Source organism: Streptomyces sp. TP-A0356 (assembly GCF_001417775.1).
GTDB lineage: Bacteria > Actinomycetota > Actinomycetes > Streptomycetales > Streptomycetaceae > Streptomyces.
In genome coordinates, this window is the sequence record NZ_BBZJ01000014.1 from 57,225 (window position 1) to 114,895 (window position 57,671).

Below are 57,671 nucleotides of genomic sequence, written 5' to 3' on the forward strand. Positions count from 1 at the left end.
GATGCCGCCCGCCGAGTAGCCGCGGCCGGACATACGGGCGTTGAACTCCTGGGTGCGGTCGCCCGCGAAGACGAGGTGCGAGTGGGAGTCCACGAAGCCCGGGATCACGGCCCGGCCGCCGGCGTCGACCCGGTTGTCAGTGGCGGGTGCTTTCCTGGATTCACCGGTCCACGCGACGCGGTCGCCGTCGATGACGACGGCCGCGTCCTGGACCAGACCGAGAGGGGAGTTGTCACCGAGGGAGGGGTCGTTGGTGACCAGGCTGGCGATGTTGGTGATGACCGTGCTGCTCATGGGTTCCTCGTGGGTGGCCGGTCCGGTGGTGGGCGTCAGGCGCGCAGGGCTTCGACGGCGTCCGCCAGCGCCCGCGGGACATCCGGTACGAGTGTGTGCGCCCCGTCGCGTACGACGTGCCGACCGCCCACGACCGTATGGCGCACATCCGCTGCCGTCGCGGCGAATACGGCCGTCTCGGCGCCCAGCCGCGGCAGCGGCCCCGCGGTCCTGACCGAGTCGAGCGCGATCGTCGTGAAGTCGGCGAGCGCACCGGGTTCCAGGGCGCCCGCGTCCGCCCAGCCGAGCGCCGCGTGACCGTCGGCGGAGGCCGCGCGCAGCAGGGCCGCCGCCGTCCAGTGGCCGCGCGTGCGAGTGCGCAACCGCTCGTTCAGCTCCATGGCGCGCGCCTCTTCGAGGAGGTCGATGACGGCGTGGCTGTCGGAGCCGAGACTCAGCCGGGAGCCGGCGGCCCCCAGGGCCACGGCCGGGCCGATGCCGTCGGCGAGGTCCCGCTCCGTGGTCGGGCACATGCAGGTGCCGGTGGACGTGGCGCCGATCAGCGCGATGTCCTCGTCCGTGAGGTGCGTGTTGTGGACTCCGGTGGTGCGCGGCCCGAGGACGCCGTGATCGGCGAGGAGGCGGGTCGGGGTGCAGCCGTGCGCCTCCTGGCAGGCGTTGTTCTCCGCCGTCTGCTCGGACAGGTGCACATGGAGCGGGGCCCGCCGCTCCTCGGCCCAGCGCGCCACCGTCGCCAGCTGCCCGGCCGGCACCGCCCGCACGGAGTGGACGGCCGCACCGATCCGTGCGTGATCCCGTTCCTTGAGAAGTGAACAGCGTTCCGCCCAGGCCTCCGCGGTGCCGTCGGAGAAGCGGAGCTGGTGGCGGTTGGGCGGCTGTCCGAAGCCGGAGGACAGATAGGCGGTGTCGAGGAGGGTGATGCGGATACCGGCCTCGGCGGCGGCGTCGATCAGGGCCTCGCCCATGGCGTTGGGGTCGGCGTACGGGGTGCCGCCGGGGGTGTGGTGCACATAGTGGAACTCACCGACGGCCGTGACCCCGGCCAGCGCCATCTCCGCGTACACGGCACGGGCGAGCGCGTGGTACGTCTCGGGCGTGAGCCTGTCGGCGAACGCGTACATGACCTCGCGCCAGGTCCAGAAGGTGCCGGAGCCGACCTGGACCGTACCGCGCAGGGCGCGGTGGAAGGCGTGCGAGTGGGCGTCGGCGAGTCCGGGGAGGGTGAGTCCGCGCAGGACCTCGGCGCCGGGCGGGGGCGCGTCGACGCCCGTACGGACGGCGGTGATGCGACCGTCCTGCACATCCAGGGCGACGCCCGGTTCGACGGCGGGGTCGAGCCAGGCGTGCTCCAGCCAGTACGTCCGCGTCACCTGCACACCAGCCCTTCCAGTACGTCGGCGAGTGCGGCCACCCCGGCCAGGCAGTCGTCCTCGGCGGCGTACTCGGCCGGGGAGTGCGAGACGCCCGTGGGGTTGCGCACGAACAGCATGGCGGTCGGGATGCTCCCGGAGAGGATTCCTGCGTCGTGTCCCGCCCCCGTGCCCAGGACGGGCACGGACAGTCCGGAGTCCTCGTCCTCGCCGAGGATGCGGGCGAGTTCGTCGCGCAGGGCGTGGTCGAACTCGACGACGGGGGTGAACGACTCACGGACGACGTCGAGGTCGACGCCGTGCCGGTCCGCGTACTCGCGGGCCGCCTTCTCGATACCGCTGACGACGGTGTCGAGGCTGTTCTGGTCGGCGGCGCGGGAGTCGAGCCAGCCGCGTACGAGGGAGGGGATGGCGTTGACGCCGTTGGGCTCGACGGCGATCTTGCCGAAGGTGGCGACGGCGCCGGCGAGTTCGGCCTCGCGGCGGGCGGCGAGGACCGTCTCGGCGTACGAGAGCATGGGGTCCCGGCGGTCGACGAGCCGTGTCGTCCCCGCGTGGTTGGCCTCGCCCCGGAAGTCGAACCGCCACCGCCCGTGCGGCCAGATGGCGCTGGCGACGCCGACGCGGTCGCCACTCAGGTCGAGGGCCCGTCCCTGTTCGACGTGCAGTTCGACGAACGCGCCGATCCGGGCGAGCCGCTCCGGATCAGGCCCGATGGCGTCGGGGTCGTACCCGGCGGCCTCCATGGCCTGCGGCAGTGTGACGCCGTCGCCGTCGGTCAGCCGGTGCGCCTGCTCGCGGGTGAGCTGCCCGGCGGTCAGCCGCGACCCGACACAGGCGAGCCCGAACCGGGCGCCCTCCTCGTCGCCGAAGTTGACGAGGGCGAACGGCTTGCGGAACTCGGCACCCCGCGCACGGAGTTCGTCGAGGGCGGCGAAGGAGGACACGACGCCGAGGGGCCCGTCGAAGGCGCCGCCGTCCGGGACCGAGTCCAGATGGGACCCGGTGACGACTGCGTCACCCCGCGCGGGATCCCCGAGCCAGGCCCACTGGTTCCCGTTCCGGTCGACCTCGTACGCCAGCCCGCGGCCGCGGGCCTGCTCCTCGAACCAGGCCCGGCACTCGGCGTCGGCACCGGTCCAGGCGAACCGGCGGTATCCGCCGGAGCCGGGGTACCGCCCGATGGGGAGGAGGTCCCGCCACATCTCCTGGAAGGAGACGGACGGCGACGGGGCACCGGCCCCCGTGGGAGGGGTGCCGCCCGGTTCACCTCGCTGAGGGCTCACGCGTCGTCACCTTCACGCATGGGAACCCGCACACCCCGCTCCCCGGCCACGGACTCCGCGATGTCGTACCCGGCGTCGACATGCCGGATGACGCCCATCCCGGGGTCGTTGGTGAGGACCCGGCGGATCTTCTCGCCGCTCAGCTTCGTGCCGTCGGCCACCGTCACCTGGCCCGCGTGGATCGACCGGCCCATGCCGACTCCGCCGCCGTGGTGAATGGAGACCCAGGACGCGCCCGACGCCACGTTCACCATGGCATTGAGCAGCGGCCAGTCCGCGATCGCGTCCGAGCCGTCGAGCATCGCCTCGGTCTCGCGGTAAGGCGAGGCGACGGACCCGCAGTCGAGGTGGTCGCGGCCGATCACGAGGGGTGCGGTCAGCTCACCGCTCGCCACCATGTCGTTGAACCGCTCACCGGCCTTGTCACGCTCGCCGTAGCCGAGCCAGCAGATACGGGCGGGCAGGCCCTGGAAGTGGACGCGCTCGCCGGCCATCTTGATCCACCGCGCGAGGGACTCGTTCTCGGGGAAGAGGTCGAGGATCGCCTGGTCGGTCCGCGCGATGTCGGCCGGGTCGCCGGACAGCGCCGCCCAGCGGAAGGGGCCCTTGCCCTCGCAGAACAGCGGCCGGATGTAGGCGGGCACGAAACCGGGGAACGCGAACGCCCGGTCGTATCCGGCGAGCTGGGCCTCGCCGCGGATGGAGTTGCCGTAGTCGAAGACCTCCGCACCGGCGTCCAGGAAGCCGACCATCGCCTCCACGTGCCGGGCCATCGACTCGCGGGCGCGGGTGGTGAAGCCGGCCGGGTCCTTGGTGGCGTAGGAGGCCATGTCCTCGAAGGCGACACCGATCGGCAGGTACGACAGCGGGTCGTGGGCCGAGGTCTGGTCGGTGACGATGTCGATGGGGGCGCTCATGGCGAGGAGCTGCGGGACGAGCTCCGCGGCGTTGCCGAGGACGCCGATGGAGAGCGGCTTGCGCTGGTCGCGCGCCTCCACGGCCAGCTGGAGGGCGTGCTCCAGGGAGTCTGCCTTCACATCCAGGTACCGGTGCTCGATACGGCGCTCGATGGCGCGCGGGTCGCAGTCGATACAGATCGCGACGCCGTCGTTCATCGTGACGGCGAGCGGCTGGGCACCGCCCATGCCGCCGAGCCCGGCGGTGAGCGTGATGGTTCCGGCCAGCGAGCCGCCGAACTTCTTCGCGGCGACCGCGGCGAACGTCTCGTAGGTGCCCTGGAGGATGCCCTGTGTGCCGATGTAGATCCACGAACCGGCGGTCATCTGCCCGTACATGGTCAGCCCGAGGGCCTCCAGACGGCGGAACTCCTCCCAGTTGGCCCAGTCGCCGACCAGATTGGAGTTGGCGATCAGGACGCGCGGCGCCCACTCGTGGGTCTGCATGACGCCCACGGGCCGGCCGGACTGGACGAGCATCGTCTCGTCCTGCTTCAGGGTCCTGAGCGTGCGGACCATCGCGTCGAAGGAGCGCCAGTCACGCGCGGCCTTGCCGGTGCCGCCGTAGACGACGAGCTTGTCGGGGTGCTCGGCGACCTCGGGGTCGAGGTTGTTCTGCAGCATCCGCAGGGCGGCCTCCTGCTGCCATCCCAGGGCGCTCAGTTCCGTGCCGCGCGGCGCTCGGACGGGGCGGGGTCCTGACATGCTCTGCCTCCTGGTGGACGGCCGCACGCGGCCGGGGGGCGCGCGGGGACTGTTGCAGCGGATATTCACATCCTGACCGTCTGAATAGAGCTAGTCAATACGTTCGTGCGCCAGCGGGTCGACGGCCGGGATGTTTGGCTGGAGGTATGACCGCAGACGGTGACACGGGGACGGGGGACGCTGTGGACGCGAGGGACATCGGGACGGGCCGGGCGCGCGGGGACGGGCACCCCGCCGACGCCGAGCGGGTGGCGCGCCGGGACCACGCCGTGCGGAGCGCCGTGGAGCGGGGGCTGCTGGGGCCGGACGCCCCCCTCGTCGGTCTCCTGGACGTCGTCGGCATCCGGGACTCCGCGGCGGAGCTGCGGGCCGCCTTCGACGCGGTGGTCGCGCCGGGCACGCCGGTACTGCACGCCTTCGCGGTGAAGGCGACACCCCTCGTCCCGGTGTTGCGGCTGCTGCGGGATGCGGGCATCGGCGCGGAGGTGGCGAGCCCCGGGGAGCTGGCGCTGGCCCGGGCGGCCGGAGTGGCGCCGGAACACACGGTGCTCGACTCGCCCGCCAAGACGCCGGACGAGCTGCGGGAGGCGCTGGAGCTGGGCATCGCCGTGAACGCGGACAACCCGCAGGAGCTGGCGCGGATCGACGGCCTCATCCGCGCCACGAAGACGTCGTCCCCCCTCGGGATACGGGTGAATCCGCAGCTCGGGGCCGGTGCGATCGAGGCGCTGTCCACGGCCACCGCCACCTCCAAGTTCGGGGTGGCGCTACGGGACGAAGGGGCGCGCGAATGGCTGGTGCGCGCCTACGCCGACCGGCCCTGGCTGACCCGGCTGCACGCGCACTCCGGCTCGCAGGGCGTTCCGCTCTCGCTGATGGCCCGGGGTGTCGCGGAGTGCCACGCGCTCGCCGAGGAGATCAACCAGCGCGTCGGGCGCCGCCAGATCGACACGATCGACATCGGGGGCGGGCTGCCGGTCAACTTCGACTCGGACGCGACGACACCGACGTACGCGCAGTACGCACGGCTGCTGGCGGAGGCGGTGCCGGGGCTGTTCGCCGGGCGGTACGGGCTGGTCACGGAGTTCGGGCGGTCGCTGCTGGCCAAGCACGGCACCGTGGTGGCGCGGGTGGAGTACACCAAGCGCGCGGGCGGCCGGGCCGTCGCGGTCACCCACGCGGGCGTGCAGGTGGCGGCCCGCACGGTGTACGCGCCCGCGTCCTGGCCCCTGCGGATCGCGGCCTACGACGCGAAGGGTCACCCGAAGGAGGGGCCCGACGTGGTGCAGGACGTGGCGGGACCGGCCTGCTTCGCGGGCGACCTGCTGGCCGTGGGGCAGGCGCTGCCGCCCCTGGAACAGGGCGACTACGCGGCGGCGCTGGACACCGGGGCGTACTACTTCGCGCACCATTACGCGTACAACTCCCTCGCCCGCCCGGGGGTGTACGGCTACGCGCCGGACGAGGGCGGAGGGATGCGGTTCGCGGTCGTACGTGAGCCGCAGAGCGTCGAGGAGATCGTGGCGGAGTCGGGAGGAAGCCACCCGGACGCACTGACAGGACTCTGAGAACGCGCGGACCGATCGCGTGGTGCCGGCGCCCGGAAGAAGCCGCGCGCCTCCCGGGCGCCCCTCCCCGGGCGCGCCTCCCGCGAGCGCCTCCGCGGTGCACCCGTACGCCCCGCATGCACGCCGGTCCGCACACCCGGGGGCCATCCCGCACACGCCGACAGGAGGCCAACGGCCCGGCGGACGGGGTCAGTTGACCCACTCTAGTGAGTCGGCGCATGTTCCACTGGAAAATGCCAGAACGCTCACCCCTCGCGCGTACGTTGCGTAGCCTCGGCGTCACTCAGCCGTACCCGAGGCGGGAGGGGAGCCCACGGTGCCCGGAATCGACGAGTGCCTGCTGGAAGCCATGCGTCTGCCCGGTGCCCGGGGTGCCTCGGTGGTCGACTGGACCAGCGGGCTCGCCCTGGGCACGGTCGGGGACTCGCCCGGCGGTGACCACGAGACGACCGCGGCGGAGGCAGCCGAACTGGCCCGGCTCGCCGCCGAACACCGCGCGTTCGCCCCGGAGGACGCCGACTGGTCCGACGACTCGTGCCCGGTCGAGGATCTGATCATCGCCAACCGGGACAGCTACCACCTGCTGCGGTTCGTCCCGACGGCCTTCGACAGCAGCGTCTTCCTCCACCTGTGGCTGGCCCGCGCGGAGGGCAACCTCGCCCTCGCGCGTATCCGGCTCGGTGAGATGGCCGGACGGCTGGTGCTGGGATGACGGTGAGAACGCCTCCGCCGCCCCCGTTGCCCCTGCGGCAGCGGACGCAGATCCCGGGCGGCGGCCTCTCCCCGATGCTCAGCCGACTGGCCGCCGAACGGGCCACCGGTGTGCTGATGCGCGAGGGCGGGATGCTGTATCTGTCCGACGGCCAGGTGGTGTACGCCGAGAGCCCCGCCACCCCGGGGCTCGACGTCCTGCTCATCGCGCGCGGCGCGCTCGACGAGGACGGCTGGCGGGAGGCGGTCGCGCAGGCCGGGGCGCGGCGGCTGGTGGGACGGTTCCTCGTCGACAGCGGCCGGATCGGCGAGGGCGCGCTGGAGCTGTGCCATCTGGGGGCGCTGTACGACGCGGCGTACTTCGTCCTCGGCCCGAGCAGTGCCCCTGCCCGCTTCCGGTACGGCGAGCCCCACTGGCTGGGTCCCGTCCACCCCGTGCCGGTGGACGCCGTGGAACGCGAAACCCTGCGCCGCCGCGAACTCCTGCACCGGATCTGGCCCGATCCGGCGACCGACGAGGCCCCCCTCGTCCGCGGCGACCGCCCGGCGGGAGCGACGGTCACGCCCCGCCAGGGAGAGGTGCTGGACCGGGTCGACGGAGTACGGACGGCAACCGACATCTCCCGCACCCTGGGCCGCCCGGCGTTCCACACGCTGGTGGACGTGCGCCGACTGGCGGCGGCCGGGTTCCTGGCCCCGCGGATGGCGCAGCCGGCCCCGGCCGGCCCCGCGCCCGGCGACCAAACGCCCGTGGCCGACGGAGAGTTGCCGCTCTTCGTCGACCCCCACATCACGTTGCTGAAGAGGCTGAGGGATGCGCTGGAGGCCCTTTGACCGGCTCGACAGGCAACGCCCCGCCGAGAGGAGACCCCTGATGGACGCGGAGCCCGAGGTCCTTGCCGAACTCCGCCGCCTGAGAGCCCGCATCCCCCAGCTGACCGGCGCCCTCGCCGCCAGTGTCGACGGACTCGTCCTCGCCCAGGACGCCCCGGGCGTCGAGCCGGAGGGCGTCGCCGCGCTCACCGCCGCCGCGCTGGGCGTGTCGCTGCGGATGACGGACGCGACGGGCCAGGGCGGCTTCCGGGAACTGCTCGTCCGCGGCGTCCACGGTTACGTGGCCACGTACGCGGCGGGCCGCAGCGCAGTCCTCACCCTGCTCGCCCAGGACCGCGTCAACGTCGGCCGGCTGCATCTGGAGGGCCGCCGCGCGAGTTCCCGGATCGGCGAGCTGATCGACGAGGCCGCCGCCCGTGCCGACCCGCCACCGCAGTCCCGCGCCACCAGAACCCCGACCACGACCACCGCCAGGGCCATGCCCACGCGGACCCGCACCGCGCGCGCCCCCGCGAGCCCACGCTCGGCCGCGAACGCGCGTACCACCACCGAAGGTTGAAAGGACACACCCCGAAATGGCCAACATCGAAACCGCGCTGAAAGAGGCGCTCGCCTCCATCGAGGGCGCGACCGGAGCCGCCCTCGTCGACTACACCAGCGGCATGGCGCTGGGCACCATGGGCGGCAGCAAGAGCTTCGACCTCACGGTCGCGGCCGCGGGCAACACCGATGTCGTCCGGGCGAAGCTGCGCACCATGGAGCACTTGGGGCTCAAGGCGCAGATCGAGGACATCCTGATCACGCTGAGCGACCAGTACCACCTGATCCGGCTGCTCACCGGTCGCGGTGGCAACGGCCTGTTCCTCTACCTCGTCCTCGACGCCAAGCGGGCCAACCTGGCGATGGCCCGCCACCAGCTGAAGAAGATCGAGGAGGATCTGGAGGTCTGACCCCGGCCCGCCGCCCCACGCGCTACACGAGCTCGGCGGTACGGCGGCGCGCCCCGCCCGGGGCGGCGTCGCCGGCCGCGATGCCGGTACCGCGGTAACCCTTGACCGGCTTGCCCGCGGGCGCGCCGCCACGGCGGTCGAGCCAGTCGACGCGCACCCACAGCAGCGCGTCGTCGGCGCGCTCGCGGCGGCCGAGCCAGGCCGCCTTCAGGCGCAGCCCGGCGCCGGCTCCGGCCAGCAGCATGCCACCGGCGGCGGGCACCGCGAAGGAGACGGCGAGCGCGGCCACGAAGGCGGCCAGCAGCCACCAGCGGTGCCCGCGCCGCCAGGCGCGGACGGTGACCGCGCGGTCCTGGAGCACGTCGTACTTGCCGGCGCGGGCGACGCCGCGGGCGAGGGCGCCGTACCGCTTGCGGCGCGTGGACGCGACGACGGCGGTCGCGACGACGAACAGCGCGGCGCCGGCCATGACGCCGATCCTGCGCCCGGTCACTCCCGGTACCAGCATCCCGATACCGGCCGCGAAGACCCCGAGCCACCACAGCGGTGCGGCCCCGGCCCGCACGACGACGGCCACCCGGGCCAGTCCCTGTCCTCCGCGTCCTCCGCGCACCACGTCCGGCCTCCCGTCTCACCTTGTGAAGCGCCTCAGTGCTCTCAGTGCGCGCACGCTAGCGGGCCAATGTGAGACGAATCTGAAAACAGGTGCGCGGCTGGGCCGGAGACCAAATCTGAAAACAGTGCGCGGCTCGGCCGGAGACCGGCCTCGATAGCCCTACTCCACGAACAGCCCGCGGGCCGCGGCCCGCGTGTCGAACTCCTCCAGCCGCGCCTGAGCGTCCGGCAGGTCGTCGCACATCGCCTCGAGCAGAACCCGGCCGAGCAGCATCGGCGCACAGGCCGTGTCGAAGGCGAGCCCGGTGCCGACCGCGGCCGGCAGCAGCAGGTCGGAGACCTTGGCCACCGGCGCGAACGCCGAGTCGGCGACCGTGACCACCGTCAGGCCCGCCTCCTTGGCGTGTTCGAGCCCCTCCACGACCTCGCGCGGATGCCGGGGCAGCGCGAAGCAGAGCAGGGCGCTCGCGCCCGCCCGTACGGCCGCGTCGATGCGGTCGTGGAGCATCGTGCCGCCCTCGTTGAGCAGCCGGACGTCCGGGTGGACCTTCGCCGCGAAGTAGGCGAAGCCGTAGGCCTGGGAGGCCGCGGCCCGCAGGCCGAGCACGGGCAGGGGGCGCGAGGCGGCGAGGACCCGTCCGGCCTTCTGCACGGGCCGCGGGTCGGCCAGCGCCTCCGCCAGATGCTTCAGGTTCTCGATCTCGGCCTCGACGGCCTGCTGGTACTCGTTGTAGGACTGCGGGGCCGCCGGGTGTTCCCCGGCGGGTGCGACCTCGCGCAGGTGTTTGCGCAGCGCCGGGTAGCCGTCGAAGCCGAGGGCGACCGCGAAGCGGGTGACGGACGGCTGGCTGACCCCGGCGAGTTCGGCCAGTTCCACGCTCGACAGGAACGGCACGTCGGCGGCGCGCCGCACCATGCTGTGCGCGATGCGCCGCTGGGTCGGCGTGAGCCGGTGCCCTTCGAAGAGCGCCTGCAGCCGTGCGGCAGGGCTGTCGGTCACGCTCATGACGTGCTCCCCCTCCAGATGTCCGTGAACCGGTCGAGCAGGCGGGCGGCCGCCGTCCCGTCGTGTGTCGGCGGCCGGTCGGCCAGGTCCCCGTCGAGCACCGACTCAGCGAGCTCCGGCGCCCGGCCCACCGGGAGTTCCGGGCCGGGCCGAAGGCCGCGCCGGCGCAGCGCCCGTACAGCGGCGACGAGTTCACAGCCGGGCGCGGCGAGCGAGGCGAAGCCGGCCTGTTCCTCGACGCCCCGGGAGAGTACAGCGTGCCCGAGCGAGGCGGGCGCGGAGAACGCCCGCAGGTCCCCCAGGGCGGCTGCGGCGGCGCGGGAGGTGGACAGCCGGGCCACCTGGGTCGCGGCCGGTCTGAAGTGGGCGAGGGCGAGGGCGGGTTGGGGGACGCGCCCGGTCGCCGCGATCCGCCGGGCGGCGTCCCAGGACTTCTGCACTCGCTTCATGGCCTCGGTGCCGGGGACCGGGCGCGCGGCCCCGTCGGCCAGGCGCACGACATCGGTGACGCCCATGCCGCACCCGTCCAGGACGACGACGTCCTGCGCCGCGTTCAGCGTCGCGTCCACGGCCTGGGACGACATCACGCGCACACCTCTCTCGACGCGGACATCGAGTCCTGCCCGGCTCCACAGTGACCAGCGGCGAGCGCCGGATCGCCGGACCGTCGCGGACCTATTCAAACACCAAGAGCCCTGCATGGCGATATGCAAGCGGCGTGCCCGCCGTTCCGGCGGCGTGCACTCGGGCGCATGCGAACGCATGCGCCGGTCGAGGATCAAGCCGCGGTATGAGAGCGGCGATGTTCTGACGACGAATCAGCCAAGTGTCGTTAAACGGACACGCAAAGTAATCCCACAAGTGCGTACGGTGAACAGGCGTCGCGCTCAACGCCCCCGGTGAGCGCGACGCTCTTCTCCCGGAACCGGGGCCGCAGAGGGTGGAGAGGCTCGCGCTGCTCGGCAGCTGGGCAATCGCCCGCTCCGCCTGATCCATGCAATGGGATGTGCGCGGGGACCGCCGCACCCCCGTTACCGGGGGGCGGGACGACGGCGGTCCCCGCGAAGGACGCGGGCCGGGTCAGGACCGGGCTTGCGCGTCCGTGGCGTCCATGGAGGTCCGGGAGCCGCTCCGGAGGTCCTTGGCGCCGTTTCGGTTGCCGACCGGGGCGGGGAGCCGCTCCCGCCCTGCCGACACCCACTAATGTGCCGGACCCGTGTTAAGCGGGTGCTGCGCGGACGTGACGCGCTCGTACCACTTCCGCGAAGCCCTAGGGCCCGCGCGTCGCCTCGGATTCCCCGCCGACACGACCGGTTCACCGGACGTTCGCCAGGGCGCTTCCGGCGGATCAGAAGCGCCCTGGTGCTTTCCGCCCTTGGCCAGGAACGCCAGCAGGTCCTGCCGGCTGACGACCCCGGTCGACTTGCCCTCGACGACGATCGTCGCGTCGGCCGAACCGACAGCGGATCGTCGAGCGAGGCGCGATTCTTTCTCAGCAGTCACGACGGTGGGTGGAGTGGACTTGCCATTGGCCAGCTCCGGCGCGTTCGATGCGTGCCGCGGCGTACGCCGTACAGCAATTCGCGAAGGTACCGCACCACTTCGACTCATCCGCAGGCAACAGGGTGCACGCATACCGGCGTTCCATTGACCTTGCGGCACTTCGCGCTCGGCGCCGTGTGGTGGGACGTCATAGCAGCGAAAGCGACCATATGAGTGGAAACAATGCCACAAGATCCATAATCCACCACATATGCCCGTGGCATTCGGTAACGCTGTGATCGAGCGCGGGGTGACCCGTCGGAAGGCTGCCTATCCCCGCAGGGGCGCGCTCTGGCTTTTCACAGAAGGAGAGTTCATGAGTCTTGACTCGAGGAAGCCGTCACTGGGGAGGCTTCCGCGACGGACCGCGTGGCTGGTCGGGAGTGCCGTGGCCTCCGGCGCCCTGGCGCTGACGGGTATGGCGGGCCCCGCGTTCGCCGTCACGGCCACGCATGTTCCTGGGAAGAGCGCCACCCGCTCCAGCAGCGACTGCCGTGAGCTGGTGGACGAGCACGGCAACTGGTGGCACCGTGGCGATGACTGTGAGGGCCGACCCGGCCCGGCTGGTCCCCAGGGCCCCCCCGGCCCGCCCGGTCCTCCCTTCACTCTGACGGCTGTCCCTGTGACGGTCACCTTGGCCGCGGGGGTCAACACGCTCGGCCCCTTCGCTTGCCCCGTCAACTCCGTCCCGGTCGCGGCCAGCCTGATCGCCAACGGCAGTGCCATCGGGGTCACCTTGACCACCATCGGCAACACGGCGACTCTCACAACGGGTGCTGTTCCGGCTGGTGTTGTCACCGGCACGGTGAGGGTGTACTGCGCGGCGGTGTCCGGCTAGTTCGGTCTCTTCCGGCGAGAGGTCATCTCATCGCTGGCCGATGCCGCAGGCCCTTCCCCACTGGATGACCACTGAGCCCAGTCATCCTCTCTTGTGCCCCGCAGCCCGCGTCAGTTCGCTGACGCGGGCTCCGGGTGTTTTCGAGTGGACTGGATCAGCTGCTTGTGGCCGCGAGGAAGGCCAAGAGGTCTTGACGGGTGACGATGCCAGCAGGCTTGCCGTCCACCAGCACCACCGCCGCATCCCGGCCTTCGAGGGCAGACATCAGGCGCGCTACCGGTTCCCCTGAACCGACAACCGGCAGCGACTCTGACATGTACTTCTCCAGCGGAGCGTCAGAGGGCGCGTGATCGGTGTACAGAGCGTGCAACAACACTCGCTCTTCCACTGCGCCGATCACCTCTCCTGCCATCACATCGGGGTGTCCCGCTCCGGGGGCCACAACCGGCATTTGAGACACCCCGAACTCCCGCAGCACGTTGATCGCCTCCCCCACCGTCTCCGTGGGGTGCACGTGCACGAAGCTCGGGATGCCGCCCGACTCTGCCTCTGCCTTCTGCGCCAGAACCTGCCCGGCCGTCTGTGCGGTTGTGGACTGGTCGTCGCTGAACCCGTGTTGAACGATCCACTCGTCGTTGAAGATCTTGCTGAGGTAGCCGCGTCCGCTGTCGGGCAGCAGCACGACCACGACGTCGTCGGGACCCAGCCGCTCGGCGACCCGCAGCGCCGCGGCGACCGCCATGCCGCAGGAGCCGCCGACCAGCAGCCCTTCCTCCTTCGCCAGCCGGCGGGTCATCTGGAAGGAGTCCTTGTCGGACACGGCGACGATCTCGTCCGCGACGTCCGGGTCGTACGCGGTCGGCCAGAAGTCCTCACCGACGCCCTCGACGAGGTACGGCCGTCCGGACCCGCCGGAGTACACGGATCCCTCGGGGTCGGCGCCGATGACCTTGACGCGCCCGTCGCTGACGTCCTTCAGATAGCGCCCGGTGCCGGAGATGGTCCCGCCGGTGCCGACGCCGGCGACGAAATGGGTGATCTTCCCCTCCGTCTGGTCCCACAGCTCGGGGCCGGTCGAGTGATAGTGCGAAAGGGGGTTGTTGGGGTTGGAGTACTGGTCGGGCTTCCAGGCTCCGGGGGTCTCACGAACGAGCCGGTCGGAGACGTTGTAGTACGAGTCCGGGTGCTCGGGGGCCACTGCCGTCGGGCACACGACCACTTCGGCGCCGTAGGCGCGCAGCACGTTGATCTTGTCGGTGGAGACCTTGTCGGGGCACACGAAGATGCACTTGTAGCCCTTCTGCTGTGCGACGATCGCGAGCCCGACGCCCGTGTTCCCGCTGGTCGGCTCGACGATCGTGCCTCCGGGCTTGAGCTCGCCGCTCTGCTCGGCCGCCTCGATCATGCGCAGGGCGATGCGGTCCTTCACGGAACCGCCGGGGTTGAAGTACTCGACCTTCGCCAGGACGGTCGCCTGGATGCCGGCGGTCACACGGTTCAGCCTCACCAGCGGGGTGTTGCCGACCAGGCTGATCATCGAGTCGTGGAATTGCACCGTTGTCTCCGGTTGCTGCAAAAGAAGTGGTCGTGATTGTTCCGCCAGCGTAAGCGGTCCCGCGGCCGGACGGTCCGCAAGCGCGGGCCGTCCTCGTCGTTCACGTCCTGTTGAGATTGGGCGACGGGGCGTATGGGGCAAGCAGTGGATGTACGGCTTACGAGGAGGTGGCGGCGACGCATGTCCAGCATGTCGAGGGCGAGGGTGGCCCGTCGCATCGCGGCGGGAGCGGCTTACGGCGGCGGCGGAATCGGCCTGGTGGGTGCCGCCGCCGTCGGTCTGCTGGTCGCCGAGGTGCAGATGGCCAAGCGGCATGTGGGCAACGGGCACAGTCCGCACCCGCCGAGCGCGGACGGTCTGTACGGGCGAGGGTACGCCGCCCTGGACGGACCGCCGCTGAGGCTGATGATGCTCGGCGACTCCACGGCCGCGGGGCAGGGCGTGCACCGCACCCGTCAGACGCCGGGCGCGCTGCTGGCGTCGGGGCTGGCGGCGGTGGCGGAACGCCCGGTACGGCTGCGCGTCGTGGCCCTTCCGGGGGCGCAGTCCGATGACCTGGACCGCCAGGTGACGCTGGCCCTGGAGGATCAGGACCAGGTCCCCGACGTCTGCGTGATCATGATCGGTGCGAACGACGTGACGCACCGGATGCCGGCCACGCGCTCGGTGCGCCATCTGTCGGCGGCGGTGCGCCGTCTACGGACGGCGGGCGCGGAGGTGGTGGTGGGCACCTGCCCGGATCTGGGCACGATCGAGCCGGTGCAGCAGCCGCTGCGCTGGCTGGCCCGCCGGGCCTCCCGTCAGCTGGCCGCGGCCCAGACGATCGGAGCCGTCGAGCAGGGCGGACGGACGGTGTCGCTGGGCGACCTGCTCGGCCCGGAGTTCGAGGCCAACCCCCGCGAGCTGTTCGGCCCCGACAACTACCACCCCTCGGCGGAGGGCTACGCCACGGCGGCGATGGCGGTCCTGCCGACGGTGTGCGCGGCGCTCGGTCTGTGGCCGGCGGAGGAGGAGCGCCCGGACGTGTCCCGCCGCGAGGGCTTCCTCCCGGTGGCCCGTGCGGCGGCGGAGGCGGCATCCGAGGCGGGCACGGAGGTCACGGCGGCCATGCCGACGGGCCCGCGCGGGCCCTGGGCCCTCCTCAAGCGCAGGCGCCGTCGCCGCCTCCCGACCCCCGACGCCACGCCGGCTCCCGCCCCGGAACCGACGCTCTGACCTGGTCCCGCGCTGGGAACGGTGCCCTGAGCCCGTGCGTCTTCGGGGCCGGCCCCCGGAGGAAAAAGCAAGCGCTTAGAAAATTGCGGTCGGAGTCACACCTCGCTGCCCGTGACCTCCACCGTACGTACGGGTAACTTCCCCCACAGCCCTGCCTTCTCTCTCGTGCAATGGAGCCGTGATGCCCGAAGCCGTCATCGTCTCGACCGCCCGTTCCCCGATCGGCCGCGCCTTCAAGGGCTCCCTGAAGGACCTCCGCCCGGACGACCTCACCGCCACGATCATCCAGGCCGCCCTCGACAAGATCCCCGCGCTGGACCCGAAGCACATCGACGACCTGATGCTCGGCTGCGGTCTGCCCGGCGGTGAGCAGGGCCACAACCTCGGCCGTATCGTCGCCGTACAGATGGGCATGGACCACCTGCCCGGCTGTACGGTAACCCGCTACTGCTCCTCCTCCCTGCAGACGTCCCGCATGGCCCTGCACGCCATCAAGGCCGACGAGGGCGACGTCTTCATCTCCGCGGGCGTCGAGATGGTCAGCCGGAGCGTCAAGGGCACCTCCGACGGCCTCCCCGACACCCACAACCCCCTCTTCGCCGACGCCGAGGCCCGCACCGCGGCCGTCGCCGCGTCCGAGGGCGCCGACTGGCACGACCCGCGCGAGGACGGCCTCGTCCCCGACCCGTACATCGCGATGGGCCAGACCGCCGAGAACCTCGCCCGTCTGAAGGGCGTCACCCGCGAGGAGATGGACGAGTTCGGCGTCCGCTCGCAGAACCTCGCCGAGCAGGCCATCGCGAAGGGCTTCTGGGAGCGCGAGATCACCCCGGTGACCCTCCCGGACGGGACGGTCGTCAGCAAGGACGACGGTCCGCGCCCCGGCGTCACCCTGGAGGGCGTGGCCGGCCTGAAGCCCGTCTTCCGCCCCGACGGCCGCGTCACCGCCGGCAACTGCTGCCCCCTCAACGACGGCGCCGCCGCCCTGGTCATCATGAGCGACACCAAGGCCCGGGAGCTGGGGCTCACACCTCTGGCCCGGATCGTGTCCACCGGTGTCTCCGGCCTCTCGCCCGAGATCATGGGCTACGGCCCGGTGGAGGCCAGCAAGCAGGCCCTGCTGCGTGCGGGTCTCACCATCGACGACATCGACCTCGTGGAGATCAACGAGGCCTTCGCCGCGCAGGTGATCCCCTCCTACCGCGACCTGGACATCCCGCTGGACAAGCTGAACGTCAACGGCGGCGCCATCGCCGTCGGCCACCCCTTCGGCATGACCGGCGCCCGCATCACCACCACGCTGATCAACTCCCTCCAGTGGCACGACAAGCAGTTCGGCCTGGAGACGATGTGCGTGGGCGGCGGCCAGGGCATGGCGATGGTCATCGAGCGCCTCAGCTGACGACGGCCCGCACCCGACCGGTCTCGCGCGCCCCGCACGAAACCCGTGCGCACCCGGCCCGGAGCCCCGTACCTCAGGGCTCCGGGCCGTTTTGTGATCCAATCTCGCCCAGGATGTGACCTATCTCCCTCCGAATGGGATTTATGCAGGTCACCGCGGCTCCATGGGCAAACACCGGGATCAGAACCATGTCCGTTTCGTGACGTTACGCACTGACAGCTGGTTAGTCCACCCTTCAAGCTGATGTAGGAAGTCGGGGGCCGACCTTGAACCGGGAGTACGTCAGTGAGCGCCATGCCGATAGCTCTGCTGCTCACCACTACCGCCACCGCGGGCGTGGGCGTCGCCGTCCTGTGCAGCGTGCGGGCGCTGCGCCGACAGGTCGCGGCCCTGCACACCGAACTCGCCGAGCGCCGCACCGCGGACGCGCGCGGGCTGCTGCCCGCCGCCCGCTCCAGCGCCGACGCCGAGGAGATACGCACCGCAGTGGCCGAGGCCCTCGCCGAGGAGCGCGAGCGTGAGCTGGCCGAGGCGCGCGCCTTCTGGGCCGCCCAGGAGGCGCGTGACATCGCCGACGCCCCCACCCTGCTCGGCCTGCCCGACAGCGATCTGTTCCTGCCCCGCCAGTCGGACTTCGCGGGCCTGGAGCACGACAGCCTGGAGCCGGTGACCGAGGCCGGCGCCGACGAGACCGAGTTCGCCGGCGACTCGCCGGAACTGGCCGCGGCGCGCCGCCGTCACCCCTCGCACCCCGACTTCGTCCCGGCCCCCTCACCCGTGAACGACCACGAGCGCACGGTCACCTGCCTGGAGAAGCTGGCCGACGCCCGTACCGAACTCGCCGACGTCCGTCCGGGCCCGCTGGGCACCCTCGACGTGTACGTCTTCGCGGACGGTACGACGCTGTGCATGACCCCGGGCCACCGCGAGACCGCCGACCGCCTGGCCACGGCGCTGCGCACGGGCCACGCCCCGGTGCTGCTCGGCGGCTCGGGCATCTCGGGCGCATACGCACTGACGTTCGCCTGCGGCGACGAGAACGTCTACGTCCTCGCGGACCGCGTCATCGCGTCCCTGTAGCCGGCGGATCGGGCGGCGGATCGACCGCCACCGGATCGGGCGGCGGATCGGCAGCCGCGGGATCGCGTCAGGTTCCGCCCCTCAGACCCCGGCGCGTTTCTGAGCCTCCTCCACAAGCGCCACGGCCTCGGCGAGTTCCGCCTCGTCCCGCAGCACGAGTGCCAGGTCATGCCCCGCTACCGTGATCTGGTCGGCGGCCGCGAACATGCCCGCGTCCGGCATTTCCCGGGGTTCGGCCGAGGGGTCCTCCAGGAGCTGGGCACGACGCGCCAACTCCCTGGCCAGACCGAGGGCCTCGGCCGCCGCGCCCCGTTGCAGCCGGCTCTGCGGAGCGGCCCGCAACCGGTCGGCGAAGTGATCCACGGCCCGGGTCAAAGGCGTCGTATCAAGCACGCCGCGAGACTACGCGTCGCAGCAGGACTGTTGCCAACAGGCGAACGCTCAGGCACGGTGACCTGAAGGACCGGCTTCATCGAATGCGTCCGGAGGCGCCGATGTCCCAAGTCTTCTCCGAGGAGACCCATCGCAATCTGCTAGCCCGCATCCCCCACTGCACCGGTCGTGAAGTCTCCGACTGGCTTCGCACCGTCGCCGAAGGCCCCGCCCTCTGCTTCGAGGAGAAGGTCAGCTGGCTGCGGCACGAGCACAACCTCGCGTACGGCCACGCCAAGGCGATCATTCACGAGTACGACCTGAGGAGGGCCGCGCGCAAACTGCTCTGAGCGCGCACCACCGAACCACCCACCCAAACGCCGAAGGGCCCGCGAACCGTGGTTCGCGGGCCCTTCGAGGGTTGGCGAGCCCCCGTCAGGGGTCCTGCGGCGCTCGCGTCCGGCGCTCCGGGCGGAGCTAGTCGTTGCTGCTGAAGATGGCGACCAGCCGCAGCATCTCGACGTAGATCCACACGAGCGTCATGGTCAGGCCGAACGCGGCCAGCCAGGCCTCCTCGCGCGGCGCACCGTACGCGATGCCGTCCTCGATCTGCTTGAAGTCGAGGGTGAGGAAGAACGCGCCGAGCAGAATCGCGATGATGCCGACGAGCGCGCCCAGCGGGCCCATGCTGCGCAGCCCGCCGTCCGGCGCGGCACCGAAGGCGACCAGCAGCAGGTTGACCGCCATGACCACGACGAAGGCGATGGCGATGGCCATGCCGATCCGGGCATAGCGTGCGGTGACCCGGATCCAGCCCGCCTTGTAGACGAGCAGGGTCGCGCCGGAGACCGCCATCGTGCCGAGCACGGCCTGGAAGGGCGCGCCGTGCCACTGCGCGTTGTACATCTCGCTGAGGACGCCGAGGAAGACGCCCTCGAAGGCGGCGTATCCCAGGATCAGCGCGGGCGACGGGGTGCGCTTGAACGACTGCACCATCGCCAGGACGAAGGCGACCAGCGCGGAGCCGATCGCAAGACCGTAGCTGGTGGACGAGACCGGCAGCAGCGCCCAGGCGAGGATCGCGCCGACCGCGACCGTGCCGAGCGTCATCGCCGAGCGCATGACGACGTCGTCCATCGTCATCCGGCCGGTGGTGGCCGGAGCCTGCGGCGGTGCGCCGTACTGCGTCTGCTGAGCGTAAGGGTTCTGCGCGTAAGGGTTCTGCGCGTAGGGGTTGCCGCTCGCGTACGGGTTGCCTTGAGCGTACGGGTTGCCCTGCGTGCCGACGGCGGCTCCCCCGGCCTGCGGCGCGGTGTTGAAGCCCGCGTAGCCGTTGTCGCGGCTGAACCCCCGTCGCGAGAAGACCGGGTTGCTGCTCCTCATTTCACTCCTCCATGGCCACCCTGCGTGGCCTTGGCTCAAGAGTAATAGGTAGGCAAAGGACTGACTGTAGTGCTTGGGGAGGATCTTTCCCTCGTCCTCGCGCGCAACACGCTACGCGGCTTCGTCATTCCCGGCGAGGAACCACCTCATCCATGACCAACCTGGGACAGAGTCGAGACCGGCCACTGATCAACCGGTGGCTCCGCTTCACCCGGACGAACGCTCGGACGACCACCCGGACGGGTGACACCGCCCGATCGCACCGCCCGATCGCAGCGCCCGATCACAGCGCCCGATCACTCCAGCGGGAAGCCGGTGTAGCCGTCGGCGAGTTCGGCCTCGGCGGCGCGCGAGGTGGTGAGCCGCTCCAGCCGGGCCAGCTGGATGCGGTCGTCGAAGGGGGTGGCGTCCGGGACACGGTGCAGCAGCGTCGTCATCTCGTAGGAGAACCGCTCGGCCTGCCAGACGCGACGCAGACAGGTCTCCGAGTACGCGTCGAGCCGCTCGCTCGACCCCGTCTCCCGCAGGTACGTCAGCGCCCGCGCGAAGGTGACGACGTCCCCCACCGCGAGGTTCAGCCCCTTGGCCCCGGTGGGCGGCACGATGTGGGCGGCGTCCCCGGCGAGGAAGAGCCTGCCGTGCCGCATCGGCTCGTGGACGTAACTGCGCATCGGAGTCACGGACTTGGAGGTGATGGGCCCCCGGGCCAGCGTCCAGCCGTCGGCGGTCTCGAAGCGTCGTTCGAGCTCGTCCCAGATCTCCTCGTCCGCCCACTCCCCGGCGTCCGTGCCGGCCGGCACCTGGAGGTAGAGGCGGGAGACGGACGGGGAGCGCATGCTCAGCAGGGCGAAGCCGCGCTCGTGGCGGGCGTAGACCAGTTCGTCGTGGGAGGGAGCGACGTCGGCGAGGATGCCGAGCCAGCCGAATGTGTACGTACGTTCGTACACCTGGGACAGTCGAGCGGGGACCGCGGCGCGGGACACACCCCAGAAGCCGTCGCATCCGACGACGTAGTCGCACTCCAGCACGCCTTCCCGCCCCTCGTGCCGGAAGCGGACCATGGGCCGGTCCGTGGTCACGCCCTCGACGCCGAGCGCCTCCGCCTCGAAGAGCAGGGGTCCGCCGTCCTTGAGCTGGAGCGCGATGAGGTCCTTGCAGACCTCCGTCTGCGCGTACACCATCACGGAGCTGCCGCCGGTGAGTGCCGGGAAGTCGACGCGGTGGCGGCGGCGTGCGAAGCGCAGCTCGATCCCGTCGTGGCGCAGTCCCTCGCGGTCCATGCGCTCGCCCGCCCCGGCGGCCCGGAGCACGTCGACGGTCCCCTGCTCCAGGATCCCGGCCCGCTGGCGCTGCTCCACATGGGCCCGCTCGCGACTCTCCAGCACGATCGAGTCGATGCCGGCGTTGTGCAGCAGCCGCGCCAGCAGCAGACCCGCGGGTCCCGCTCCGATGATGCCGACGGTGGTACGCATCCGACGCCCCTTTGCGCTCGCTGTTCGGTGTGGTGAAGAGTTCCCCTGGTTCGCATAGTGAAATTTCCTTCACTCACCTGCGGGGTGAGTCTCCGACCGCTGGGGCCGACTGTCAACGGCCGCGGGACGCGCGACCGGGAAGTCCCCCACCGACAGCGAGTGCCGCCCCTGCACCACGAGAGCCCCGGCGCGTCACGCCGGGGCTCTCCGCGTTCCGCCGCGCTGTGCGGACCAGTCGGGCAAGCAGGAACATTGACATGGGAAGGATGGATCTGATGTCTTCCGGGCGAAACGGTTCCGAGGTGCCTCCGTCCGCAGGGCCGGGCGGCCTCCTGGACGCGTCCGACGACGCGGCGGCGGTGATCTCGGCGGACGGCATCGTGACCGGCTGGACCCGGGCCGCGGAAGCACTTCTCGGCTACTCCGCCCCGGAGGTGGTCGGCCACTCCGCCGCGCGTCTGCTGGCGACGCCGGGGGATCCCGTGCGGGTCGCCGGAGTCGCGGAGCGTTGCCGCGAGGGAATGGGCTGGAGCGGACTGATCCCCGTGCAGCACCGCGACGGCAGCCGTATCGACGTCGACCTGCGGGTGTCCGCGTCCTTTCGCATCGGCACCGACGAGTGCTTCCTGATCTCGGCACGGGAGCTGAAGCAGCAGTGGACGGTGGGCCAGTCCATCCTCGACGGCTTCCTCACCCGCTCCCCGGTCGGCATGGCGGTGATGGACGCCCAGCTGCGCTACGTCTGGCTGAACGACACCCTGGAACGCTTCGGCGGTGTCCCCCGTGAACAGCGGCTGGGCCGTCGTCTCAGCGACGTCCTGCCGGGGCTGCATGCCGAGACCATCGAGGGTCTGATGCGCAAGGTGCTGGCGACCGGAATACCGGTCACCGACTACGAGTACGTGGGATGGAGCTGGTCCGACCCGCGCCGTCAACACGCGTACTCCACCTCCTTCTTCCCCCTGGTGAACGCCGACGACACCGTCACCGGGATCTGCTACATGGTCCTGGATGTCACGGAGCGGTGGAACGCCCGCCAGCTCCTCTCTCTGGTCAATGAGGCCGGGACCTGTGTGGGCAGGACCCTGGACGTGACGCGGACGGCCCAGGAGCTCGCCGACTTCGCCGTTCCCCGCTTCGCGGACTTCGTCTACGTCGACCTTCTGGAGCCCGTCCTGAGCACCGAGGGGCACGGGACGTGGCTGTCCGACGCCGGACCGCCGGCCGCCAAGCCGGTGATGCGCCGGGTCGGAATGAGCTCCGTGCGCAAGGGCTGCCCGGAGGCCGTCGTGCGGGTCGGGGAGAAGCTGGATTTCATCCCCCCGCCCTACAACGTGAACCTGCTCATCGACGGCGAACCGATCTTCATCCCGGTCCTCGACCCGGCCAACCTCCAGTGGGTCGCCGAACAGCCCGCCCGGTCCGCTCGCATCCGCGAGTTCGGACTGCACTCCCTCATCTCCGTGCCGATGCGGGCGCGGAACACCGTCCTGGGCCTCACCACGTTCGTACGGTCGCTCAACCCGGTCTCCTTCCAGCCGGACGACGTCCTCCTGGCCCGTGAGCTGGTGGCGCGAGCGGCGCTCTGCGTCGACAACGCCCGCCGGTTCAGCCGGGAACACGCTGCGGCCGTCACGCTTCAGCGCAATCTGCTGCCGCACGCCCTGACGGGCGGCAGTGCGCTGGATGTCGCCTCTTCCTACCTGCCGGCGGACCCTACGGGCGGGGTCGGCGGCGACTGGTTCGACGTGATCCCCCTGTCCGGCGCCCGAGTGGGCCTGGTCGTCGGCGACGTGGTCGGGCACGGCATCACCGCGGCCGCGACCATGGGCCGACTGCGCACGGCGGTCCAGACCCTCGCCGACATGGACCTGCCACCCGACGAACTCCTCGCTCACCTCGACGACCTCGTGCTCCGGCTGAGCGAGGAGGAGGACGACACCGAGACGGCCAGGGAGACCAGCACGACCGTTCTCGGCGCGACCTGCCTGTACGCCGTCTACGATCCGGTGACCAGGCGCTGCACGATGGCCCGGGCCGGACATCCGCCCCCGATCGTCCTCAGCCCTGACGGGCACGTGTACTACCCGGAGCTTCCCGCCGGGCCCCCGCTCGGGCTCGGAGGGATGGCGTTCGAAGCCGCCGTGATCGAGCTCGCCGAGAACAGCCTGCTGGGCCTCTACACCAACGGCCTCATCGAAGGAGCCGACCACGACATGGGCCTGGGCCTGGACCGTCTCGCCCTTGCGCTGTCCCAGCCGGAACCCGACCTCGACGCCCTCTGCGCGACCGCCGTGCAACGCCTCGTCCCCGTGCCCCAACCCGACGACATCGCGCTTCTGCTGACCCGCATGCACGCCTTGAACACCGACGACGTCGCCTCATGGGAGGTGCCCTTCGACCCGGCCGCCGTCAGTGACGTCCGCCTCCGGGTGACCCGCCAGGTGCAGGCCTGGGGCCTTGAGGAGCTGGCCATGACCACGGAGCTCATCGCCAGCGAGCTGGTCACCAACGCGATCCGTCACGCCGCCGGGCCGGTACGCCTGCGACTGCTCCGCAACTCCCGCCTGACCTGTGAGGTCTCCGACGGCAGCAACACCGCCCCCCGGCTGAAGCACGCCCGCAGCACGGACGAGGGCGGTCGTGGCCTCTTCCTCGTCGCTCAGTTCGCCCATCGCTGGGGCACCCGGTACACGCCCGAAGGCAAGATCATCTGGACCGAACAGGAGATCCCGTAGGGACGGGGAGTCCACTCCAACAGGTGACTCGCCGATCGTTCTGCCCAGGAGCTCGCCCTCGGAGGGTTGTCAAGGTTCCACACGGCCCGTCCGCCGGCGCACCCGTTCGTCCGCGCGGGTGCCTGTCTTCGTCGAAGGGATTCCATGCCTCTCGTCGTTCGTCGTTCGTCGCTCTTCGCCCTCGCCTCGACGTTGGCGCTCGCCCCCGCCCTCTCCGCCGGGGCGGCGGCACCGACGGGGTGCAAGAGCTCCGCATGTACGGGCAGGAGCCCGCAGGGCGAGGGGTGCGGCTCCGGCGCCAAGGTCATCGACCGAGTACGGGCGGCGGGCCGCAGGTGAACTGCGCAACTCCGCCAGGTGCAGCGCGGCTTGGGCGCGGATCGAGAAGGCGAACTCCGCATGGCGCTTCAAGATCCAGATCAGGAACGGTGCGACGTACCTGGCCAACGCCTCGCCGCCGTACGCCGCTCAGGGGTCCTTGCACGCAGATGGTCGGGGCGAGCAATGCCTACCGGGCGTGCGTGGAGATGTACGACGGCCGGGGCGGCAGCTGGTCCTGCACCCCCTGGCACTGACGACGACGCCCCCGTACTTGTCGGCCAGAACGGTTCGCCCTTGAGGCAGTGGGCGACGCCCCGCGCGTCGATCGCCCAGGTCGACGAGTGCCACAGCCCGGCCGCACAGGTCCGGCCTCGAAGCCCACCTGGTGCCGCGGCCACGGTATGGCACAAGCTGGCCCGCATGGATTGGTTGCCACTGCTCTCCACCCTGGCCGGGGCCACGATCGGCATCGTCGCTACGCTGATCGCGGATCGGAATCGGTGGAAGCGCGAGGATGCCAAAGAAGCTCTTCGGCTTCGGCTCGACATCTACACGCAGTACACCACCGCCGTGAAGGTCCTCGGTGAGACCCTGCGGGCCCTGGCCGAGCGAGAGCACCCTTCCGACGACGAGCGGGCGCTTGCGCTGCGCGAAGCCTTTCGGGAATCAGGCATCGCCATCGCATCCGAACGGATGTGGCTCATCGCGCCCCAACCCGTCGTCAAGGCCTCCAACAGCGTGTTCCACTGCCTGCGACGCATCTGCGACGGTTACATCGATGGCACTGCTGTCAGCAGTGCAGAGGATCACGCGCGCTGGGAGGCACGCGGCGAAGCAGCGGCCAAGATGCGCAAGCTCATGCGTGAAGATCTCGGCGTCGGCCCACTCACCGAACGCCAGAGCACCTAGGGATCCTTGGCTCCCAGCGCATGCCCGTGCCGTACGCCACACGCGCGAACGCCCGGTCCTCCGGCAGCGTGGGCCCACGGTGCGCCCAAGCCGGAAGAGACGAACGGCGCCTTCTGGTCGTCTCCTCGGGCCAGGCGCCGTGCGCTCGATGGTGCCCGGAACCGGACTTGAACCGGTACGCCCCCGAGGGGCAGCGAGGTTTAAGCTCGCCGTGTCTGCATTCCACCATCCGGGCAGGCCATGGGCACCGCATCGAGGTCCCGAGCCTATCGGGAGGCATCCCCCGAACAGCGGTCGACCGATGCGATGTTGTCTTATTTTATTGGAGTCTGAGGGAGCATCAGCCACCGGTACGGGCCATCCGCACTTGCCAGTAGCCTCTCGGGCGACCAGGGCCCTCGTATACGGAATGACGGAATTTCACCTCCCTGAACGAGGGCTCTGGGAGCGCTCGGGACAGGGTGAGCAACCGGTTTCCATTCGGGGGCGGTATCAGGGGTGGCCTCATCCCCAGGTATGACAAGGACGAAGGCGATCCGACCCGAGGCTGCCCCTGGAACCGGAACAACGGCTGACTCCAGGGCGCCGATCCGCCTGGACGATGGAAACGTCATCTTGACCGTCGTCCCGACAGGAGCACCCTCCCGTGACCAGCACTCCCCTCGCCGACCGGACCACCACGGTGGCCGCCCGCGCCACGGATCTGTCCAAGGTCTACGGACAGGGCGAGACCCAGGTGGTGGCCCTCGACCAGGTCACCGTCGACTTCCAGCAGGCCCGGTTCACGGCGATCATGGGGCCCTCGGGCTCCGGCAAGTCGACGCTGATGCACTGCGTCGCCGGGCTGGACTCCTTCTCGTCCGGCTCCGTCCGCATCGGAGACGTCGAACTCGGCTCGCTGAAGGACAAGCAGCTCACCAAGTTGCGCCGGGACAAGATCGGCTTCATCTTCCAGGCGTTCAACCTGCTGCCGACGCTGACCGCGCTGGAGAACATCACGCTGCCGATGGACATCGCGGGCCGCAAGCCGGACAAGGCCTGGCTGAACACCGTGATCCAGATGATCGGACTGTCGGGGCGGCTGAGCCACCGGCCCGCGCAGCTGTCCGGCGGTCAGCAGCAGCGTGTCGCGGTGGCGCGGGCGCTCGCGTCCAAGCCGGACATCATCTTCGGCGACGAGCCCACCGGAAACCTCGACTCGCGGTCCGGCGCGGAGGTGCTGGGCTTCCTGCGCAACTCGGTACGGGAGTTGGGGCAGACGGTGGTGATGGTCACCCACGACCCGGTGGCGGCGGGGTACGCGGACCGGGTGATCTTCCTGGCGGACGGGCGGATCGTGGACGAGGTCTACGAGCCGAGTGCCGAGGCGGTGCTGGACCGGATGAAGCGGTTCGACGCCAAGGGCCGCACCAGCTGAGGCCCACGCCCGGAGGCCTGGGGCTGGCAGCCCCCGGGTACCGGGCCAGGACCCCCGCACCTCCCACCCACCCGTCGCACCACCCAGCCCCTGGACAGAGAAATGTTCCGTACCGCCCTGCGCAACGTGCTCGCGCACAAGGCCAGGCTGCTCATGACCGTGCTCGCCGTGATGCTCGGCGTGGCGTTCGTGTCGGGCACCCTGGTCTTCACCAACACCATCTCCGACGCCTACCAAAAGAGCTCCGCCAAGGGCTTCGACCAGGTCGACGTGGCCATCCGGCCGGAGGGCCGCAAGGACACCGGCGACACGGTCGGCCGGGAGCCCAAGCTGACGCAGGCCCTGCTCGCCAAGGCCGCCAAGGCCCGGGGCGCGGACACGGCCATAGGTGTCGTGAGCGGCTTCACCGCCATCGCCGACAAGGACGGCAAGCTCATCGGCAACGGCTTCCAGTCCCAGGGCGGCAACTACTGGGGGACCAAGGACCCCCGGTATCCGATCGTCAGCGGGCACGCCCCGCAGGGGCTGAACCAGGTCCTGATCGACTCCAGGACCGCCAAGCGCGGCGGTTACAAGGTCGGCGACACCGTGCGGCTCTCCATCGACGGGCCGGTCCTCGCCCCCGAGATCACCGGCATCTTCACCACCGACGACGGCAATGTCGCCGCCGGCGGCAGCCTCGCCCTCTTCGACACGGCCACCGCCCAACGCCTCTTCCACAAGGCCGGTTCGTACGACGAGATCGACGTGAAGGCCGCCTCCGGCACCAGCCAGATCGCCCTGCGCAACGCGCTCGACGAGATCCTGCCGAAGGACACCGCCTCCACCATCACCGGACAGCAGCTCGCCGACGACCAGGCCAAGCGGATCGCGGACGCGACGAGCAGTATGCGCACCGCCCTGCTGGTCTTCGCGGGCATCGCGCTGTTCGTCGGCACGTTCATCATCGCCAACACCTTCACCATGCTGGTCGCCCAGCGCACCAAGGAGTTGGCGCTGCTGCGCGCGGTCGGCGCGTCCCGCCGGCAGGTCACCCGGTCCGTGCTCATCGAGGCGTTCGTGGTCGGCGCGGTCGCGGCCGTCACCGGTCTCCTCGCCGGTATCGGCATCGGGGCGGGGCTGCGCTCGCTCGTGGGCTCGCTCGGCGGAAGCGTCCCGGACGGACCGCTCGTCATCACTCCGGGCACGGTCGCCGCCGCCCTCGCCGTCGGCATCCTGATCACCATGCTGGCCGCCTGGCTGCCGGGCCGCCGCGCCGCGAAGATCCCGCCGGTCGCCGCGATGAGCAGCGTCCATGCGAAGGCGACCACCAAGTCCCTGGTCGTACGGAACACCATCGGCGCCCTGTTCGCCTCGGCCGGCGTCGCCACCGTCGTGTACGCCACCACCCTGAACAGCACGGACGGCCAGGCCCCGATGGGCATCGGCGCGGCGCTCCTCGTCATCGGCGTCTTCGTCCTCACCCCCCTGCTGTCCCGCCCGCTGATCGCGGCCGCCGCGCCCGCCCTGCGCGTCTTCGGGATCGCCGGGAAGCTGGCGCGGCAGAACTCGGTGCGCAACCCGCGCCGCACCGCGGCCACCGCCTCGGCCCTGATGATCGGCCTGACCCTGATCACGGGTCTGACGGTGATGGCGGGCAGCCTGCAGACCGCGATCGACAAGATGGCGTCCTCCGCGATCCGGGCGGACTACGTGGTGTCCATGGCGAACCGCAATCCGCTCTCGCCCGATGTCGAGAAGACGCTGAAGTCGGCCGCCGGCGTCACCGCGACCAGCCCGCTGCGCAACGCGCCCGCGCGCATCGACGGCCAGACCGAGTACCTGACCGGTGTCGACGGCGCCACGATCGGCAAGCTGACGAACCTGACGCTCGTCAACGGCACCTTCCAGGTCGGCGGCACCCGGGTCGTCGTCGACGACGACACCGCCAAGTCCCACCACTGGACGGCGGGTTCCCGGCTCACGGTGTCCTACGAGGACGGGAAGAAGCAGCAGCTGACGGTCGCCGGTGTCTACCACGGCACCGAGATGATGCGCGGCATCATGCTGGACAACGCGACGCTCTCGCCCCACCAGAGCGACCTGTCCGACATGCAGGTCATGGTCAAGACGTCCGGCGGCGCCACCGCCTCGGCCAAGAGCACGCTGGAGAAGGCGCTCGGCGACAACCCGGCCATCAAGGTCCAGGACAAGCAGGACATCTCCAACAGCATCGCGCAGAACTTCACGCTGATGCTCAACATGCTCTACGGCCTGCTGGCCATGGCGGTGATCGTCGCCGTCCTCGGTGTCATCAACACCCTGGCCATGTCCGTCTTCGAGCGCTCGCAGGAGATCGGGATGCTGCGCGCGATCGGCCTGGACCGCAAGGGCATCAAGCGGATGGTCCGGCTGGAGTCCCTGGTCATCTCGCTCTTCGGCGGTGTCCTCGGCATCGGCCTGGGTGTGTTCTTCGGCTGGGCGGCCGGTCAGCTGCTCGGCACGAAGCTGGCGACCTACGAACTGGTCCTGCCCTGGGCCCGGATGGCTGTCTTCCTCCTCCTGGCCGGGACGGTCGGCGTGCTGGCCGCCCTGTGGCCGGCCCGGCGGGCGGCCCGTCTGAACATGCTGACGGCCATCAAGTCCGAGTAGGAGCGCCACTGCGGCAAGGGCTCCGTCCGAGCGGTGTTCGGACGGAGCCCTTGCCGGACCGGGATCAGTTCCAGGTGCGGGAGCGCAACGGCATCCCGGAGGCACCCCGCTCCGGCGTCCGTACCGCCAGGACCTGGTTGACGCCGATGCGGTTGCGTTCGAAGGCCAGGGCGGAGGCAGCCATGTAGAGGCGCCAGACACGGGCGCGGCCGGGGCTGGTCAGTCGCTGCGCCCGGCCCCACTGGGCCTCCAGGTTGGCGACCCAGCGGCGCAGGGTGAGGGCGTAGTGCTCGCGCAGGGACTCGACATCGCGGACCTCGAACCCGGCGCGCTCCAGCTGGGTCACCGTGGTGCCGAGGGGGGCGAGTTCGCCGTCCGGGAAGACGTAGGCGTCGATGAACGCGTCGACCGAGTACGACGACTCGTCCCGCTGTGGCCGCCGCGCGATCTGGTGGTTGAGCAGCCGTCCGCCGGGCTTCAGCAGGGCGTGGAGGTAGCGGGCGTACTCCAGATACCGCTCGGCGCCGACGTGTTCGGCCATGCCGATGGAGGAGATGGCGTCGTACGGCCCGTCCGCGACGTCCCGATAGTCCTGCACCCGGATCTCGATGCGGTCGGTCAGCCCCTCGTCGGCGATCCGCTTGCGGGCGTAGGCGGCCTGCTCCTGGGAGAGGGTGACGCCGACGACGCCGACCCCGTGCTCGCGGGCGGCGTGGATGGCCATGGAGCCCCAGCCGCAGCCCACGTCGAGGAGCCGCTGACCCGGCTTCAGGCCGAGCTTGCGGCAGACGAGTTCGAGCTTGTCGCGCTGCGCGTCCTCCAGGGTGCTGTCCGGACCCGCCCAGTAGGCGCAGGAGTACACCATGGACGGGCCGAGGACGATCTCGTAGAAGTCGTTCCCGACGTCGTAGTGGTGGCTGATGGCCCGTCTGTCGCTGCGCCGGGTGTGGAGGTGGCCGCGGCCCCTGCGGGCCTCCTCGCGGGGCGGCGGGGGCGGCGGGAGGGGGCCGGCGAGCTTGGCGAGCCCGCGGACGGCGGCGCGGACCTCCGGGTCGCGGACCGCCTGGGTGAGGGTGCGGGCGTCGTCGCCGCGCTCCCAGATGAGGCCGGCCATGAGGTCGAGGGCGGTGTACAGATCGCCGTCGATTCCCAGCTCCCCGGCGACCCAGGCGCGGGCCAGGCCCAACTCGCCCGGCTTCCACAGCAGACGGCGCAGGGCGCGGCGGTTGTGTACGACGAGGGCGGGAGCGCCGGGCGGCCCGGCCTCCGAACCGTCCCAGGCGCGGATGCGCACCGGGAGCGGGACTCCCAGCAGTTGTTCGACGAGGCTCTTCAGCCGCGGCGCGGCGTCGGCCATGGTGCACACCTCCGTGACGGGGGATCCCGGAATGTCCAACACCACGTAAACATCTGCGGGGCCGCGCCGCAGTCCCCCGTTGGCGTTACGGCTGGGCAAAATGCCTGTGTACGCCGTCGGCTCGGAGCCGGGAACGAGTGCCGGAGAACGCCGAAGGGCCTCCCGCACCACGGATGGCGGGAGGCCCTTCGGATGGTTCGCTGCCCGGAGGTCAGGAGGCCTTGGCCTTCTCCTCGGTCTTGCTCGCGGCGGCGACCGGCGCCGGCTTGGCGGCCTCGTAGAACTCCTCCCGCGGAGACTCGATCGCGCCGAGCGAGACGACCTCGCGCTTGAGGAACATGCCGAGCGTCCAGTCCGCGAAGACCCGGATCTTCCGGTTCCACGTCGGCATTGCCAGACCGTGGTAGCCACGGTGCATGTACCAGGCCAGACGACCCTTGAGCTTGATCTTCATCTTGCCCATGACGATCATCGCGACGCCCTTGTGGAGGCCCAGACCCGCGACGGCGCCCTTGTTCGCGTGGCTGTACTCCTTCTGCGGGAAGCCCCGCATACCGGAGACCACGTTGTCGCCGAGCACCTTGGCCTGACGCAGCGCGTGCTGCGCGTTCGGCGGGCACCAGGCGTTCTCGTTGCCCGCCCTGCGGCCGACGAGGTCCGGCACCTGGGCGTTGTCACCGGCGGCCCAGATGTAGTCCGTGCCCTTCACCTGGAGCGTGGCCGCGGTGTCGACGTGACCGCGCGGGCCGAGCGGCAGCCCGAAGCGGGACAGCGCCGGGTTCGGCTTGACGCCCGCGGTCCACACGATCGTGTTGGAGTCGACCTCAAGGCCGTTCTTGAGCACCACGTGGCCGTCGACGCAGGACTCCATGGAGGTGGACAGGTAGACCTCGACCCCGCGGCCCTCGAGGTGGTCCTTGCCGTACAGACCGAGCTTGGGGCCGACCTCGGGGAGGATCTTGTCGGCGGCGTCGACGAGGATGAAGCGCATGTCCTCGCGGGACACGTTCTTGTAGTACTTGGCCGCGTCGCGGGCCATGTCCTCGACCTCACCGATGGTCTCCGCACCGGCGAAGCCACCGCCGATGAAGACGAAGGTGAGCGCCTTGCGGCGGATCTCCTCGTCGGTCGTGGAGTCGGCCTTGTCGAGCTGCTCGAGAACGTGGTTGCGCAGGCCGATGGCCTCCTCGATGCCCTTCATGCCGATGCCCTGCTCGGCGAGGCCGGGGATCGGGAAGGTGCGGGAGACCGCGCCCAGCGCGATGACGAGGTAGTCGAACGGCAGCTCGTACGCCTCGCCGACCAGCGGGGCGATCGTGGCGACCTTGCGGTCCTGGTCGATGGTGGTGACCCGGCCGGTGAGGACCTCCGCCTTCGGCAGCACGCGTCGCAGCGGGACGACGACGTGCCGGGGGGAGATGTTGCCGGCGGCGGCTTCGGGGAGGAAGGGCTGGTAGGTCATGTACGAGCGCGGGTCGACGACCGTGACGGTCGCCTCTCCGTAGCGCATCTTCTTGAGAATGCGTCGAGCTGCGTACAGGCCTACGTACCCACCGCCTACTACGAGGATCCTGGGACGCTCCGTGGTGCTCATGGCATCGAGTATCCACCCGCCCCTGGGGGGTCGCTCGTGCGCCCCTTCACAAGCTTCGGTGAGGTGTCTGCTACACTTCGCCGCCCACGTGACGGAGGTCATGGCGCCCACGGGGAACCACCGTGTAGTGCGAACCGTTGTCAAGGCCGCGTGAGCTGCCCCTCAGACCGTCCGAGCGATCCATACCGGCCTCTCACCCGACTCCGGTACGACACCCCCGCAACGCTCGCGCGAGCACCCCCGAAGACCCCTTGAGCCCCACGGATGGCGCAACGGGCCCAAAACCGCGCCCAGCAGGGGCGATTTCCTTGTGAAGAAGTTCACGAAGTTTTCCGGTGGTGTGTCGCCGAAGGGTTCCCGACGGCCCCTCGGACGCGCTCATACGTTATCGAACCTGCTCAGGGGAGGCTACCGGCCAGTAGATGTTTCTTGGCCGGAGCCCTCCCGAACGCGTCCGCTACGCGATGGACCAGGCGATGCCGTCGAGGATGTCGTGCTCGCTGACCAGGACCTCGGCGGCGCCGATCCGCTCCATGATCGCGACCAGTACGAGGGCACCCGCGCCGATGACGTCCACGCGGCCCGGGTGCATGGAGGGGATCGCCGCGCGCTCGGCGTGCGTGGACCTCAGGAGCCACTCGGTGATCTCCCGGACGCGCTCGTAGGGAATCCGGGAGTGGTGGATCCTCGCCGAGTCGTATGCCGGAAGGTCCTGGGCGATCGCCGCGACGGTGGTGACCGAGCCCGCGAGGCCGACCAGCGTACGCGCCTCGCGCAGCGGCACCGTCTGCTCCACCAGGTCCAGCGCGGCCTCGATGTCGGACCGTATGGCCGCGATCTGCTCCTCGGTCGGCGGGTCGGTGACCACCCCGTCGCGCACGAGGTGACGCTCCGTCATACGGACACAGCCGATGTCGACGGACCGCGCGCCGCGCACACGGTCGTCGCCCACGACGAACTCCGTGGACCCCCCGCCGATGTCCACGACCAGATAGGGCCTGGCCAGGTCCTTTCGGCCCATCAGCTCCTTCGTCGCGCCCACGAAGGAGAACTCGGCCTCCTGGTCGCCCGAGATGACCTCGGGCTCGACACCGAGGATCTCCCGCACCCCGCGGACGAAGTCGTCCCGGTTCTCGGCGTCCCGGGAGGCGGACGTGGCGACGAAGCGGAGCCGCTCGGCGCCGTGCTTGTGGATGATCTCGGCGTACTCCCGGCAGGCGGCGAAGGTGCGCTCGAGCGCCTCCGGCGCCAGCCGGCCGGTGCGGTCCACACCCTGTCCGAGCCGGACGATGGTCATCCGCCGGTCCAGTTCGACGAGTTCGCCGGTGGCCGGATCGGCGTCCGCGACCAGGAGCCGGATCGAGTTCGTACCGCAGTCGATGGCGGCGACGCGCGTCACTTGCCGTTCTCCTCGAACTCCTCGGAGCGTGCCGACTGTGCGGACCGTTCCGACTGTTCGGACCGTTCCGGCTGTTCGGACCGTTCCGGCTGTTCGGACCGCTCGGGGTCGAGAGGCTCGAAGGCGAACCATCCGGAGTCGGATCCCTCGCCGCCCGTCTCGGCCTGCCACTCCTCACCCGGCGGCGGTCCCTGGCGCGTCACGCACGACCCCTTGCGCCACCACTCCGGGAGCATCGCGATCGCCTCGTCGCCGAGCGGGTTGACCCCCGGGCCGGCCGCCAGGGAGTGCGCCACCAGCACGTGCAGGCACTTCACACGGTCCGGCATGCCGCCCGCACTGGGGAAGCCCGGCAGGACCTCGATGGCGTCGCGGCGCGCGATGTAGTCCTCGTGCGCGGCGCGATAGGCGGCGGCCAGCTCCGGGTCGGTGGCCAGGCGCTCCGTCATCTCCTTCATGACGCCGGTCGCCTCCAGTGTCCCGATCGCGGAGGCGGCGCGCGGGCACGTCAGGTAGTACGTCGTCGGGAACGGTGTGCCGTCGGGGAGCCGCGGCGCCGTCTCCACGACGTCCGGCTGCCCGCACGGGCACCGGTGCGCGATCGCCCGCAGCCCGCGCGGCGGGCGCCCGAGCTGCTGCTTGATGGCCTCGATGTCCGCGTCTGTGGGCTCGGTGCGCGGGGTGGGCGGCGGGGGCGTTTCCATGGCTGTCTTTCAGGCTGTCTTTCTCGTCGGGGCGCTGCTTCGTCCGGTGACTGGTTCGTCACCGGTTCATCGGTTCACAGCGGCTCTTCGGTTCACAGAGGTCATCGGTTTCGGCGGGTCTTCGGTTTCGGCGGGTCTTCGGGGCACGGCTTCGGCGGGTCTTCGGGGCACGGCGGCGGGCGATTCACGGCCGGATCGTCGGTACATGTCGCCGGGCGGCTCACCCATTCATCGGTTCACGACGGCCCGGCGGTTCACTCACTCAACGGTTCGGCGCGGCTCGTTCGTCTCACTGGTCGGCCTTGTCGGCCTTGTCGATCCCGTCCCAGATGTTCGCGTACCAGGGGCGCGCCGCGGCCATCCGCTCCAGGCGCGACTGCTTGACCGAGTCCGGGTCGATCACGATGTAGCCGGTCTCCCCCGGCATCACATAGTGCAGCCGCTGCCGGATCTGCTGCTGCGCGTACGCGTCGTCCTGCCAGCGCGCCTTGAGGTCACGCAGTTGTTCGACCCGCTGGCGGGCCTGCTCCCGCTTCCGCTCCTGGTCGGCGATCTGGGCGCGCTGGGAGACGTACTGCCTCATGGGATAGGCCAGCGCCACGACCAGCGTGCACAGGACGAGCGCCAGCAGGGCGGCCCGGCCCGTCAGCCGGGAGCGGCGCGCCTGCCGTCTGCTCTGGGAGCGGTAGACCCGGGCGGCCGTCTGCTCGCCGAGCAGCCGCAGCCTGGTCGCGGTGGAGAACCGGTCGCGGTCCTTCACGGCCATGTCTCCCGCCTCCCTTCCACGTGCGTACGTCCCCGCACACGGTACGGGACCGCGTACGGGGACGTACGGACGACTGGCTAAGGGGTCCTTGCACTATGAGCACGCGACCCGGGCGGGCATAGTGCAAGGACCCCTAAGGCATGGCCCTGGTCGGTCAGCCCTTGAAGCGCGGGAAGGCGCTGCGGCCGGCGTACACCGCGGCGTCGTCGAGGATCTCCTCGATGCGCAGCAGCTGGTTGTACTTGGCGACGCGCTCGGAGCGGGCCGGGGCGCCGGTCTTGATCTGGCCGCAGTTGGTGGCGACGGCCAGGTCGGCGATGGTGACGTCCTCGGTCTCGCCCGAGCGGTGGGACATCATGCACTTGTAGCCGCTGCGCTGGGCCAGCTCGACGGCGTCGAGGGTCTCGGTCAGCGAGCCGATCTGGTTGACCTTGACGAGCAGCGCGTTGGCGGCACCGTCCTCGATGCCCCTGGCCAGGCGCTCCGGGTTGGTGACGAACAGGTCGTCGCCGACGAGCTGGACCTTGTCGCCGAGCTTGTCGGTGATGACCTTCCAGCCGGCCCAGTCGTCCTCGAACAGCGGGTCCTCGATGGAGACGAGCGGGTAGGCCGCGACGAGCTCCTCGTAGTACTCCGTCATCTCGGCGGCGGAGCGCTCCTTGCCCTCGAAGAGGTACTTGCCCTCCTTGTAGAACTCGGAGGCGGCGACGTCGAGCGCGAGGGCGATCTGCTCACCCGGGACGTACCCGGCCTGCTTGATGGCCTCGAGGATCAGGTCGAGGGCCTCACGGTTGGAGCCCAGGTTCGGGGCGAAGCCACCCTCGTCGCCGAGGCCGGTGGACAGGCCCTTGGACTTCAGGACGGACTTGAGGGTGTGGTACACCTCGGCGCCCCAGCGCAGCGCCTCGGAGAAGGACTCCGCGCCGATCGGGGCGATCATGAACTCCTGGATGTCCACGTTCGAGTCGGCGTGCGAGCCGCCGTTCAGGATGTTCATCATCGGCACCGGCAGCAGGTGCGCGTTCGGGCCGCCCAGGTAGCGGAAGAGCGGAAGGTCGCTGGCCTCGGAGGCGGCGTGCGCGACGGCGAGGGAGACACCGAGGATGGCGTTGGCGCCGAGCGAACCCTTGTTGTCGGTCGCGTCCAGGTCGAACATGGCCTGGTCGATCAGGCGCTGCTCGGTGGCGTCGTAGCCGACGAGCTCCGGACCGATCTGCTCGATGACGGCGAGGACGGCCTTCTCGACGCCCTTGCCCTGGTAGCGGTTGGGGTCACCGTCGCGGAGCTCGATGGCCTCGAAGGCGCCTGTGGAGGCGCCGGACGGGACGGCGGCACGACCCGTGCTGCCGTCGTCGAGGCCGACCTCGACCTCGACCGTGGGGTTGCCTCGGGAGTCCAGGATTTCCCGGGCTACGACGACGTCGATGGACGGCACGAGCATCTCCTTCTTGGATGTGACGCTGAGAGTGCGGGGCACCTTGCGACTAGAGCCTAACCGTCTCGGGCCATCGGCCGGCCGACCGACCGTCCCGTGGACCGGGTGACGGTTCCACATTGTTCCATCATGGAACAAAGCGCGGGTGACATTCGCGGGACGGGAAGAGAAAAAGCCCCGCTCCGGTGCGTACGGGGGAACACGCACCGGAGCGGGGAGCCCGTGGGGACGGGGCCGTCCTCGCGCGGCCTCCAGGATGGAGGCCGCGCACGGGAGGACCCTGCGTCCCGGCTACCAGCCGTCTGTCACTTCAGGTGCAGCTGCTGACCCGGGTAGATGAGGTCGGCGTCCTGGACGATGTCCTTGTTCAGCTCGAACAGCTTCTGCCAGCCGCCCTGGACCTGGTGCTTCTGGGCGATCGAGCTGAGGGTGTCACCCTTGACGACCTTGTACTCGCCGTCGCCCTTCTTGACCTTCTTGCCGGTCGGGGTGGTGACGGTCTTCTGGGGGGCCGGGCGCTGAGTCGAACGCGTGGCGGCCTGCTGCTCGGTCGAGCGGGTAACGGTGCTCTGCGAGTTGCCGGCCGAGCTGGAGGAGCCGCCGCTCGCGGCGCCGCCGCCGTAGGGGGCGCTGGACAGACCCGTGCCGCAGACCGGCCAGGCGCCCTTGCCCTGACCCGCGAGGACCTTCTCGGCGACGGCTATCTGCTGGCCCTTCGAGGCCAGGTCGGCGCGCGCGGCGTAGGCGGTGCCGCCGTACGCGGCCCAGGTGGAGTTGGTGAACTGCAGACCGCCGTAGAAGCCGTTGCCCGTGTTGATGGACCAGTTGCCACCGGACTCGCACTGGGCGACGGCGTCCCACTCGGAGGCGGTGGCGGCGGAGGCGTTGCCGGCCGCGAGCAGCGGGGCGGCGACGGCGGCGCCGGTGACACCGGCGAGCGCGATGGCGCGGACGGCCTTGGACGGGCGACGGTGCTTGCCCTTGCCGGAACACAGCATGGTTCGATCCCCTCACCGACGCCTGCGAGGTGAGCTGTCGGGTTCGGGCCGGTTGAGTTGCCCGGCCGCGCACCCCTGGATGCGCGGCTTCACCCCCAGCCGCTCCCGGTCAACTTCCGGGCGCGGCACCTACCTTGGGTCCCCCGCTCCTGCCTACGGCGCTTGACGCGACGACTGTTCCCGTACGGCCGCTGGCAGGATTCGGCGTTGCGACCGTCGGGGCCCGCTGTGGCGAGCGGTCATGACCGTAAGCAGTCGATCCGGCGAATTTCAAAGACGATCAGGGCTTCTGAGACCCATCTCTCACTTTCGCCAAACCGGACATTAGCCACGAAGCGGGGCGCGAAATGCCGCTGCCCAAGGGGCAGTTCAGGGCTTCGTCCCGGTCGGCCCGACGTCGAGCGCAAGGCTCTGACCGGGGAGGATGAGGTTCGGGTCGGCGCCGACCGTCGCCTTGTTGGCGTCGTACAGAGCCGTCCATCCACCCGTGAGGCTCAGGGAGTCGGCGATGACCGACAGGCTGTCCCCGGGGCGGACGGTGTAGGAGCTGTCGGCGGTGGCACGGGCGTCGGCGGAGCCGCGCGAGGCGTGCCGCCCGGCCGAGTCGCCCGTACGGCCGTCCGTGGCGCCCTCGTAGGCACTGCCGCCGCGATGGCGGCCCGCACTGGAGGCCTCGCTCGCACCCGCACCCGAAGAGGTGGCATTCTGCCCGGACTTGTCCGACTCGCTGCCCTTTGTTGTTGCCGTGGCCGAGGCGCCGGAGGCCCCGGGGGCGCTCGTGCCGGCGCCGCTCCTGGCGGGGTCGACGGCCGTCTCCGGTGAGCCCGAAGCGGGGGACGAGGAGGGAGACGGGGAGGAGGACGAGGAGGGCGAAGGGGAGGACGAAGGGGAGGACGAAAGGGAGGAAGACGGCGACGAATTGACCGAAGCGGAAGAACCCGACGAGAGGGATGATTCAGACAGTCCGAGGTCGATGCCGGAGCCGGAGGCGGAGCCGCTGCCGGCCGATTCTCCGGCGAGACCCGTGTCGACACCCGCGGAGCCGGAGTCCTTGTTCAGGCCGGCGACCAGCCCGCAGGTCGGCCAGGCGGAGACACCCCGGTCCGCGAGGACCTTCTCGGCGACGGCGATCTGCTGCGAGCGGCTCGCCTGGTCCGGGCTCGGGGCGTAGTCGAGGCCGCCGTGCTTGCCCCAGTCCTCCTGCGACAGCTGGAGTCCCCCGTAGCGGCCGTTGCCGGTGTCGGCGCTCCAGGAGCCACCGCTCTCGCACTCCGCGACCTGGTCCCAGGTCGTGCCGCTCGCCGCGCTGGCACCGGTGGCGCCGAGGAGCGGGATCGCGATCGCCGAGCCGGTCACCCCTGCCGCGACGAGGAGGGCCGGAGCCTGACGGGGGCGACGGTGACGACCGTTCCCGGAGAGCATGCGGTTGCCTTTCACACGACAGCAGTGACCAACGCGGCGGCTGTGGCGTACCGCCGCGTTGCTGCGTGAACGTATCCGCACTCGATGACTTGTCACAAGTTAATGCAGCGCAGATCACGTGAAGATCACAGGTTTGAGAATCCGTCACCTTCCTGTGACCGTCAGCGTGTTCGTCACGTCACTCCGCGGCACCGATGGTAGGTCGGTGACCTTTCCCCGGAACCGGGGTGAACTCCACGGGAAGCGTGCGCAATCCACGCATGATGAGCCCGCCGCGCCACCGCACATCGGCTGGATCCACCGCGAGTCGCAGATCCGGGAGGCGGGTGAGCAGCGTGGCGAGCGCGGTCTGTCCCTCCAGACGGGCGAGGGGGGCGCCGAGGCAGTAGTGGATGCCGTGGCCGTATCCGAGGTGCTGGTTGTCGCGACGGCAGAGGTCGAGCACGTCGGGGTCGGCGAACCGCTCCGGATCCCGGTCCGCGGCGGCGAGGACGACGAGGACCGGGTCGCCGGGCGCGATGTCCTGTCCGCCGATGGTCAGGGGCTGCGTGGCGAACCGCCAGGTGGCCAGCTCGACCGGGCCGTCGTAGCGGAGGAGTTCCTCGACGCCCGTTTCGAGGAGGTCCCGTTCCCGGCGGTCGAGAGAGGCCTGCAGGCGGGCGCGCTGGTCGGGGTGGGTCAGCAGGGCGTAGGTCCCGTTGCCGATGAGGTTGACGGTGGTCTCGAACCCGGCGAAGAGCAGGATGAAGGCCATGGCGGCGGCCTCGTTCTCGGTGAGGTGCTCGCCGTGGTCGGAGGCGCGGATGAGCCCGGAGATGAGGTCCTCTCCGGGGCCGGGCGCTTCGGGCAGGGCCTCGCGCTTGCGGTGGATGAGATCGGCGAGGTATCCCCGCATCTTCTTCACGGACCGCGCGACCCCGCCCCTGGGCCCTCCGCCGTGCCGGATCATCATCCCGGCCCAGTCCCGGAAGTCGTCCTGGTCCTCGCGGGGGACGCCGAGCATGTCGCAGATGGCGTAGATGGGCAGCGGGAAGGCGAACTCATGGATGAGGTCGGCCGATCCGCGGTCGGCGAACCGGTCGATGAGCTGGTCGGCCAGCTCCTGCACCCGGGGCGCGAACTCGGCGACACGCCGGGGCGTGAAGGCCTTGGAGACGAGCCGGCGCAGCCGGGTGTGGTCCGGCGGGTCGATGTTGAGCAGGTGCGTCATCAGCTCGGCCTTGCGCTCGCCGGGGATGCCGGTCTTGCCCTTGGCGTGCGCGGGCTCGTCGTGATGCGCCGGGTTCTTGCTGAGCCGCTGGTCGGCGAGGGCCTGCTTGGCATCGGCGTACCGCGTGACCAGCCAGGCCTCCACACCGCTGGGCAGCTTGGTCCTGTGCACGGGCGCGTGCTCGCGGAGCCAGGCGTAGGCGGGATAGGGGTCGGCGGCGAACTCCCAGGTGAAGAGTTCGGGAGCGGGGGTGGCGGGGGGCCGGGGGTGGTCGGTCTGGTTGGTCACTCCTCGACGGTATCCGGCGGGGTGGGGCGGCCGGTCATCCGCTCAGCCAGGTGCTTCCTGGCGTGGTAGTGGCCCTCGGCGGCCGCCTTGCGGTACCACTTCTCGGCCTCGTCCGATCCGCCCTGTTGGTCGAGGCAGCCGGCCAGCCGGTACGCGGCCTCGCCGTGGCCCTCGTCGGCGGCCCGGCGCAGGAGGGCCATCCCCTCTTCGACGGCGCCTCTGCCGATGAGGAACGTCCCCAGGTTGGCCGACGCCAAGGGGACGCCCGCCTCGACCGCTGCGCGGTACAGCTCCTGGGCCTCCTGCTCCTCGCCGGCGACGTCTTCGAGCAGGGTCGCCAGAGCGTTCATGGCGTCCGGATCTCCCAGGGCCACGCCGAAGCGGTACCAGGCCTTCGCTTCGCTCCGGTCGTCCCAGGCGTACAGCACGTCGCCGGCCTGCTTGGCCGCCCGCTCGTGACCGGCCTCCGCCGCCCTGACGTACCAGCGAAGGGCATCCTCACCGCTCCCCGAACCGTGCAGCAGAACGCCGAGGTCGTACATCGCCTGGCGGTCGCCCCGCTCGGCGGCCGTGCGCAGCCAGTGCTCGGCGAGGGCGCGATGGGCCTGGCCGAGGAGCCGAACCTCGTAGCCGTGGGGATTCCGCTCGACCGCGGCCTCCAGGTACGGCAGCGCCTGCGCGGCCTCCCCCCGCGCGAGGAGCGTCTCACCCACCAGCCCGGACAGGTCGGTCTTCCCGGCGAGCACGGCCTTGCGGAACCAGTCCAGGCTGGCGTCCTCGTCGCCGTCGGCTTCGCACAGGATGCCCATCATGCGCATGGCCTCGGCATCGCCGTCCTCCGCCTTCGGAGCGAAGACCGCATGAGCGGCCGAGCGCACCCGGTCGTGGGTTTCGCCGTCGTGACGCGTCTCCTCGATGGCGCAGTGCCACAGAGCGCTCGGCACCGGCGGCAGCGACGCGTCCCGCATCGCGTCCGCGACCAGAGATCCGTAGGCACGCCATGTCTCGGCCTCCTTCTCGGCCACGCGCTGCGCACCCCGCACGAGCAGCCCCGTGACCCCGTGCCGCCGCTCGGTCGCCCACGCGAACGCCTCCTCGGCCGACTCACGCTCCGCCTCCGCCGTTTCGGGTCCGTAGGACCGGGACGCCTCCTCCAGCAGGGCCACCGGGATGTCCCCGGTGACACCGCAGCGCGCCAGGTCGATGGCGGCGCGCACCAGGAGGTGGCCCCGGGGGTGCGGGCCGCCGGGGCGAGCCGCGCGGCGCCAGTAGTCCCAGAGTTCGGGGCCGACGGCCAGGTACTCGGGGACGCTGTGGTCGCCGCGCCACGTCAGGGCGTCGGCCAGCCTCGGATCATCCGGTGCGGCCTGGGCGAGCCGCTCCAGTTCCGTTTCGTTCCAGCGGGGAGGCAGCTCGACGGTCACCGCCCGGCGCAGTACGCGGGAAGCCGGTCCGCTGCCGAAGCGGTGCCGGTCGTATGCCTCGTCCCTCATCGTGGCCACGATCGGCACACGCACCGCGATCAGCTCTGCCACGAGCCCGGCGTCCAGGCCGTGTTCACCGAGATGGCCGTCCAGTTCGTCGAGCCACAGCACGTACGAGCCGTCGCGGTCGCGCAGCAGTCCGGGCAGCCGGCGGAGGTCGGCGCCGGGGGCGGGGGCGTGGATCCGGTCGGTGGGATGCGCGCTTCGGGCCAGGAACTCCCAGGCGGTCCGGGTCTTGCCGGAGAGCCTGCCGCCCGTGATCACGATCGGACCGGACTGTGCGGACAGCCCGTCGAAGTCCCGGTCGGCGTCCCGTGCGACATAGCTGGGGAGCTCGGGCTCCCCGTGCCGGTGCCGAGCCGGTCGCACGCCGAGCGTGACCGGGTCGACGTCCGCGATGCGCGGCCAGCTCCCGGGATCCGGCAGCCCTCCCCCGCTCTGCTGTGGCCCGTGGTAGTGCTGGGCCCCGACCACCGGCCCATAGAAGGTGCTTCCTCCGAAGTCGACGTGGTCGCCCGCCGCGGGCGGGTGGTGGATGGTGAGGGAGCCGATGGAGCCGGTCTGGATCACGTGCTCCGCGGTGCCGCCGGACACGGTGTTGTGAACGGACGGTTGCCCGCCGAACTCGTCGATGATCCCGCGCAGTTCCGCGGCCACGGCCGGATCCTGGCTCAGGGCGCTCCTCAGGTAGTCCGCCCACGCGCCTTCGGAGGTCCCCAGTCTCGTCGCGGAGCTGGGCAGCGAGCCCCGGTAGAACTCCGCGAGCCGCGACCTTGCCGTATCTCGGTTCGCGCTCTTCAGCGCATCGGCGATGACCCGCGCGCCCAAAGCCGCCAGCTGCTCCAACTCCGCGTCCACCCAGCCCCCTTGTCCACTGAACCCCAGGGACAACGGTACTCAGCTCTCGCTCTCCACCCCCCGGATGGCATCCCGATACGCCCGCGCCGCCGCTCGCAGTGCCGCCTCAGGGTCCACTCCCTCCGCCTCCGCGCGCACCGCCAGGGCGAGCAGTTCGTAGCCGATGCCCTCCCCCTTCGGCAGGGGCACCTCCAGGTCGGCCGTGCGTACCCGTGAGGCGAGCTTCGCCGCCAGGGCGAGGCCCGGCTGTCCCAGGGGGACGCCCTCCGTCACGGATGTACGCTGCTTCTCCACCGCCTTGGTGCGCAGCCAGTGCTCCTTGACCTCCTCCGGCGTCGTCGCGGTCTCGTCGCCGAAGACGTGCGGATGGCGGTGGATGAGCTTGGCGACGATGCCGCCCGCCACGTCGTCGATGGAGAAGGGGGCGTCGGGGTCCTCCTCGGCTATCCGGGAGTGGAAGACCACCTGGAGCAGGACATCGCCCAGCTCCTCGCGCAGCTCCTCGCGGTCGCCCGCCTCGATCGCCTCGACCAGTTCGTACGCCTCCTCTATGCCGTACTTGGCCAGGCCCTCGTGGGTCTGCCGCGAGGACCAGGGGCATTCGGCGCGGATGCGGTCCATGACCTGGACGAGGTCGAGGAGGCGGGCACCCGGGAGGTCGTACGACGCGGGGAGCAGCTCCAGCTCCGGCATCCGCACCCGTCCGGAGCCCGCCAGCCGGGCCAGGCCGTCGGTGAGGTGCGGCTCGCCCTCGCCGGTGGCGACGACGACCACCGTGCGGCCGCCGGCGCAGGTGTCGACGAGCTCCTGCGCCGTCGGGGCGGCCTCCTGGACCGCTATGCCCGCCTCACGCAGATAGGGCAGCTGCGGGTGCGCGCCGTCCGCGCACAGGACCCGGTCGGCGTCGCGCAGTGCCTGCCAGGCGGGCCAGGACAGGAGCCCGGGCGCGACCCGGTGGCTGGTGGTGAGCAGGACGACCCGGCCGGGGCCGGCGGTCGCATCCGGGCCCTGGCCGGGGTCGGGGGCACCTTCGAAGCTGGTTGCGTTCACCCTTCGAACGTAACCCACGCACCGGACCACCCAGGAAGTTGTCCACAGGCCGATGGGGCGGCGGCGCGACGGTTGTCCACAGGCCGGTGCGCCCGGCTTCTGTGCGCCCCGGCGCACCCCCGCTACCGCGTCACGCGGTCTGCTGCTGCGCCGCCGCCGTGACCTCCTTGACCCAGGGCGTCCTGGCGTCCACGCGGCTGCTCTTCTGGACGTCCCACGTGCCGTAGCGCGGATTGAGGTCGACGTGGAGTTCCTTCGACGCCTGCGACATCGCCTTCCAGAACGTGGCCTTGCCGTCGGTCGTGGTCATGTCCGCACCGAGCGCGGCGGCCAGCTTCTGGGCCTGGATCTCCGTGCGGAGGCTGTCGTCGAGGCGTGCGGGGGCCACTCCGTACTGCTGCAGCCACGCCGACTGCAGCGCCTCGGTGCCGCCCGCCCGCTGTACCAGGCTCGTCCGCGTCTGCTCGACGTCCCGGCGGGTGACGCTCACGCGCGCGTCCTTGGCGGCACGGTCCAGGACCCGGTCGAGGACCAGGCTGTGGAGCGTGTCGCGGGTGAGGCTGCTGGTCCGGGCGACCGTCTGTTCGTACTGGGCGTCGTCCGGGGCCGCGGCGCGCTGGGCCGCGCGCACCTCGTTCACCCGGCTCTCCAGTTGTCCGACCGTGATGCGCTCTCCTCCGACGACGGCCGCGGCACCCGGATGGGGGGTCCCGCCGCACGCGGTGAGGAGAGGGGCCGCGGTCAGGGCGGCGCTGAGGGCGATCGCGGTGCGACGGCGGTGCAAGGTGGCCTCCCGAGGAGATTGTGCGACGGTGCACAAAGTCTTGCGGTGATCGATGGTAGGCAGTGGCCCAGCTCTGGCCAACCCATTCGACCAACGATTCGCACTCACTTCGGGCACCGTCGCGCCCCGACCATGCCCCGCGGGTGTGGTCAGCCCGTGATGGCCACCGGCGCGTCCCAGGCGTCACGGTCCACGGTGATCGTGTAACCGCCGCGCGTCTCCTTGCTGTTGACCAGGTACTGGTGAGCGCGACTGTGGTCGGTGTACTGGGTGGAGCCGAACGGCCAGTCCTTGGTCGTCGTGTCCTGCTTGTCCCACAGCGCGTACCAGAGGTTGCCCGGCAGGTCGGTGCGGTCCGTCGCGTTGGCGATGGCCTTGGCGCTGGAGCTGGTGAAGCCGTAGAAGCCGGCGCGGTACGTCTTGGCGCGCAGCCCCTTGTCGAAGGCTCGGACATACGTCAGCACGGCGTCGTTGCACGACTTGTTGGTGACGTCGTACGGCTCCATGTCGAGGTAGATCGGGTGCCGGCCTTCATGCCGAGCGCCGACGCCTTGGCCACCGCGTCCGCAGCGTCGCTCGCCCCGAGCGAGGCGGCGGTGGACGCGGTGAGCTTCTCCGGGTTGGAGCTCGTCTGGCAGGGCGGCTGGGCGCCGACGTAGATCGGGATGAGCCTCCAGCCGATGGAGCTGACCGACTTCACCCACGAGGCGGTGAGGTTGGGCTGGCCGCAGCCGCGGTTCTTGCCGCCGACGTACACGGCGGCAGCTCCGTAGAAGCCGTCGTGCCAGCCCTTCATCGCGGCGAGCGAGGGCGCGGTGCAGGTGTCGAAGGCGTGTCCGGTGTACGTCTTCTGGGCGGGCCAGGTCGTGGCCGCCATCGAGGTCTGGGCGGCGATCCCGGTCCCCGCGACGACGGCGGCGCCGGCCACGGACCAGGCGATGTATCTGCGCTTCTTGGACAGCCGATGGCTCGACATGAACGGCCCCACCCCTGGTTGTGCGATGTCTGTGCATGACGGGCTGTGCGATGCGTGTATGGCACAAGCGGACGCAACCTATTGCACAGCGCGCCACTGATCGGGAAAGACAACCCCTGCGATCACACAAGGTCTCTTCAAGACCCGGTAAAGCGGACGTCTCCTGGGGCGCTCAGCCGCGCACCTGGCCCAGCCACTGCAGGGTCCGCCGGACGTCGACGGCCAGGGGATGAGCGGGGCCCCGCAGGCGTTCCACGTCGTGCAGGAGCCGTAGGAGCGTGTCGTGGGCGGCGGGGCGGTCGCCGAGGGCGAGGAGCAGATGGCCGATGCGGCGGCGGACGTCGTGGGCGAGTTCGGGGTCGCCGGCGACGTACTGGTTCTCGTAGTACGGCAGCAGGGCGCGGTATTCGGCGAGCGCGGCCGCCGGTTCGCCGAGCTGCTCAAGGCACTGCGCCGCGTCGAAGCGGAAGCGCAGGGACTGGGGGTCGGCCTGGCCCGCCTCGGCGGCGCGTTCGTCGGCGAGACGGCGCAGTTCGGGCAGCGCCCGCCGGTACTGGCCGTCGTCCATGAGGGTGGCGGCATAGTGCTTGCGCAGGGTGCGGACGACCGGTGAGTGCTCCCCGTGCTGGGCGGCGGCCGCCGGGAGGATCGCGCCGAGGATGTCGACGGCCTGGGTGATACGGCCTTCGCCGAGGAGGCGCTTGACCTCGTCGACGGCACCCGCGACATCGGGCTTCTCGACCGCCGGTGCCGGCTGCGGCTGGGGCGCCGGGGTGCGCGCCCGGTCCGGCCATGGGGCGTGCGGGCGGAGGAAGGGGCGCGTGGGGTCGAGGGGGGCTCCGGTGGGCATGCCCCGCGCCGGCAGGAGCGGGAGCAGTTGCTCGTACGTCTCCTGCGCGGAGTCCGGGCGATGCTGCGGGTCCTTCGCGAGCAGCCGCAGGACGAGCGATTCCAGCGCCTCGGGCACCTCGGGGCGCAGTCGGCGCACGGGGACCGGGGGCTCGTAGAGATGGCGGTGCAGCACGCCGAGCGCGGTCGCGCCGGTGAACGGCACGTCCCCGCTCAGGAGTTCGTGCATGAGCACGCCGAGCGCGTACAGGTCGGTGTACGGACCGACCGCACCGCCCATCGCCTGCTCGGGGGCCATGTAGGCGGGCGAGCCGATGGGGGAGCCGGTGTGGGTGAGGCGGGTGGTGTCCGTGTCCATCACGGATGCCACGCCGAGGTCGAGGACGGTGACGGTGCCGTCCTGCTTGACCATCACGTTGCGCGGCTTCAGGTCGCGGTGGACGATCGGCACGGCGTGTACGGCGGACAGCACGGCGCACAGTTGCGCCGCGACGGCCACCACCCACTGCCAGGGATACGGGTCGTGCTCGGCGAGATGGTCGGCGAGGTCGGCCCCGTCGACGTACTGCATGACGAGGTACAGCTCCTCGCCCTCGCTGCCCGCGTCGTGGACGGTCACCAGACCGGGGTGGTCGACCTGCGCGGTGACACGGCACTCGCGCACGAACCGGCGGCGCAGTTCGTCGGCCTCCTGGCCGGCCACCTTGTCGGGGCGCAGGAGCTTGACCGCCACACGCCGGTCCAGGCGCTGGTCGTACGCCGTCCAGACCTGGCCCATACCGCCCTGGCCGATGAGCGTGGACAGTTCGTAGCGGCCGGCGACCACGCGTCCGGTCGCCACGCTCACCTGTCGCCCTCGTGCTTGCGCAGATAGTCGCTGAGTTCGTCGAGTTCGGCCCGGACCTGGTCGATCCGCGCGGGCGCGGGACGCTGCGGCTGCGGGGGCGGCGGCGTCGGCGTCGGCGTCGGCGTCGGCGTGTACGGGGGCGGCGGGGTCTGGGTGGGCTGTGTGGACGCGTACGGCTGCGCGGACGGGTAGCCGTATCCCGGCCCGGGCGGCTGGGGCGTCATGAAGGCCGTGGTCCCCGACGCCGGGGCCGTGGCCGGGAGGGCGCGGTGGTGGCGTATGTCGAAGACGACGAAGTACGCGCCGCTGACCGCGCCGAGTATGAGGATCGCGGCGAGCGCGATGTCACCCCGGTGGTCGTTCTCGGGGACGGAGCCGATGACGGCGAGGCCGCCGATGGACAGGGGCATGCTGATCCACGCCATGAGCCAGTCCCCCCACCTGCCGCGCAGCACGGCGACGCGGAACAGCGGGAGGCACGAGAGCAGTCCGCAACTGAGGAAGCCGGCGATGGCGAACAGCACGCGCAGGGTGATGACCGTGCCCGAAGTGCGGGTGGGCGGCGCCGCGCCGTGGCCGTACATGACTGCTCCTGGGACCGGGTGAGGACGGACGTACGAGTGTCGAAGTCCGAGCGTATAGCCCGGCTCGGACAGACGGTCACGGGTTGTGCGTAACCGTTGTGGTCCCGGCCGGGCGGTGCGGACAGGCCTGGAGCGAGGGTACGGGCGAGTGTGGCCAACCCGTCACCCGGGGGCGACCGTCCCGTCCGTCAGGCCGTCGTGCAGGCCGCGGACCAGCCGGTCGCCGAGGCGTCCCGCGAGGCGCAGGGCGTCCTCGAACGCGGCGAGTGCCCGGAAGCGCTCGCCGTAACGGCGTTGCTGGTCGAGCGGGAGCCGGGGCAGCTGGAGACGGCGCACGTCGAGACGGGTCGCGGTGGAGGCGTAGCTGCTGGCCTGGCGGTTGTTGGCGGTGCCGCGCAGGAACCCGGCGAGGAACCAGGGGTCGAGCGCGGCCGGGTCGGGGCGCAGAAGGGTGAGGTTGCGCCCCAGGGCGGCGCCGGCGGTCTTTCCGTCGATCACGCGCGCGACGGCTCCGCCGCCGAGGACCGGCACCACGACATCGCCCTCTTCGACGAGGACCGGGTCCTCTCCCATCTCGGGCAGCGTCCCGGAGGGCGCGGTGCCGGCGAGGACGTCGTGGTCGGTGAGCACACGCGCGTGGGGGCCGTTTCCACCCGTGCGCATCACCAGGGCGCCGCCCCGGGCCAGTTCGCCGACGGTGGTGAGCGGCCAGCGGGCCGGGCCGGAGGCGTCGGCCGGGGACGGGGTGAGGCCGGCGGTGAGGCGGAGCGTCTCGTCCAGGCGGGCGCGCAGGGCCGTGAGCTCCTCGGCGCCGCCGCCCGCCGACGGCGGCGGCAGATGGCGGGCGGGGGCCAGGTCGACGTCGTCGTCGAGGAGTTCGATGACGGGTACGGAGCGGCTCACGCCCGGTACGCCGGGTGCGGTGCCGGTGCGGGCGAACGGGCGCCAGGCGTCGAGGACGGCGGTGCGCACGGCCCCCCAGTCCGGTCCGCCACGGCCCTCGGCGGCGGCCGCGCCGGCGTCCGTGAGCAGCAATTCGGGCTGCACGGGCCCCTGTTCGGGGCGGCGCAGCACCCACAGGTGCAACGGGATGTTGTACGGGGGTGCCGCGCCCACCGGCAGGGCGATCACGGCGCGCAGGGCGCCGCGGCGCAGCAGGTCGGCACGGATACGGCGGCCCGAGCGGCGGGAGGCGGCGGCGGGCGGCATCAGCAGGACGGCGGTGCCGCCGTCCCTGAGACGGGCCAGCGCATGCTGCACCCAGGCGAGTTCGGACTCGGTACGGGCCGGGAAGCCGTACTCCCAGCGGGGGTCGTAGGCCAGTTCGTCGTGGCCCCAATTGCGCTCGTTGAACGGCGGGTGGGACACCACGGCGTCGGCCCGGAGGGTGTCGAAGGCGTCGGCCCGGAGGCTGTCGCCGGCGGCGGTGCGGACGGTGGACCGCGTGTGCAGCGCCAGGCGCAGCGCGGTGAGCGCGGCGAGGCCGGGGTCGCTGTCCTGGCCGTGGAGTTCCTGGTCGGGGGCGGGGGCGACCGCGCGCAGCAGGGCGCCGGTGCCGCAGGCCGGATCGAGGACGGTGCGGGCGGGCCCGGCGAGGTCGGCCATCAGGGCGGCCAGGTCTTCCGGGGTGAGCGTGTACTGGCGCGGGTTGGCGTCGAGGTGCCGGCCGAGCAGGAACTCGTACGTCCCCGGGGCGCCGAGTTCCGCGGCGAGACCGGCGGCGCCGCGCAGGAGGGAGGCCGACGGCAGGAGTCGCGCGGGCGTCGGGGTGGCCACGGCCGGTCTCCGGAGCGCACCGAAGCGCGGGGTGAGCACCTGTTCGAGGGCGGTGGGCAGCAGCGCGGCGAGGCGCTCGTCGGAGCCGGCGGCGGCCTCGTTCCAGACCGTGGGCCGGTCGTGCACGAGCACGAGTGCACAGCCCGCGTGCACGAGGGCCGTGACGGGCCCCTGCGGGTGCCCGGCGACCTGCTGCCACACGCGCTCCCGCAGGGGCACCTCGGCGAGCTTGCCCTGACGGCGCAGCCAGTCCTCGACCTCGGCGAGCGCGAAGGAGGGACTGGTCTCGGTGCCGCCGACCGGTCTGGGGAAGTCGGCGTGGCGGCGGCGCCAGTTGCTGACGGCGGCACGGCCGACGCCCGCGAGCCGGGCGATTCCGGCGGCGGTCACCTCTGTCCCGTTGTCCTGCATCCGCGCGGCTCCCCTCTGCCCTGTGCGGCGCCGTCGTATCGGGTCATCGGTGGCGGCGCCCTCCCCCGTGTGGCGTCGAGCATACCGACCTGCACCAGAGACACCTCTTCACGTTCGTGTACACAGCCCAAATCAGACGTCATGTTGACTCGGTTCACAGCCTCTGGTCTCATTGACCCATCGAACGAGCGACCCACCGCAGCGGCGGGTCTCAGTCGGCCAGGGGGAGGGAACCGTCGTGGGCATGACGGGCAGGATCGTGCTGGGGGCCGTCGTCGGTGTCGTCGTCATCGGCACGGTGTCGGCGCACACGGGCAAGGGGGCCGCCGGGAACGGCGAGAGGGGGTCCTCCGGCTCCCGGGTACAGGGCTCCCGACCCATGTCCGACCGGGCCTCCGGCCACACGGGCGAGAAGGGCGCGGGCGCCGAGGAGGAGGCCGGTACGCGGTCCGCCCCCCGCGGCGACGGCAGCTACGTGGTGGGCAGGGACGTCCGGCCGGGCACGTACCGTACGACCGGCAACACCGACGGCCTGTGCTACTGGGAGCGCGCCAAGGACGCCTCCGGCGGGGCCGACTCCCTGATCGCCAACGACAACGTCACCGGCACGAGTTATGTGACCGTCAAGGCCACCGACAAGGTCTTCCGGTCCAGCGGCTGCAAGGACTGGCAGGCGGTCGGCGAGAAGACCGCGGGCGCAACCACCGGGGCGCGGATCGACGGCGACGGCGGGATGTATAGGGTCGGCGTCGACATCGCCCCCGGCACCTACCGGTCCACCGGCAACTCCGGCGACCTGTGCTACTGGGAGCGCGCCAAGGACGCACTGCACTCCGTCGAGTCCGTCTCGGCGAACGACAACGTCTCCGGAAGCGCCGTCGTCACGATCAGCGCGGGCGACGCCTACTTCAAGACCGTCGGCTGCGGGGACTGGAAGAAGACGTCCTGACCCTCGCCGCCCGGCGCGACGGGCCGTCCCGCCGGTCGGGCCCGACGGCCCGTCACACGACGCCGCGCCCCCTCTCGGCAACCGACTTCACCGCACGACATCTCACCTCAAGGAACTCCCATGCGTCGCACCGCACTTGCCGCCCTCTGTCTCGCCGCCGCGGCCACCACCGGACTCACCGGATGTCTGCCCGGCCAGACCAAGGCGGACGACAGGCCCAAGGGACCGTTCGCCGGGCTGACCGGCGGCGAGATAGCCGACAGATCCGTGAAGGCCACCACCGGTGCCACGTCGCTGCGCATGAAGGGCGACGTCCCCGACGACCAGAGCAGCGGCACGATCTCGATGGACCTGGCCCTGGACAAGAAGGGCGAGTGCGCCGGCACGCTGAGCATGAACGGGCAGGGCAAGACCGACCTGATCAAGACCGGCGACACCCTCTACATGAAGTACGACGAGGCGTTCCTGCGCGCACAGAGCAAGGGCGACTCCAAGGCCGACACCGACGCGGTCGTGGCCATGATGGCCGGGAGGTGGACCAAGATGTCGGCCAAGGGCAAGGACGCCAAGGACATCGCGGGCTTCTGCGACCTGGCCACGGTGCTGGCAGGCGCCCAGAACGTGAACTCCGACGCGACGCGCGGCACCACGACCACCGTCGACGGCACTCCGGCGATCGTTCTGCACGAGAAGGACGGCAAGGACCGTTACACGCTGTACGTCGCCACCCAGGGCAAGCCGTACCTGCTGAAGGTGACCAGCACCTCCAAGAAGGACCCGGGCACGCTCCTCTTCACCGACTACGAGAAGCCGGTGCCGGCCACCGCGCCCAAGGGCAAGGTTCTCGACCTGGACAAGCTCGGCGGCTGACGCCAACAGGGGCGGGGCCCGGCCGGCGCACCCGGCGTCGTACGGGCCCCGTCAGTTCGCGCGGAACCTCGCGGGCGCCTCGGTCGGGTTGCCGCCCGTCGGCAGCTTCTGGTCCGGGCAGTCCGCCAGGGCCTTCTTCATGGCCGCCTTCTCCGCGTCCGTCACCCACAGCTCGTACTTCTTCTTCACGGCCACCTGCGCGGCGACGTACGTGCAGCGGTACGCCGTGTTCGGCGGGAGCCAGGTCGACGCGTCGCCGTCGCCCTTGCTGCGGTTGGGCGCCGCACCCACCGCGAGGAGGTTGAGCGGGTCGTTGGCGAGGGCTATGCGCTTGCCCGCGTCCCAGTACTTGGCGCCCTTCTGCCAAGCGTCCGAGAGCGCCACGAGGTGGTCGATGTCGACCAGGCTCCGGCCGCGCGCGTACGTGACGTCCTGGCCGCCGTAGGGGTCCGGCGCCAGCAACCCGGAGGCGACCTTGCAGGTGCCGCCCGTGAACTTCACGTTCTTCAGGTCCCGTTTGAGGATGTCGTCGCGCGTGTCGCACCCGTTCTGGTCGGTGTCCGCCCACGGGGTGCCGAACTGGTCCCGGCTGTATCCCGTCTTCGGCGCCCGGCCCTTCACGGTGAGCGAGTCGACCGCGGCGAGGGCCGCACCGCCCGCCGCCGTCCCCCGCGGGCCCGGGGACCCCTTGGTCTCCTGCGGCCCCGCCGACCCCGTCGTCCCCTTCGTACAGCCGCTCACGGCGACCAGGACCAAAGCAGCGGTGGCGACCCCACCCCTCAGACTCACCACGCGACGCCCTCCCCTTGCACGTACCACTCGTCCGAACCGCCCCGCGCCGACGCGGTCTTCCGGATCTCACGGTAGCCGCCGGGGAGTCATGTCCATACCACCCCCAGGCGGAAATGGGTGCACGCCGGGCGTATCGCCGGTGGTGAGACACCTTTCGGTACGAGCCCTACGCCCCCTACGACCCCAGGACCGAGGTCAGGAACTCCCCGACCCACCCCAGCAACTCCCGGCCGACCAGCGGCTTTCCGCCCACCTTCGCGGTCTTGGGCCGTGGCACCAGGACCTGGTGCAGCGCCGGCTTGATGACCGTTCCCGGGTACAGCCGCTTGAGCCGCAGCTCCTGGGACTCCCGCAGCTCGACCGGCGCGAAGCGGATGTTGTTGCCCTGCAGCACGATCTCGCCCACCCCGCACGCGCGGGCGAGCATGCGCAACCCCGCCACCAGCAGGAGGTTCTCGACGGGCTCCGGCAGTTTGCCGTAGCGGTCGACGAGTTCCTCGCGGACGGACTTGATGTCCTCCTCGGAGTTCACGGACGCGATCGCGCGGTAGGCCTGCAGGCGCAGCCGCTCGCCCGGCGCGTATTCGTGCGGCACGTGCGCATCGACCGGGAGCTCGATCTTGACCTCGAGCGGCGGTTCCTCCTCGACGCCGCCCTCCAGGGACGCGCGGTAGTCCGCGACCGCCTCACCGACCATTCGTACGTACAGGTCGAAGCCCACGCCCGCGATGTGGCCCGACTGTTCGCCGCCGAGCAGGTTGCCCGCGCCGCGGATCTCCAGGTCCTTCATCGCCACGTACATGCCCGCGCCCATCTCCGTGTGCTGCGCGATGGTCGCGAGGCGCTCGTGGGCCGTCTCCGTCAGCGGCTTCTCCGGCGGGTACAGGAAGTACGCGTAGCCGCGCTCGCGGCCCCGGCCGACACGGCCGCGCAGCTGGTGCAGCTGGGAGAGGCCGAAGTTGTCGCCGCGCTCCACGATCAGCGTGTTCGCGTTCGAGATGTCGATGCCCGACTCGACGATCGTCGTGGAGACCAGGACGTCGTACTTCTTCTCCCAGAAGTCGACGACCACCTGCTCCAGCGTCTGCTCCGACATCTGCCCGTGGGCCGTGGCGATCCGCGCCTCCGGGACGATCTCGCGCAGACGCGCCGCGGCCCGGTCGATGGACTCCACCCGGTTGTGGATGTAGAAGACCTGACCCTCGCGCAGCAGCTCGCGGCGGATGGCGGCGCCGATCTGCTTCTCCTCGTACGGCCCTACGAAGGTCAGCACCGGGTGCCGCTCCTCCGGCGGGGTGGTGATCGTGGACATCTCGCGGATGCCCGTCACCGCCATCTCCAGCGTGCGCGGGATCGGGGTGGCCGACATGGTGAGCACGTCGACGTTGGCGCGCAGCTTCTTCAGCTGCTCCTTGTGCTCGACGCCGAAGCGCTGCTCCTCGTCGACGATGACCAGGCCCAGGTCCTTGAACTTCGTCTCCGACGAGAACAGGCGGTGCGTACCGATGACGATGTCCACCGAGCCGTCCCGCAGGCCCTCCAGGACCGCCTTCGCCTCGGTGTCCGTCTGGAACCGGGAGAGCGCCCTCACGTTCACGGGGAACTGGGAGTAGCGATCGCCGAACGTGCCGAAGTGCTGCTGCACCAGCAGCGTCGTCGGTACGAGGACCGCGACCTGCTTGCCGTCCTGCACCGCCTTGAAGGCGGCCCGGACCGCGATCTCCGTCTTGCCATAGCCCACGTCGCCGCAGATCAGGCGGTCCATCGGGACCGACTTCTCCATGTCCTCCTTGACCTCGGCGATCGTGGTGAGCTGGTCAGGAGTCTCCGCGTACGGGAAGGCGTCCTCCAGCTCCCGCTGCCACGGCGTGTCCGTGCCGAAGGCGTGGCCGGGCGCCGCCATCCGCGCGCTGTACAGCTTGATCAGGTCCGCGGCGATCTCCTTGACCGCCTTCTTCGCGCGCGCCTTCGTCTTCGTCCAGTCGGCGCCGCCGAGGCGGTGCAGCGTCGGGGCCTCGCCACCGACGTACTTGGTGACCTGCTCCAGCTGGTCGGTGGGGATGTAGAGGCGGTCGCCGGGCTGGCCGCGCTTGGCCGGCGCGTACTCCACCACCAGATACTCGCGGGTCGCGCCCTGGACGGTGCGCTGCACCATCTCGATGTAGCGGCCCACGCCGTGCTGCTCATGGACGATGTAGTCGCCGGACTCCAGGGTGAGCGGGTCGATCGTCTTGCGGCGGCGGGCCGGCATACGGGCGCCGTCGCGTCCGGCGGCCTTCTGGCCGGAGAGGTCGGTCTCCGTGAGCACGGCGAGCTTGAGCGCGGGGTCCACGAAGCCGTAGTCGATCGAGCCGCACGACACGTGCACGACCGACGGGGACAGCTCGCCGAGGTCGGTGTCGAGGCGGGCCGCGATGCCCTCGTTGCCCAGCACCTCGACCGTGCGGGACGCCGGGCCGTGGCCCTCCGTCACGAACACCGCGCGCCAGCCGTCGGCGAGCCAGCCCTTGGTGTCGGCGAGCGCCTTGGCGGTGTCGCCGCGGTAGGTCTCCGGGGCGTGCATACCGAGCTTGAGGGTGTCCCCGTCCAGGTCGTCCAGCTCGTCGTCCGCCGCGAACGGCGAGACCGACCACCACATCATGCCCAGCTCGCGGGCCCGGTCCCGGACGTCCGCGATGGGCCACAGGGAGGCCGCGCCGACGTCGATCGGCGCGTCGCCGCCGCCCGCCGTGGCCGCCCAGGACGCCTGCAGGAACTCCTGGCTGGTCGCCACCAGGTCCGCGGCCCGCGTGCGCACCCGCTCCGGGTCGCACACGACGGCCATGGCTCCTGCGGGCAGCACGTCGAGCAGCAGCTCCATGTCGTCGACCAGCGCCGGCGCCAGCGACTCCATGCCCTCCACGGCGATGCCCTCGGCGATCTTGCCGAGGAGTTCGCCCAACTCGGGGTGCTGTTCGGCGAGAGTGGCGGCCCGCTGCCGCACCTCGTCGGTGAGCAGCAGCTCGCGGCAGGGCGGGGCCCACAGGCCGTGCTCCGCGACCTCGAGGGAACGCTGGTCGGCGACCTTGAAGTATCGGATCTCCTCGACGTCGTCGCCCCAGAACTCGATGCGCAGGGGATGTTCCTCGGTGGGCGGGAAGACGTCCAGGATGCCGCCGCGCACGGCGAACTCGCCGCGCTTCTCCACCAGCTCCACGCGGGAGTACGCGGCCGCGGCCAGGGCGTCCACGACCTCGTTCAGATCGGCCTGCCGCCCGGTTCTCAGGGCGACCGGCTCCAGGTCGCCGAGGCCCTTGACCTGTGGCTGGAGCACGGAGCGTACGGGCGCGACCACGACGGAGACGGGTCCGGTCTCGGGGTCGTCCGGGCTGGGGTGGGCGAGCCTCCTGAGGACGGCGAGACGGCGGCCGACGGTGTCGCTGCGGGGGCTGAGCCGCTCGTGCGGCAGGGTCTCCCACGACGGGTACTCCACGACGCTGTCGGGCGGCAGCAGGGAGCGCAGCGCGGCGGCGAGGTCCTCGGCCTCGCGGCCCGTCGCGGTCACGGCGAGCACGGGCCTGTCCGCGTCCCGGGCCAGCGCGGCCACCGCGAAGGGGCGCGCCGCCGGGGGACCGACCAGGTCGACGTGCATCCGGTTGCCGTCGGTGGCGGCCTTCACCGCTTCCGCGAGTGCGGCGTCCTTGACGACGGCGTCGAGCAGACCGTGCAGGCTCATGAAGGGGTATCCCGTCCCGGGTGGGCAACACGAACACCCGGCCGCGAGGATTTCGGGGGCCGGGGCTGTCCAGCGTACGACGCTGCGCTCACATGCGTCGGGGCTGTGGACAACCCCGACCCGATACCGGCTGGGCCGGACCGTGCGGGCACCCGGGCCGAGCGCCGCACGCCGGGGGGCCGCGCACCGCCGCCGGGAGTGTCGAAAGGGCGGGCCCGGCGCGCGGGAGCCGTCGCTCCCGGGCGCCGGGCCGTCCCCCCGTCCCCCGTACTTCCCGCCCGCGGTGCCCCCGGCATCGCGGGCGCCCGGGTGGCTAGTGCTGCGACAGGAAAGGTTCACCGGCTCGCGACGCCCGGCACGGCACCTCGCCGCGTTGTCGCATCGCCCGAGTACATCCAGTACGCGGGCGACGCTCCGCCTTGCGATGCACCGCACCGGACGCCGCGAGCTTCCCGGCAAACCTTTCCGGCCTCAGCACTAGTCCGTCGCGATCGCGTTCAGTACGTTCATCCGGCCCGCTCGGAACGCCGGGATCAAGGCCGCGAGCAGGCCCACGAACGCCGAGCCGATGAAGACCGCGATGATCGTGCCCCACGGGATCTCCAGGACCTTCAGGCCTTCCAGGGCCAGGAGCTTCTGGGCCGTCGCGCCCCAGCCCATGCCCAGGCCGAGGCCGAGGAGCGCGCCGAAGAGGGCGATCACCACCGACTCCAGGCGGATCATGCGGCGCAGCTGGCGGCGCGAGAGACCGATCGCGCGCATCAGGCCGATCTCCCGGGTGCGCTCCACCACCGACAGGGCCAGCGTGTTGATCACACCGAGGACGGCGACGATGATCGCCAGTGCCAGCAGGCCGTAGACCATGTTCAGCAGCTGGCCGACCTGGTCGCGCAGTTCCTTCTTGTAGTCGGTCTGGTCGCGGACCTGGTACTGCGGGTAGGGCTGCAGAGACGTCTTCAGCGCCGTGTACGCCTGCTTCTCCTGGCCGTCCTTGGCCTTGGCGAACATGATCTGGTTCGGCGGGACCCGGTCGGCCGGAACGTACTTCTCCATCGTCGTGATCGACATGTACCGCGCGCCCTTGTCGAGCGCCGAGTCGTCGTGCGTGATCGCGGCGACCTTCAGCTTCGCGGTGCGGCCCTCCTTGAAGGCGACGGTCATGGTGTCACCGACGTGCACGCCGTGCTTCTTGGCATAGTCGGAGCCCACCGACATCGCGTCCGTGCCGTACGCCCCCGCCAGCTCCCCCGCCGCCGTGGTGCGGCGCAGATCGCTTGCGTACGACGGGTCCGCCGCCGTCACGTCGCCGTCCTCGGTCACCCCGTCGGGCGAGGTCATCCTGGCCGAGAGCAGCTTGTAGCGGGTGACGTGCGCCAGACCGGG

At 71.1% G+C, this 57,671-nt stretch carries 45 protein-coding genes, 1 tRNA gene, 2 pseudogenes and 1 riboswitch (2 of these 49 cut by a window edge); of the genes and pseudogenes, 17 read left to right on the forward strand and 31 right to left on the reverse strand.

Annotation, left to right across the window (positions count from 1 at the left end; all coding sequences use genetic code 11):
* The 4 genes from hutI to hutU form a co-directional block, all read right to left on the reverse strand.
* Positions 1–294 carry the beginning of an imidazolonepropionase gene (gene hutI, locus ASC56_RS06330; RefSeq protein ID WP_055490234.1) on the reverse strand. It extends 882 nt beyond the left edge of the window, so 294 of the gene's 1,176 nt are visible here — the first part of the coding sequence; the start codon lies at positions 292–294; its stop codon lies off the left edge, out of view.
* Between the two features lie 35 nt (positions 295–329).
* On the reverse strand, positions 330–1,670 hold the full coding sequence (locus ASC56_RS06335; RefSeq protein WP_055490235.1) for a formimidoylglutamate deiminase: 1,341 nt from the start codon (positions 1,668–1,670) through the stop codon (positions 330–332).
* Positions 1,661–2,869 carry an allantoate amidohydrolase gene (locus tag ASC56_RS06340; RefSeq protein WP_055490236.1) on the reverse strand — a complete coding sequence of 403 codons (1,209 nt, stop codon included), beginning with the start codon at positions 2,867–2,869 and terminating at the stop codon, positions 1,661–1,663. The genes ASC56_RS06335 and ASC56_RS06340 overlap by 10 nt, the downstream gene beginning before the upstream one ends.
* A 77-nt stretch (positions 2,870–2,946) precedes the next feature.
* Positions 2,947–4,611 (reverse strand): urocanate hydratase, encoded by a 1,665-nt coding sequence (hutU, locus tag ASC56_RS06345; protein WP_055490237.1) that lies wholly within the window; start codon positions 4,609–4,611, stop codon positions 2,947–2,949.
* A gap of 146 nt (positions 4,612–4,757) precedes the next feature.
* On the opposite strand from hutU, the gene ASC56_RS06350 reads away from it, so the two are divergent.
* The 5 genes from ASC56_RS06350 to ASC56_RS06370 all read left to right on the forward strand — a co-directional run bounded on the left by ASC56_RS06350 (position 4,758) and on the right by ASC56_RS06370 (position 8,674).
* Positions 4,758–6,179: a diaminopimelate decarboxylase gene (locus tag ASC56_RS06350; protein ID WP_055490238.1), complete on the forward strand. Its 1,422-nt coding sequence runs from the start codon at positions 4,758–4,760 to the stop codon at positions 6,177–6,179.
* A gap of 316 nt (positions 6,180–6,495) precedes the next feature.
* Complete coding sequence (locus tag ASC56_RS06355) at positions 6,496–6,891, forward strand: hypothetical protein (protein ID WP_055490239.1); 396 nt, start codon at positions 6,496–6,498, stop codon at positions 6,889–6,891.
* A gap of 74 nt (positions 6,892–6,965) precedes the next feature.
* Entirely contained in the window at positions 6,966–7,724 is a 759-nt protein-coding gene (locus ASC56_RS06360) for a hypothetical protein (RefSeq protein ID WP_055490625.1), read from the forward strand.
* Between the two features lie 40 nt (positions 7,725–7,764).
* Positions 7,765–8,283 carry a roadblock/LC7 domain-containing protein gene (locus tag ASC56_RS06365; RefSeq protein ID WP_055490240.1) on the forward strand — a complete coding sequence of 173 codons (519 nt, stop codon included), beginning with the start codon at positions 7,765–7,767 and terminating at the stop codon, positions 8,281–8,283.
* 16 nt (positions 8,284–8,299) lie between these two features.
* A complete protein-coding gene (locus ASC56_RS06370) occupies positions 8,300–8,674 on the forward strand; it encodes a hypothetical protein (RefSeq protein ID WP_055490241.1) in 375 nt (124 codons plus the stop codon).
* A 22-nt stretch (positions 8,675–8,696) separates the two neighbouring features.
* Here the strand turns inward: ASC56_RS06370 and ASC56_RS06375 are convergent, their stop codons facing one another.
* The 3 genes and pseudogenes from ASC56_RS06375 to ASC56_RS06385 form a co-directional block, all read right to left on the reverse strand.
* The gene (locus tag ASC56_RS06375) at positions 8,697–9,290 is read right to left on the reverse strand and encodes a hypothetical protein (RefSeq protein ID WP_079102326.1); all 594 of its coding nucleotides are present in this window, start codon (positions 9,288–9,290) and stop codon (positions 8,697–8,699) included.
* A gap of 159 nt (positions 9,291–9,449) precedes the next feature.
* Positions 9,450–10,295: a MurR/RpiR family transcriptional regulator gene (locus tag ASC56_RS06380; RefSeq protein ID WP_055490243.1), complete on the reverse strand. Its 846-nt coding sequence runs from the start codon at positions 10,293–10,295 to the stop codon at positions 9,450–9,452.
* A pseudogene (locus ASC56_RS06385) lies at positions 10,292–10,681 on the reverse strand (histidine ammonia-lyase); the annotation flags it as partial. The gene ASC56_RS06380 and the pseudogene ASC56_RS06385, both read right to left, overlap by 4 nt.
* A 1,472-nt stretch (positions 10,682–12,153) precedes the next feature.
* Between ASC56_RS06385 and ASC56_RS06390 the strand changes: the two are divergent.
* Positions 12,154–12,675: a hypothetical protein gene (locus ASC56_RS06390; protein ID WP_159039601.1), complete on the forward strand. Its 522-nt coding sequence runs from the start codon at positions 12,154–12,156 to the stop codon at positions 12,673–12,675.
* Between the two features lie 154 nt (positions 12,676–12,829).
* Here the strand turns inward: ASC56_RS06390 and ASC56_RS06395 are convergent, their stop codons facing one another.
* Positions 12,830–14,230 (reverse strand): cystathionine beta-synthase, encoded by a 1,401-nt coding sequence (locus ASC56_RS06395; protein WP_055490246.1) that lies wholly within the window; start codon positions 14,228–14,230, stop codon positions 12,830–12,832.
* Between the two features lie 180 nt (positions 14,231–14,410).
* Between ASC56_RS06395 and ASC56_RS06400 the strand changes: the two genes are divergently transcribed.
* From ASC56_RS06400 to ASC56_RS06410, 3 genes are all read left to right on the forward strand, one after another.
* The gene (locus ASC56_RS06400) at positions 14,411–15,445 is read left to right on the forward strand and encodes an SGNH/GDSL hydrolase family protein (RefSeq protein WP_199835934.1); all 1,035 of its coding nucleotides are present in this window, start codon (positions 14,411–14,413) and stop codon (positions 15,443–15,445) included.
* A 181-nt stretch (positions 15,446–15,626) separates the two neighbouring features.
* Complete coding sequence (locus ASC56_RS06405) at positions 15,627–16,847, forward strand: acetyl-CoA C-acetyltransferase (protein ID WP_055490247.1); 1,221 nt, start codon at positions 15,627–15,629, stop codon at positions 16,845–16,847.
* Positions 16,848–17,141: 294 nt separating this feature from the next.
* Complete coding sequence (locus ASC56_RS06410; protein WP_055490248.1) at positions 17,142–17,927, forward strand: hypothetical protein; 786 nt, start codon at positions 17,142–17,144, stop codon at positions 17,925–17,927.
* An 81-nt stretch (positions 17,928–18,008) separates the two neighbouring features.
* On the opposite strand, the gene ASC56_RS06415 is transcribed toward ASC56_RS06410, so the two are convergent.
* Entirely contained in the window at positions 18,009–18,320 is a 312-nt protein-coding gene (locus tag ASC56_RS06415; RefSeq protein WP_079102328.1) for a hypothetical protein, read from the reverse strand.
* A 101-nt stretch (positions 18,321–18,421) separates the two neighbouring features.
* On the opposite strand from ASC56_RS06415, the gene ASC56_RS06420 reads away from it, so the two are divergent.
* On the forward strand, positions 18,422–18,649 hold the full coding sequence (locus ASC56_RS06420) for a DUF4287 domain-containing protein (RefSeq protein ID WP_055490628.1): 228 nt from the start codon (positions 18,422–18,424) through the stop codon (positions 18,647–18,649).
* A 127-nt stretch (positions 18,650–18,776) separates the two neighbouring features.
* Here ASC56_RS06420 and ASC56_RS06425 read toward each other — a convergent pair whose 3' ends face one another.
* Together ASC56_RS06425 and ASC56_RS06430 are read right to left on the reverse strand one after the other, a co-directional pair.
* On the reverse strand, positions 18,777–19,682 hold the full coding sequence (locus ASC56_RS06425; RefSeq protein ID WP_055490249.1) for a Bax inhibitor-1/YccA family protein: 906 nt from the start codon (positions 19,680–19,682) through the stop codon (positions 18,777–18,779).
* A 296-nt stretch (positions 19,683–19,978) separates the two neighbouring features.
* Complete coding sequence (locus ASC56_RS06430) at positions 19,979–21,154, reverse strand: 4-hydroxybenzoate 3-monooxygenase (protein WP_055490250.1); 1,176 nt, start codon at positions 21,152–21,154, stop codon at positions 19,979–19,981.
* Between the two features lie 275 nt (positions 21,155–21,429).
* On the opposite strand from ASC56_RS06430, the gene ASC56_RS06435 reads away from it, so the two are divergent.
* From ASC56_RS06435 to ASC56_RS06440, 3 genes are all read left to right on the forward strand, one after another.
* Positions 21,430–23,892, forward strand: coding sequence for a SpoIIE family protein phosphatase (locus ASC56_RS06435; protein ID WP_055490629.1), 2,463 nt, complete (start codon positions 21,430–21,432; stop codon positions 23,890–23,892).
* 144 nt (positions 23,893–24,036) lie between these two features.
* The gene (locus ASC56_RS40510) at positions 24,037–24,231 is read left to right on the forward strand and encodes a hypothetical protein (protein ID WP_159039602.1); all 195 of its coding nucleotides are present in this window, start codon (positions 24,037–24,039) and stop codon (positions 24,229–24,231) included.
* Positions 24,232–24,633: 402 nt separating this feature from the next.
* Complete coding sequence (locus ASC56_RS06440; protein WP_234376860.1) at positions 24,634–25,122, forward strand: hypothetical protein; 489 nt, start codon at positions 24,634–24,636, stop codon at positions 25,120–25,122.
* A 149-nt stretch (positions 25,123–25,271) separates the two neighbouring features.
* On the opposite strand, the gene ASC56_RS06445 is transcribed toward ASC56_RS06440, so the two are convergent.
* Positions 25,272–25,357: transfer RNA gene (locus ASC56_RS06445), tRNA-Leu, on the reverse strand.
* 411 nt (positions 25,358–25,768) lie between these two features.
* On the opposite strand from ASC56_RS06445, the gene ASC56_RS06450 reads away from it, so the two are divergent.
* Together ASC56_RS06450 and ASC56_RS06455 are read left to right on the forward strand one after the other, a co-directional pair.
* Complete coding sequence (locus ASC56_RS06450) at positions 25,769–26,539, forward strand: ABC transporter ATP-binding protein (protein WP_055490252.1); 771 nt, start codon at positions 25,769–25,771, stop codon at positions 26,537–26,539.
* 102 nt (positions 26,540–26,641) lie between these two features.
* Positions 26,642–29,170, forward strand: a complete 2,529-nt coding sequence (locus ASC56_RS06455; RefSeq protein ID WP_055490253.1) for an ABC transporter permease — start codon at positions 26,642–26,644, stop codon at positions 29,168–29,170.
* Positions 29,171–29,234: 64 nt separating this feature from the next.
* On the opposite strand, the gene ASC56_RS06460 is transcribed toward ASC56_RS06455, so the two are convergent.
* The 16 genes and pseudogenes from ASC56_RS06460 to ASC56_RS06535 form a co-directional block, all read right to left on the reverse strand.
* A complete protein-coding gene (locus tag ASC56_RS06460; RefSeq protein WP_055490254.1) occupies positions 29,235–30,527 on the reverse strand; it encodes a cyclopropane-fatty-acyl-phospholipid synthase family protein in 1,293 nt (430 codons plus the stop codon).
* 211 nt (positions 30,528–30,738) lie between these two features.
* The gene (locus ASC56_RS06465; RefSeq protein ID WP_079102329.1) at positions 30,739–32,121 is read right to left on the reverse strand and encodes an NAD(P)/FAD-dependent oxidoreductase; all 1,383 of its coding nucleotides are present in this window, start codon (positions 32,119–32,121) and stop codon (positions 30,739–30,741) included.
* A gap of 457 nt (positions 32,122–32,578) precedes the next feature.
* The gene (locus ASC56_RS06470) at positions 32,579–33,520 is read right to left on the reverse strand and encodes a Ppx/GppA phosphatase family protein (protein ID WP_055490256.1); all 942 of its coding nucleotides are present in this window, start codon (positions 33,518–33,520) and stop codon (positions 32,579–32,581) included.
* Entirely contained in the window at positions 33,517–34,224 is a 708-nt protein-coding gene (locus ASC56_RS06475; protein WP_055490257.1) for a DUF501 domain-containing protein, read from the reverse strand. The genes ASC56_RS06470 and ASC56_RS06475 overlap by 4 nt, the downstream gene beginning before the upstream one ends.
* A 289-nt stretch (positions 34,225–34,513) precedes the next feature.
* Positions 34,514–34,990, reverse strand: a complete 477-nt coding sequence (locus tag ASC56_RS06480; RefSeq protein WP_055490258.1) for a septum formation initiator family protein — start codon at positions 34,988–34,990, stop codon at positions 34,514–34,516.
* A 154-nt stretch (positions 34,991–35,144) separates the two neighbouring features.
* Positions 35,145–36,431, reverse strand: a complete 1,287-nt coding sequence (eno, locus tag ASC56_RS06485) for a phosphopyruvate hydratase (protein WP_055490259.1) — start codon at positions 36,429–36,431, stop codon at positions 35,145–35,147.
* Between the two features lie 299 nt (positions 36,432–36,730).
* Complete coding sequence (locus ASC56_RS06490; RefSeq protein WP_055490260.1) at positions 36,731–37,423, reverse strand: transglycosylase family protein; 693 nt, start codon at positions 37,421–37,423, stop codon at positions 36,731–36,733.
* Positions 37,424–37,427: 4 nt separating this feature from the next.
* A riboswitch (cyclic di-AMP (ydaO/yuaA leader) is annotated at positions 37,428–37,594 on the reverse strand.
* A gap of 198 nt (positions 37,595–37,792) precedes the next feature.
* A complete protein-coding gene (locus ASC56_RS06495) occupies positions 37,793–38,845 on the reverse strand; it encodes a transglycosylase family protein (RefSeq protein ID WP_055490261.1) in 1,053 nt (350 codons plus the stop codon).
* A gap of 178 nt (positions 38,846–39,023) precedes the next feature.
* On the reverse strand, positions 39,024–40,343 hold the full coding sequence (locus tag ASC56_RS06500; protein ID WP_055490262.1) for a cytochrome P450: 1,320 nt from the start codon (positions 40,341–40,343) through the stop codon (positions 39,024–39,026).
* A complete protein-coding gene (locus ASC56_RS06505) occupies positions 40,340–42,685 on the reverse strand; it encodes a tetratricopeptide repeat protein (RefSeq protein ID WP_055490263.1) in 2,346 nt (781 codons plus the stop codon). Before ASC56_RS06505 ends, ASC56_RS06500 begins: the two co-directional genes overlap by 4 nt.
* A 39-nt stretch (positions 42,686–42,724) precedes the next feature.
* On the reverse strand, positions 42,725–43,735 hold the full coding sequence (locus tag ASC56_RS06510) for a nucleoside triphosphate pyrophosphohydrolase (protein WP_055490264.1): 1,011 nt from the start codon (positions 43,733–43,735) through the stop codon (positions 42,725–42,727).
* Positions 43,736–43,865: 130 nt separating this feature from the next.
* Positions 43,866–44,519, reverse strand: a complete 654-nt coding sequence (locus ASC56_RS06515; protein ID WP_055490265.1) for a SurA N-terminal domain-containing protein — start codon at positions 44,517–44,519, stop codon at positions 43,866–43,868.
* A gap of 149 nt (positions 44,520–44,668) precedes the next feature.
* A pseudogene (locus tag ASC56_RS06520) lies at positions 44,669–45,495 on the reverse strand (glycoside hydrolase domain-containing protein).
* 172 nt (positions 45,496–45,667) lie between these two features.
* The gene (locus ASC56_RS06525; RefSeq protein ID WP_267887614.1) at positions 45,668–47,149 is read right to left on the reverse strand and encodes a serine/threonine-protein kinase; all 1,482 of its coding nucleotides are present in this window, start codon (positions 47,147–47,149) and stop codon (positions 45,668–45,670) included.
* Positions 47,150–47,187: 38 nt separating this feature from the next.
* Positions 47,188–47,775, reverse strand: coding sequence for a hypothetical protein (locus ASC56_RS06530; protein ID WP_055490267.1), 588 nt, complete (start codon positions 47,773–47,775; stop codon positions 47,188–47,190).
* A 162-nt stretch (positions 47,776–47,937) separates the two neighbouring features.
* Complete coding sequence (locus tag ASC56_RS06535; protein WP_055490268.1) at positions 47,938–49,962, reverse strand: N-6 DNA methylase; 2,025 nt, start codon at positions 49,960–49,962, stop codon at positions 47,938–47,940.
* A 244-nt stretch (positions 49,963–50,206) separates the two neighbouring features.
* Here ASC56_RS06535 and ASC56_RS06540 point away from each other — a divergent pair, with 244 nt between their 5' ends.
* Together ASC56_RS06540 and ASC56_RS06545 are read left to right on the forward strand one after the other, a co-directional pair.
* The gene (locus ASC56_RS06540; RefSeq protein ID WP_371330039.1) at positions 50,207–50,911 is read left to right on the forward strand and encodes a hypothetical protein; all 705 of its coding nucleotides are present in this window, start codon (positions 50,207–50,209) and stop codon (positions 50,909–50,911) included.
* Between the two features lie 120 nt (positions 50,912–51,031).
* On the forward strand, positions 51,032–51,781 hold the full coding sequence (locus tag ASC56_RS06545; RefSeq protein ID WP_055490270.1) for a hypothetical protein: 750 nt from the start codon (positions 51,032–51,034) through the stop codon (positions 51,779–51,781).
* A 51-nt stretch (positions 51,782–51,832) separates the two neighbouring features.
* On the opposite strand, the gene ASC56_RS06550 is transcribed toward ASC56_RS06545, so the two are convergent.
* The 3 genes from ASC56_RS06550 to ASC56_RS06560 form a co-directional block, all read right to left on the reverse strand.
* A complete protein-coding gene (locus ASC56_RS06550) occupies positions 51,833–52,573 on the reverse strand; it encodes an HNH endonuclease family protein (protein ID WP_199835935.1) in 741 nt (246 codons plus the stop codon).
* A 175-nt stretch (positions 52,574–52,748) separates the two neighbouring features.
* A complete protein-coding gene (mfd, locus tag ASC56_RS06555) occupies positions 52,749–56,288 on the reverse strand; it encodes a transcription-repair coupling factor (protein WP_055490271.1) in 3,540 nt (1,179 codons plus the stop codon).
* Positions 56,289–56,765: 477 nt separating this feature from the next.
* A protein-coding gene (locus tag ASC56_RS06560; RefSeq protein ID WP_055490272.1) for an ABC transporter permease crosses the window boundary here: on the reverse strand, positions 56,766–57,671 show its 3' end. The gene runs 1,665 nt beyond the window's last position; 906 of the gene's 2,571 nt are visible here — the last part of the coding sequence; its start codon lies beyond the right edge, outside the window — the gene reads right to left on this strand; it ends in the stop codon at positions 56,766–56,768.

What these genes read in the sequence shown, in the direction of transcription:
- ASC56_RS06490 (WP_055490260.1), bottom strand. Translation starts at nt 37,423, where the DNA reads ATGCTGTGTTCCGGCAAGGGCAAGCACCGTCGCCCGTCCAAGGCCGTC.
- ASC56_RS06530 (WP_055490267.1), bottom strand. Translation starts at nt 47,775, where the DNA reads ATGTACGGCCACGGCGCGGCGCCGCCCACCCGCACTTCGGGCACGGTC.
- ASC56_RS06410 (WP_055490248.1), top strand. Translation starts at nt 17,142, where the DNA reads ATGCCGATAGCTCTGCTGCTCACCACTACCGCCACCGCGGGCGTGGGC.
- eno (WP_055490259.1), bottom strand. Translation starts at nt 36,431, where the DNA reads ATGCTCGTGCCGTCCATCGACGTCGTCGTAGCCCGGGAAATCCTGGAC.
- hutU (WP_055490237.1), bottom strand. Translation starts at nt 4,611, where the DNA reads ATGTCAGGACCCCGCCCCGTCCGAGCGCCGCGCGGCACGGAACTGAGC.
- ASC56_RS06465 (WP_079102329.1), bottom strand. Translation starts at nt 32,121, where the DNA reads ATGAGCACCACGGAGCGTCCCAGGATCCTCGTAGTAGGCGGTGGGTAC.
- mfd (WP_055490271.1), bottom strand. Translation starts at nt 56,288, where the DNA reads ATGAGCCTGCACGGTCTGCTCGACGCCGTCGTCAAGGACGCCGCACTC.
- ASC56_RS06390 (WP_159039601.1), top strand. Translation starts at nt 12,154, where the DNA reads ATGAGTCTTGACTCGAGGAAGCCGTCACTGGGGAGGCTTCCGCGACGG.
- ASC56_RS06480 (WP_055490258.1), bottom strand. Translation starts at nt 34,990, where the DNA reads ATGGCCGTGAAGGACCGCGACCGGTTCTCCACCGCGACCAGGCTGCGG.
- ASC56_RS06350 (WP_055490238.1), top strand. Translation starts at nt 4,758, where the DNA reads ATGACCGCAGACGGTGACACGGGGACGGGGGACGCTGTGGACGCGAGG.
- ASC56_RS06405 (WP_055490247.1), top strand. Translation starts at nt 15,627, where the DNA reads ATGCCCGAAGCCGTCATCGTCTCGACCGCCCGTTCCCCGATCGGCCGC.
- ASC56_RS06340 (WP_055490236.1), bottom strand. Translation starts at nt 2,869, where the DNA reads ATGTGGCGGGACCTCCTCCCCATCGGGCGGTACCCCGGCTCCGGCGGA.
- ASC56_RS06495 (WP_055490261.1), bottom strand. Translation starts at nt 38,845, where the DNA reads ATGCTCTCCGGGAACGGTCGTCACCGTCGCCCCCGTCAGGCTCCGGCC.
- ASC56_RS06420 (WP_055490628.1), top strand. Translation starts at nt 18,422, where the DNA reads ATGTCCCAAGTCTTCTCCGAGGAGACCCATCGCAATCTGCTAGCCCGC.
- ASC56_RS40510 (WP_159039602.1), top strand. Translation starts at nt 24,037, where the DNA reads ATGCCTCTCGTCGTTCGTCGTTCGTCGCTCTTCGCCCTCGCCTCGACG.
- ASC56_RS06360 (WP_055490625.1), top strand. Translation starts at nt 6,966, where the DNA reads ATGCTCAGCCGACTGGCCGCCGAACGGGCCACCGGTGTGCTGATGCGC.
- ASC56_RS06460 (WP_055490254.1), bottom strand. Translation starts at nt 30,527, where the DNA reads ATGGCCGACGCCGCGCCGCGGCTGAAGAGCCTCGTCGAACAACTGCTG.
- ASC56_RS06380 (WP_055490243.1), bottom strand. Translation starts at nt 10,295, where the DNA reads ATGAGCGTGACCGACAGCCCTGCCGCACGGCTGCAGGCGCTCTTCGAA.
- ASC56_RS06440 (WP_234376860.1), top strand. Translation starts at nt 24,634, where the DNA reads ATGGATTGGTTGCCACTGCTCTCCACCCTGGCCGGGGCCACGATCGGC.
- ASC56_RS06540 (WP_371330039.1), top strand. Translation starts at nt 50,207, where the DNA reads ATGACGGGCAGGATCGTGCTGGGGGCCGTCGTCGGTGTCGTCGTCATC.
- ASC56_RS06430 (WP_055490250.1), bottom strand. Translation starts at nt 21,154, where the DNA reads ATGCGTACCACCGTCGGCATCATCGGAGCGGGACCCGCGGGTCTGCTG.
- ASC56_RS06425 (WP_055490249.1), bottom strand. Translation starts at nt 19,682, where the DNA reads ATGAGGAGCAGCAACCCGGTCTTCTCGCGACGGGGGTTCAGCCGCGAC.
- ASC56_RS06435 (WP_055490629.1), top strand. Translation starts at nt 21,430, where the DNA reads ATGTCTTCCGGGCGAAACGGTTCCGAGGTGCCTCCGTCCGCAGGGCCG.
- ASC56_RS06455 (WP_055490253.1), top strand. Translation starts at nt 26,642, where the DNA reads ATGTTCCGTACCGCCCTGCGCAACGTGCTCGCGCACAAGGCCAGGCTG.
- ASC56_RS06545 (WP_055490270.1), top strand. Translation starts at nt 51,032, where the DNA reads ATGCGTCGCACCGCACTTGCCGCCCTCTGTCTCGCCGCCGCGGCCACC.
- ASC56_RS06535 (WP_055490268.1), bottom strand. Translation starts at nt 49,962, where the DNA reads ATGCAGGACAACGGGACAGAGGTGACCGCCGCCGGAATCGCCCGGCTC.
- ASC56_RS06370 (WP_055490241.1), top strand. Translation starts at nt 8,300, where the DNA reads ATGGCCAACATCGAAACCGCGCTGAAAGAGGCGCTCGCCTCCATCGAG.
- ASC56_RS06475 (WP_055490257.1), bottom strand. Translation starts at nt 34,224, where the DNA reads ATGGAAACGCCCCCGCCGCCCACCCCGCGCACCGAGCCCACAGACGCG.
- ASC56_RS06400 (WP_199835934.1), top strand. Translation starts at nt 14,411, where the DNA reads ATGTCCAGCATGTCGAGGGCGAGGGTGGCCCGTCGCATCGCGGCGGGA.
- ASC56_RS06365 (WP_055490240.1), top strand. Translation starts at nt 7,765, where the DNA reads ATGGACGCGGAGCCCGAGGTCCTTGCCGAACTCCGCCGCCTGAGAGCC.